This window comes from Actinoplanes sp. NPDC051388, assembly GCF_055586225.1.
The window spans coordinates 358,117-414,512 of the sequence record NZ_JBVJIP010000003.1 but is presented as its reverse complement, the minus strand read 5'-3'; the positions used below and the strand labels follow the sequence as shown (position 1 = coordinate 414,512).

Genomic DNA, 56,396 nt, shown 5'->3' with positions numbered 1-56,396 from the left:
GGGGGCCGAGAAAGGAGCAAAAACCCGTGGGGAAAAGACGCGGCGGGGGGGAGGGAACGGTGTGTGTTTCGCTTCTCCCCGGGGGGGGGGGGGGCCCCGGGGGCCCTTTGCCCCCACCATCCACCGCCGGCTGGATCAGCTGGCGGCAACCTCGATCTTGTAGATGTCAGTCTTGGCGAACAGGTCGACACTGACGTTGGTGACCTTCTCGGAGTGGCCGAAGACGTTCTGGCCGAACCGCAGCGGGAGCACCGGCATGTCCTGGACGAGGATGTCCTCGGCCTGCTGCCACTTCTGGATCGCGGCCTCCGGAGTGGCCGCCTCGGAACCCTGCTTGACCAGGCTGTCGAAGGCCGGGTTGGTGTACCCGTAGTAGTTCGACGAGCCACCGGTGCCGTAGAGCGGGCCGAGGTAGTTCTCCATCAGCGGGTAGTCCATGATCCAGGCGAGCCGGATCAGGCCCACCGGCTCCTTGGCCCGGACCTTGGTCAGCAGGTCGGCGAACTTGGGCTCACCCTGGCCGGTGCAGTTCACCCCGAGCGACGCCTTGATCTGGTTGCACATCGCGTCCACCCAGGCCTTGTGCCCGCCGTCCACGTTGTACGTGATCTTCAGCTCGGCGGGACCGCCGGCCGAGGTGTAGAGCGCCTTGGCCTTCGCCGGGTCGTACGTGCAGAACTCCTTGCAGGTGTCCGCGCGGTAGCCCGGCACCACCGGGGACACGAAGGACGTGGCCGGAGTCTGCGACCCGAGGAAGATCTGGTCGGTCATCTCCTTGCGGTTGATCGCCATGGACAGCGCACGCCGCACCTCGGGCTTGGCGAACTCCTTCTGGAAGGTCGGGAAGCCGACGAACGCGAAGTTGGAGTTCGGGCTCTTCTGGAACCGCTCACCCAGGTCGCCCGAGGCCGCGCCGAGGCTCTCGATCGGGATCTGCGTCATCACGTCGACGTTGCCCGCGACCAGGTCGGCGTACTGCGAAGCCTGGTCCTGGTAGATCTTCCAGGTGATCGAGTCCACCTTGGGCACCTCGCCCTTGAAGCCGTCCACCTTGTCCACGACGATCTGCTGGTCGTGCTCCCAGTTGCCGCGGACCTTGAACGGCCCGTTGCCGATCGGGGCCTGCTCATAGGCCTCGGCGAGCACGCCGGGCGCGGAGAACGCGGCCTTGGGCAGCGGGTAGAAGGCGGTGTATCCCATCACGGACTTCCAGCCGGCGAACGCCGCGGACAGGGTGATGGTGAAGGTGGTGTCGTCCACTTTCGCCAGACCGGTCATGGTCTTGGCCTTGGGTTCCGGCGCCTTCTGCGCGCCGTCCTCGCCGTCCGGGTCCTTGGACTGCAGGTCGGCGTAGCCCGCGATGCGCTCGAAGAAGTAGGCCGCGCCGTTGCCGTTCGGACCATATGCGCCGTGGTTCCAGGCGTCGATGTAATTGTCTGCGACCACCGGTTCACCGTTGCTGAATGTGAAGCCCGGCTTGAGTTTGACCGTCCACACCTTGTTGTCGTCCGAGGTGATGGACTCCGCCGCGACCTCGACCGGCTGCTTCTGCTCGTTGAACCTCACCAACGGGTAGAAGAGCGAGTTCAGCACCTGTGAGCCACTGGTCTCCGTCGTGTTCGACGGGATCAGGTGCTGCGGCTCGACGATGCCGATGACGACGCTGTTCGCGGAGGCTTCGCTGTCGTCGGAGCCGCCGCTGCAGCCGGCGGCCAACAGGACGATGGCGGCCGCACCGGCCGCCAGCTTCCATGGGCGTTTCCCAACCATGGGAGTGTCTCCTTCAGGTGGCGCTCACCGGGGTTGTGTGAGTACGGCCACCTTTCCACAGGAAAACGCCTACCTCGTGAGCCCGTTACCAAGACGATATTAGGCGGATACTCCGTGCTCTCTTCTCGACAGTCGCCTAAACGAGGCGGCGGTCGGCGGCCCAACGCGAGAGTTCGTAACGGTTGCTCATCTGGAGTTTGCGCAGGACGTTCGACACGTGCGTCTCCACGGTCTTGATCGAGATGTACAACTCCTTGGCGATCTCCTTGTACGCGTACCCCCGCGCCAGCAGCCGCAGTACCTCGCGTTCGCGGTTGGTGAGCTGGTCAAGCTCGGGGTCGGCGACCGGCACGTCGGGCCGGGCGGCGAACGCGTCCAGCACGAAACCGGCCAGTCGCGGGCTGAACACGGCGTCCCCGTCGGCGACCCGGCGGATCGCCGCGGCCAACTCGTCCGGCGAGATGGTCTTGGTCACGTAGCCCCGCGCGCCGGCCCGGATCAGCCCGATCACGTCCTCGGCGGCGTCGGAGACGGAAAGTGCCAGAAACTTGACCTGCGGGTGGGTGCGGCGCATCGACTCGAGCACCGCGCGCCCGCCGCCGTCCGGCATGTGCACGTCGAGCAGCACCACGTCGGGGCCGGTGGCGGCGATCCGGGAGATCGCCTCGGCCACCGAACTGGCCTCGCCGACCACGTCGACGTGCGCGCCCAGCTCGGCCCGGACCCCCGCGCGGAACATGGCATGGTCGTCGACCAGGAACACGGTGAGCCGTCGTTCGTCGGTCATCGGACTGCTTCCTTTCCTGCGGTGACCCCTTCGCGCGACGCGGGAAGGGTGAGGCGCACCTCGGTGCCGTCACCGACCGCGCTGCGGATCACGGCTTTGCCACCGTGCCTGCGCATGCGACCGACGATCGAGCCGCGGACCCCGTGCCGGGACTCCTCCACCTGGTCGATGTCGAAGCCGGCGCCGCGGTCCCGGACGAAGACGCTGAGCTCGTCCTCTTCCACCTCGGCATACAACGAGACAGTCTGCACCCCCGCGTGCCGGGCCGCATTCACCAGTGCCTCGCGGGCGGCGGCGACCAGGGCGCCCACCCGGTCGTCACAGTCGGTGTCGCCGACCACGACGGTCTCCACCGTGATCGCATAGGTGTCCTCGACCTCGGCGGCGGCCTCCTCGAGCGCGGCGGCGAACCGCTCGGTCGGCGAGGCGGCCGGCTTGTAGAGCCAGTTCCGCAGGCTGCGCTCCTGGCCGCGGGCCAGGCGCTGCACCTCTTTGATGTCGGTGGAGTTGCGCTGGATCAGGGCGAGCGTGTGCAGCACCTGGTCGTGCACCATGGCGGCCAGCTCGGCGCGCTCCTGCTCGCGGATGCGGCCCTCGCGCTCGGCGCGCAGCTGGCTGAACGTGCGCCAGATCAGCGGCGCCACCACGACACCCACCCCGAGCAGCCCGATCAGGGCGAAGATCACGCCGTTGAAGACCGAGGTCAGGTTGCCGGCCGGGGCGTAGACCGCGACCACCCCGATGATGCCGGTGGCGACCAGCACGCCGCCGCCGACGAAGCGGAACAGGAAGGACCGCCGGTCGCTCTCCGCGACCACGGCCGCCAGCCAGGGCGCCTGCGGCACGTCCTCGAACCCGGGACCGCGGCGGCTGGGGTCGGCCTGATGCCAGATCACGCCGGCGCCGAGCGCGATGATCGCGATCAGCCAGCCGGCCGTGCCCGCCACGCCGTTGTCCCCGAAGAGCAGGCTCTGCAGCAGCACGACGCCGATGCCGATCGCGGCGAACGGTACCAGCGAGGCCAGGTTGCGGCGCGGCGGCGGCTCACCGGTGGGCACCTGCTGCGGAACAACCGCCCAGAAGGCCGCATAAAGCAACAGACCAAGACCATTGAATCCCAGGAGTACGACCAGAGCGATCCGCACCGCGACCACGGGCACACCGAGGTGACGCGCCAGTCCGGAGGCGACCCCGGCGATGATGCGGTGGTCGCGTGGCCGGTAAAGACGGCGCGCGGGCGTGGGTGCGGCGGTGGTGGTGATCTCGGTCCTCCTGACGTTCCCTCCGATCGTCACACGCCGCGAGCCGGCAGACCACGGGTAACTACCCCCAGGTCTGCGGCCGCGGGATCTCAGGGTCCCGTCAGGGTCGGTTCCGGAGGCGAGCGGGCACCGCGGACCGTCAGTATCGATGGCATGACCGACGAAGCTGCACAGCCGACGAGTGCGGCATCAACCGCCCCGCCTCCTCCGCCGCCGCCCTATGACCCTCCCCCGCCCGCGGACGATCCGCCGCCGGCCGCGACGCCGCCGCCGTGGTTCGGCGCCGGCCCGGAGGGTGACCGCCCGACGTTCACCCGCGACAAGCTGGTGCGCCCGCTGCGCCCCCGCTACATCGCCGGGGTGAGCAGCGCGCTCGGCAACGCCACCAACACCGACCCGGTGCTGTGGCGGGTGCTGATGGCCGTGCTCGGGCTCTTCGGCGGCGCCGGCGTGCTGCTCTATCTGATCGGCTGGCTGGCCATCCCGGCGGAGAACGACACCGCTTCGCCGATCGAGTCGCTGCTGGGTCGCGGCCGGTCGAGCATGAAGCCGCTGTCGATCATCCTGCTCGGCGGCGCGGCCGTGCTGACCTTCGTCTTCGTGGTCAACGACGGGTTCCGGGCCGCGCTGCTCGCGATCGCCGTGCTGATCGGCGCCGCGGTGCTGCTCAAGCGCAACAACCCGGCGCTGTTCACCTCGCTCATCCCGAACCAGCAGCACCAGCACCAGCCGCATCAGCACCACCATCAGCCGCATCAGCACGCCCAGGCTCCCACGCCGCCGGAGGCACCGCAGCCGCCGTCGCCGGAGGACTCGACCGACCAGGAGCCGCCGACCGTGCCACTGACCGAGCCCGGCACCGAGAAGCTGCCGCCCCGGCCGCCCACCTTCGCGCCGCCCACCAGCGGATACCGCCCGCCGTTCGCGCCGCACGGGCCCTATGCCGGCCCGCCACCGCCGCCGCCCGCGCCGGCCCGCGCACCGAAGCCGCCCAAGCCGCCCAAGGAGAAGTCGAAGCTGGGCAGCGCCACGTTCTTCGGGCTGATCCTGGTGATGGGCTGCGTGACGCTGATCGACCTGGCCGGTGCGAGCGTGCCGGTGTCCGCATACTTCGCCGCCGCGCTGGCGACGATCGCGCTGGGCCTGATCGTCGGCGCCTGGTTCGGCCGGTCCCGTGGCCTGATCGCGCTGGCCCTGCTCGCCACGATGGGCCTGGCCGTGTCGACCGGCGTCGAGCGGGTCGGCGGCCAGGTGGGCAGCAACGTCTACCGGCCCACGACGCTCAACGGGGTGGCCGACCGCTACGACTTCAACATCGGCAACGCCGTCCTGGACCTCCGGCGGGTGAACTTCGCGGACGCCGAGCAGACCACCACGGTGGAGATGAAGCTGGGCCAGGTCGAGGTGCTGCTGCCACCGAACGTGGACGTGACCGTGGACGTCGGCATGAGCGAGGGCCGGGCGGTGATCTTCGGGCACGAGTACGAGGCCCGGCAGGCCGGCGCGCAGCCCTTCACCCACCTGGGGCCGGACGGCGCCGGTGGTGGCACGCTCAACCTGAACATCGTGATGAGCACCGGCAACGTGGAGGTGTCCCGATGAGGCCGCACCGCACCGATGGCGTCTCGCTCGGCTTCGGCACGATCTTCCTGCTGGTCGCGCTCTGGTGGGCCGTCTCGCAGGTGGTGGAACTGGCGCTGCCGATGCTGGGCTGGCTGCTGGCCGGCGTGCTGATCCTCTTCGGTGTGGTGGGCCTGCTCGGGGCGATCCGCTCCGGCCGCCGCCCCGAGGTGCGCGAGCCGGTGACCGCCGAGGCGGTCGTGCAGACGCCCGGCGACCTGCCGCCGCAGATGCACGCCGAGATCGTCCGGGAACTGCTGGACGATCCGGCCGCACGGTTCACCCGGGAGAACCCGGCGGCCACCGCGGAGGACGTCCCGAAGCGCGACTGACCAGGTTGGGGCAATATGCTCGGCACCTGATCGCCCGCCGAGCACATTGCCGCACGCGAGGAGCCCGCACCGTCATGACGCCGTTTCCTGCCGTCTCCACGGCGCCGGTGGCCGGGATCGGCCACCGCGCCGCCCGCGCCCTCACCGCCGAGCTGGCCCGTCGCAACGAGGCCGGCTCGGCGCTCGTGCTCGGCGCCGACCACGCCTCCTCGGTGGTCGCCGCCGCGGTCGAGGCCCTGCTGCCGAACGACACGCTGACCCTGGTGGCCGGCGAGCGCAGCACCGCCGAGCTGCTCCGCGACCACATCGCCGGCCTGGGCAGCTGGGTCGCCGACCGGGTCACGATCCTGGACACCCTGGACGACGCGCAGCCGGCCGACGTGGTGATCGTCGGCGAGCCGCTGACCGGCACCGCCGAGGAGGCCCGGGCCACCCTGGACGCGCTGTCCAAATATCTCAACGACGGCGCCGTGGTCACCGTGGTCACCCCGGCCGTGCCGGGCCAGACCGGCGGCGCCGCGGCCGAGCTGTTCCGGCAGAGCGCGCTCTTCGGCGTCGGCTCCGACCTGGTGATGCGCAACAACCCGCCGGTGCGTGTCCACAAGCTGCGGTTCAGCCCGGCGAACACCACGGTCGCGGCCACGCTGTCGCCGGCATACCGCCCGTCGAGCGTGCCGGTCACCCGGAGCATGCACATCGACTCGAACGGCGTGGTCGCGGCCGGCATCGCGCTCGGCCTGGCCGCGGCCGCCCGCCGCGCCCGGCCCGGCTCCAAGCTCTGGCTGCTCCCGGCCCTGGCCGCAGCTCCGATCGCGGCCTTCTTCCGGGACCCGGAGCGGGACATCCCGACCGACCCGAAGAGCATCGTGGCGGCCAGCGACGGCCGGGTGCTCTCCGTCGAGCACGTCACCGAGGAGCGGTTCGGCGGCGACTTCCTGCGGATCGCCGTCTTCCTGTCGGTGCTCGACGTGCACGTCAACCGCACCCCGGTGGCCGGCCGCGTGACCGACTACTTCGTGGAGGAGGGCGGTTATGCGAACGCGATGACCGCCGCCGCCGAGCACAACGTCGCGGCGTACACCGTGCTGGACACCGACCGGGGCACCGTGGTGGTGGCCCAGCGCACCGGCCTGATCGCCCGCCGCATCGTGCAGCGGGTGCCGATCGGCACGCTGGTGGCCAAGGGCGAGCGGATGGGCCTGATCCGGTTCGGCTCGCGCACCGACATCTATCTGCCGGCCGGCCGGGCGACCCCGGCCGTCACCGTCAACGACAAGGTGATCGGCGGCAGCTCAGTGCTCGCCCGCTGGCGCTAGCGCCGACCGGCGGCCGCGCAGCCACATGAACGGGCCGCTCACCAGATAGGCGCAGACCAGCGCGACGAAGGTCAGCCGCGCGTCGACCAGCGCGCCCACGATCGGCATCAGCCAGAACCACGGCGGCAGCTTCACGATGCGGGCCAGCTTGGCGTAGGGGAACGACGACACCATCGCGAAGGCGAGGACGGCCACCCCGCCGAGCAGCGCCAGGCCGGGCACCGGCAGGTCGATCAGCACGGCCAGCGCCAGCACGGCGGCGGCCATGGTGGTCGGCACGCCGGAGAAGAACTTGCCGTCCTTGGGCGAGACGTTGAAGCGGGCCAGCCGGATCGCGGCGCAGCCGGCCACCATCACGCAGGCGATCGCGGCGGCCGGGGTCGGCACGCTGTGCGCGAGGGAGGCATAGACCACGACCGGAGCGGCGAGCCCGAACGAGCACATGTCCGCGAGCGAGTCCATCTGCGCCCCGAACGGCGACGAGACGCCCAGCTTGCGGGCCAGCGCGCCGTCCAGGCCGTCGAACGCCACGCAGGCGACCAGGCAGGCCGCGGCGAGCCGCACGTCGTCGTGCATGGCCAGCATGATCGCCAGCATGCCGAGGCCGAGGCTGGCCAGCGTGCACGCGTTGACGAGGCTGAACGAGACCCGGCGCCGGGCGGTGTGCTCACCGGGCAGCAGCGCGGGGCAGACGGCGTCGGTGATCGGCGCCGCCGGGAGCGCCGGGCGGGTCCGGACCGGCTCGTATCCGGTGTAGATCACCTCGGCCTGGGTGGCGGTGGCGGCGCGCCCGGAGTCACCGGACCTGCGACGACCCACGCGAACCAGCAGCGCCTGCCGGGCGACGGTGCCGCCACGACGCAACCGGCCGGCCCAACGACGCCCGGCGGGACGGGGACTGTCCGTCGTACGTCGCCGGCGCCAGGGGGTTCTCCGCACGTGCTTCCTCCATGGGATCGTCTGACCCGGCCGCGGCTGTATCACGGCGGGGCGGTGCCACGGCCCGTTCGCACTTACGGGTACCGATTTCGGCGGGTTACACCATTGCACAGCCGATCGTTCCCAAGCGAGTCGCTCACTCGGGAGACGACGCGGCCGTCTATTGCAACGACGCGCTCCGCCGCAGTCCTCCTCCGGGCGGACGGGATGGCCCATCTCACAGGCTCTCCCTGTGACGAGTCTAACTGATCACGTCACCCACGGTTTCTGCTACGGCCGCGCGGGCGATCTCGGTGAGCGGCAGGCGCGCCGCCTCGGCCGGCTCGAACCAGGCCACCGAGTCCGTCGAGCCACCCGCCGCCTCGCTGACCACGGCATCCCCCGGCGCGTCCACCAGCACGCGATAGAGCACCCGGACCACATGCCAATCCATGGGTACGCCCTCCGGCCCGACCGCCGCCGGATTGTGGCGATCGGAGACCCCGATCAACCCCACGATCCGCCCGGTCTGCGAGGTCTCCTCCACCAGCTCACGGGCCAGCCCCTGCTCCGGCGTCTCCCCCGGATCGGTGCCGCCGCCGGGCAGGTGCCAGCGCCCGGCGCTCGGATATCCGGGCGCGATCCGGGTCAGCAGGATGCGCCCGGCCGGGTCCGTGGCCAGGGCATATGCGCTGAACCGCTGGTGTCGGCGGTCGGTCGGGGCGGGCGCCGCCGGCAACGCTCCGAGCGGCAGCTCGTCCGGGATCTGCCAGGTCGCCGCGGGCAGCGGCTCGCCGCCGACGGGCTCGACGTCATAGATGATCCGGTCGGTGTGCACGCGGCCGTCCGCCGACATCTCGGCGGTGACCGCGTGCACGCTCGTCGTGCGTACCGAAAGACCGGTCTGTTCTTGGAAATGCCTGGTCACCGCGTCGGCCGGCGGCTCGCCGTGGCCGAGGAGGCCACCCGGCAGGGCATCACCGGCCAGCAGCATCCGGCCCGCGGAGTCGCGGAGCAGCCCGTGCGCGGAGACCTGTCGAATCGTCACCCGACCCAAGTTAGGTCAAGCGTGCCGCCCGCAGTGCCTCGGCGGTCACCTCGGTGAGCGCGTCGGCGGGCAGGTCGGCGACCTCCTTGAGGGCCATCCAGCGCGCTTCGGAGGTGGAACCGCCCACGTCGCCGACCTCGACCTCGGTCGGCGCGTCGACGATGACCCGGTAGAACGCGCGGACGCCGTGCCAGTCGATCGGGTATCCCTCGGGCCCGAGCGACGCAGCGTCACGGTGGCTCGCTACTCCGAGCAACTTCACCAGGCGGCCCCGCTGACCGGTCTCCTCGACCAGCTCGCGGATCAGCGCGGTGCCGGGTTGCTCGCCATAGTCGGTGCCGCCGCCCGGCAGATGCCAGCAGCCGGCCCCCGGATAGCCCGGCGCGATGCGGGTGAGCAGCAGGTTGTCGTGGGGATCGGTGGCGATCGCGTAGGCCGCGAAACGCTGCGCCCGGTGCAGCCCGTCGGGGCCCGGATAGGCATAGAACGACGGGAAGTCGGGCACGCCCTCCGGCCGCAGATCGGCCGACGCCTCGGGCAGCCCGAGGGCGGCCGCGGTGAAGGCGCGGAGCTTGAGCTTGGCCGCGTCCGCCGGGTCGAACCAGCGGGCCAGGTCGGTGGGGTGGCCGACCCGGTCGAGAAGCGTGCCACCGCGGACCGAGACCTGATAGATCAGGCGGTCGGTGTGGATGGTGACGCCTCGGTGCGGCAGCGACCGCATGTCGGCCAGCACGTCGTGCAGTCCGGAGACGGCGACGGACAGGCCGGTTTCCGCGGCGGTCTCGCGGACGACGGTGTGATTCGGGTCCTCGCCGTGATCGACGGCGCCACCGGGCAGCGACCAGACTCCGGGGGTGCCGGAGCGGGTGGAGGCCCGGACCAGGAGGACGCGGCCATCGGCGTCGTTGCAGACGGCGTACGCGGCGATCCGGCGTAACGGTTCCAATGCGGGGGTCACACAGCGGCATTCTGCCGGGATTGTGTTACCTGCAGAAATCGTCTGTCGGATTCCTGACAGGGCGATAGCGCTACGTAATCGCAGTTCAGAGGCCTGTCGAACGCTCAACGCACACAGGCCGTCACCTGCAGTAAGGGCCTCGAATCAGGGTATGGATCGGGGCCATCACCGAGGTTTTAGGGGCCTCCGGAAGCGCACCGTGGAGGCATGACAACACCAACCGTCACCCCCTACCGCCAGTTGATGCGCCCCCTCGACGACCGCATCGTGGCCGGCGTGTGCAGCGGCATCGGCCGTTACTTCAACGTCGACCCGGTCCTGGTCCGAGTGGGCTTCGCCCTGCTCGCCGTGATCACCTGGGGCGTCTCGCTGCTCGCCTATCCGGTGATGTGGTTCCTGATCCCCGAGGGAGCCGGCGGAACACCCGTCCCCGAGGACCACGTCCCGCCGGCCGACATCACTCCCACTCGATAGTGCCCGGCGGCTTGCTGGTCACGTCGAGCACCACCCGGTTCACCTCGCGCACCTCGTTGGTGATCCGGGTGGAGATGCGCGCGACCACCTCATAGGGCAGCCGCGACCAGTCCGCGGTCATGGCGTCCTCGCTGGAGACCGGCCGCAGCACCACCGGGTGGCCGTAGGTGCGTCCGTCGCCCTGCACCCCCACGCTGCGCACGTCGGCCAGCAGCACCACCGGGAACTGCCAGACCGATCGGTCCAGCCCGGCGGCGGTGAGCTCCTCGCGGGCGATCAGGTCCGCCGCCCGCAGGATCTCGAGGCGGTCGCGGTCGACCGCGCCGATGATCCGGATCGCCAGGCCCGGCCCGGGGAAGGGGTGCCGCTGGACGATCTCCTCGGGCAGGCCGAGCTCGGCGCCGAGCTGGCGCACCTCGTCCTTGAAGAGCGTGCGCAGCGGCTCGACAAGCGCGAACTTCAGGTCGTCGGGCAGCCCGCCGACGTTGTGGTGGCTCTTGATGTTCGCCGTGCCGGTGCCGCCGCCGGACTCCACCACGTCGGGGTAAAGCGTGCCCTGCACCAGGAACTCGACGTGCCGCTCGGCGTCCACCTCGCGGGCGGCCTGCTCGAAGACCCGGATGAACTCGCGACCGATGATCTTGCGCTTCTGCTCCGGGTCCTCGACGCCGGCGAGCGCGCCGAGGAAGCGGTCGGCGGCGTCGACCACCTTGAGGCGGATGCCGGTGGCCGCCACGTAGTCCTTCTCCACCTGCTCGGCCTCGCCCGCCCGCAGCAGGCCGTGGTCGACGAAGACGCAGGTCAGCTGGTCGCCGACGGCCTTGTGCACGAGCGCCGCGGCGACCGCCGAGTCGACCCCGCCGGACAGCCCGCAGATCACCTGCTTGTCGCCGACGCGCGCTTTGATGAGAGCGACCTGGTCCTCGATGATGTTGTCCGGCGTCCAGGTCGGCTCGATGCCGGCGATGTCGTAGAGGAACCGCCTGAGCATCTCCTGGCCCTGCTGGGTGTGCGCCACCTCGGGGTGGAACTGCACGCCGGCCCGCCGGGCGGTGACGTTTTCGAAGGCCGCGACCGGCGCGCCGCCGGACGAGGCGGTGACCATGAAGCCCTCGGGCGCGATCGTCACGCTGTCGCCGTGCGACATCCAGACCGGCAGGTCGCCGGGCAGGTCGCGGAGCAGCGTGCCGGCCTGGGTGGTGAGCAGGGTGCGGCCGTACTCTCGGGCGCCGGTGTGCGCGACCGTGCCGCCGAGTGCCTGGGCCATCGCCTGGAAGCCGTAACAGATGCCGAAGACCGGGACCTCGCTGTCGAAGAGCGAGGCGTCCAGGCCCGGGGCGCCGGGCTCGTACACACTGGACGGCCCGCCGGACAGGATGATCGCGGCGGGGTCCTTGGCCAGCATGTCGACGACCGGCATGTCGTGCGGCACGATCTCGGAATAGACCCGCGCCTCACGCACCCTCCGGGCGATCAGCTGGGCGTATTGCGCGCCGAAGTCGACAACGAGCACGGGCCGGGGGGTCGTCATGACGTGCGAGTTTACCGACGTCAGCGGTGCCAGGTCCGGGTCGGGGTGAGCCGCGCGTTGCCGAGCCGGTCGTACGCCTTGACCTGCACGCTGACGACCTTGCCGAACTTCCAGACCGGAACCGCGAACGAGTAGGCCGAGCCCGCGACCCGCTGGACCAGCTTGCCGTTGGCCCAGAGCTCGAGCTGCTTGACGCCGGCCGGGTCGGTGGCCCGCACCGCGAACGGCGTGGTCTTCGCGATCCCGCGGGTGCCCGAGGCGGCGCCCCGGGTCACGGTCAGCGCCGGCCCGGTGTTGTCCGCCCACACGTTGCGCCGCGCGACCGTCACGTTGCCCGCCCGGTCGTACGCCCGCAGCGACAACCCCACCGTCCCGTTGTATCCGCCGGTCGCCCAGCGGAACGCGAACGGCGCGGCCGAGTCGGTGCCGAGCACCCGGCTGCCGGCCAGCAACTGCACCTTGGCGATGCCGGTGTCGTCGGCCGCGGTCAGGTTGATCGTGGCGAAGCCGTGCACGGTGGCCATCACGGCCGGCGACCGGAACGCCACGGTCGGCTTGGCGCGATCCACGTTCAGCACCGCGACCGAGTTCAGCGCGGCGCCCGCGTCGATCCGCCCGGACGCCGCCGCGACCCAGTTGCCGGCCAGCTTGACCGCCGAGTTGGTGAGCGCCTGCCGGATCCGCGCCGGGGTCGGCCGCGGGCTGGTCGAGGCGAGCAGAGCCGCGACCCCGGCCGCGAAGGGCGTGGCCGACGAGGTGCCGCAGAAGTTGGTGAGCACGCGGGCCAGGTTCTGCGCGACGTTGCAGCCGGGGGCGGCCAGGTCGACCCAGGAGGCGCCGTAGTTGGACCAGGGGTAGCGCGCGTCCCCCGGCGTGGAGGCGCCGACCGCCAGCACGCTCGGGATCGCGGCCGGGTAGTGCAGCGCGGAACTGCCGTTGTTGCCGGCCGCCGCGATCACCAGCGCGCCTTTGGCAACCGCGTAGGCCACCGCGTCGCGCAGGATCTGGCTGTCCGGGGCGCCGCCCAGCGACAGGTTGATGATGTCGGAGCCGCGGTCGGCCGCGTACCGGATGCCGTCGGCGATGTCGCTGTACGACCCGGCGCCCTGCGCGCCCAGCACCTTGACCGGCAGGATCTTGCAGTACCAGCAGATGCCGGCGATGCCGGTGCCGTTGTTGGCGGTGGCGCCGATCACACCGGCGGTCATTGTGCCGTGGCCGTTGTCGTCGGCCGGGTCGCTGTCCTCGTTCACGAAGTCATAGCCGGGCAGCAGCTTGGCGGCCAGGTCAGGCAGCCGCCGGACGCCGGTGTCGACCACCGCGACGGTGACCGAGGACGAGCCGCGGGTCACCGACCAGGCGGCGTTCACCCGGGTCTTGGCGATGCCCCACTGGGAGGCGTAGTCGGCGTCGTTCGGGGTGATCACGGAGGCGTAGGCGGTGTGGTCCGGCTCGACGTAGGTGACGTCCGGGTCGGCCCGCAGCTCGGCGACCGTCTCGGCGACCTCGCTCCGCGGCACCTCGATGGCGCGGGCGTCCGGGATCTCACCGGCGTCGCCGCGCACCCCGACGACCAGCGGCACCGTGGCCTCGGCGGCGGCGGCCGGAGCGGGCACCACGAGCCCACCGATCGTCAGCAGAAGAGCCAGTGCCCGCATCGTTCCCCCGTTCACCCGGGCGGCGGATCCGGCCGGATGACTCCACGGTCGGCGGGAGACGCAGCGACGGCCGGTCCCGTTCGGGAGCGATCACGTTGCCCCTGAGCTGATCTACTCTCTTCGCTATGCGAGACAAGCGGGTTCTCTGGGCGGTGGCCGCGATCGCGGTCGTCCTGGTGCTGACCGGCGCCGGCATCGCCGTGGCTCTGGCCTCGCGAAACGACCCGCCGACGGCGTCCGCGCCGCCGCCCTCCGGACCACCCTCGGTGGCCCCGACCTCGGCCAGTCCGGCGCCGCCCGCGGGCGCGGACATCACCGGCCCGCTCGACCTGCTGCTGGTCGGCGTCGACACCCGGGTGACCATCCCCGACTGGGAGCCGCACGCGGACGCGATCATGCTGCTGCACGTCGAGGAGGACCTGCAGTCGGCGTACCTCTACTCGCTGCCCCGCGACCTGCGGGTGGAGATGCCGGCCTACCCGCCGGCCGGCTTCTCCGGCGGACGGTTCAAGATCACCGAGGCGATGAGCCGCGGCGCCCGGGTGCCCGGCACCGACAAACCAACTGCCAAACAGGGGTACGCGCTCCTGCAGCGGGTCGTCGAGCGCTACACCGGCATCAAGAAGTTCGACGGCGGGGCGGTGCTCACCTTCACCGGGCTGAGCCGGCTCACCGACGCGCTGGGCGGCGTCACCATGAAGATCGACCAGAAGGTGGTCTCCCAGCACCGCACGCCCGACGGCGAGCTGCGGCCCCTGCGCCCGGGCGGCGGCGGTTACACCGGACCGGCCGCGACCTACCTGCCCGGCACCCGCACGCTGGAGGGCTGGCAGGCGCTCGACTACGCGCGGCAGCGCTACACGGCGGGCGGCGACTACACCCGGCAGCGGCATCAGCGGCAGTTGGTGCAGGCGCTGCTGACCAAGGCCGACGACGCCGGGCTGGCCACCGACACGGCGAAGCTGGAGTCGGTGGTGCAGGCGCTGGGCGACACCCTGACCTACACGGGCGAGCGCAGCGTGCTGGAGTTCGCCTATGCCCTGCGCGAGCTGCGCGGCGACAAGATCACCCTGGTCGGGCTGCCGGGCGCCTCGGTGACCAGCGGCGGCGGCTACATCGGCGAGGCGCTGCAGCCGGTCGGGCGGGACTTCCTCAAGGCGGTGGCCCGGGACGCGCCGGGCGCCTTCCTCGCCAAGCACAAGGAGCTGATCGGCAAGTAGGGGGTCAGGGCTTCGGCGGCTGGGTCTTGCCGAAGAGCCAGGCCCGGAAGAGGTCGTCCAGCTGTTTGCCGCTCGCCTTCTCCGCGGCCGCGATGAAGTCGCCGGTGGTCGCGTTGCCGTTCCGGTGTTCGGCCGTCCAGGTCTTGAGCAGCGCGAAGAACGACTCGTCGCCGATCGCCTTGCGCAGCGCGTGCACGGTCATCGCGCCGCGCTGATAGACCGCCGGGCCGAAGATGCCGCCCGGACCCGGCTCGCCCGGCGGCTCCGACCAGGTGAAGTTCGCGTAGCGCCGGTCGAAGTTCGCCTGCACGGTGGCCCGGCCGCGGTGCTCGGACCAGAGCCACTCGGCATAGGTCGCGAAGCCCTCGTTGAGCCAGATGTCCTGCCAGCGGTCGAGCGCCACGCTGTCGCCGAACCACTGGTGGGCGATCTCGTGCGCCACCACACCGGTGTTCGGGCCGCCGGAGAAGAAGGTGCTGCCGTAGACCGGGCGGGTCTGCGTCTCCAGCGCGTAGGAGATCCGCTTGTCGTCGAGCACGATCCCGCCGTACGAGGTGAACGGGTAGGGCCCGAACTGGGTGGCGAGGAAGTCGGCCACCTCGCCGGTGGTCTCGATCGACTGGGCCGCCGGACCGTCCGCGGGCAACGACTCCGGGATCGCCGTGATCATCGGCTTGCCGTGGTGGGTGGTGGTCTCGACGCGATACTTCCCGATCACCACGAAGCTCAGATAGGAGGCCATCGGCGCATCCTCGGACCACGTCCAGGTGGTCTTGCCCGCGCTGCCCGTGCGCTCCCCCGGCACGCCGTTGCTCAGCGCCGTCAGGCCGTCCGGCACGGTCATGGCCAGCTTGAAGGTCGCCTTGTCGGCCGGGTGATCGTTCACCGGATACCAGGTGCTGGCCGACTCCGGCTGCCCCAGGGCAAAACCACCATCCGGGGTACGCAGCCAGCCACCCGACCCGAGCGTGTCGTTCGCCAGCACGTCCGGCGTGCCGGCGTAGTCCACCCGCACGGTGAACGGCTGTCCGTTGCGGACACCGCGGACCGGGGTGACGACCAGCTCGTTGCCCCGCGCGGCATGCTCGGCGGCCACGCCGTCGACGGTGACCGCGCTCGCGGTCAGATGCGCGAGGTCGAGGTTGAGGCTGGACAGGTCCTGCGTGGCGGTCGCCGTGATGGTCGCCGTGCCGGACAGCCGCCCGCTCGCCGGGTCGTAGCCGAGCGCGAGGTCGTAACCGGCCACGTCGTATCCGCCGTTGCCGTACTTGGGGAAATACGGGTCACCGATGCCGTCCGCGCCGGCGCTGAAAGATGGCGGGGAAGACGGGGTCGACGGACTCGCCGCGGGCGGCGTGACCGGGTCGTCACCGCCCGTGCAGCCGCCGGCCAGCAGCACGCCCACCATCGATGCCGCCACGATCACCCGTCTCATGGCACGACAGTATGCCGACCAGGCGAAAGGCGACCGAAGCGCGTCAGCGGTCGAGGACCAGGCTGACCTTCTGGAATTCCTTGACGTCGTGGTAGCCGCACTTGGCCATCGCGCGCTTGAGGCCGCCGAAGAGGTTGAGCTGGCCGTCCGGGCGGTCGGCCGGGCCGTAGAGCAGCTCTTCCAGGGTGCCGTCCGGCTCGCCGGCGATGCAGAAGCCACCGCGCGGCAGGGACGGGTGACTGGCCGCCGAGTGCCACCAGGCGCCACCCGCGGGCGCGCCCTCGGCCAGGGACAGCGGCTCGCCGAGCATCACCGCGTCGGCGCCGCAGCCGATCGCCTTGGCGATGTCGCCGCTGGTCTGGATGCCACCGTCGGCGATCAGGTGCACGTAACGGCCGCCGGTCTCGTCCAGGTAGTCCCGCCGCGCGGCGGCCGCGTCCGCGATCGCGCTGGCCATCGGCACCCGGATGCCCAGGACCGTGTCGGTGGTGGACCACTCGTCGGCGCCCACGCCCACGATCACGCCGGCCGCACCCGTACGCATCAAGTGCAGTGCGGTCTTGTAGTCCGTGCACCCGCCCACGATCACCGGCAGGTCGAGATCCGCGATGAACTCCTTGAGGTTCAGCGGTTCGTCGGTGGTGGAGACGTGCTCGGCGCTGACCAGGGTGCCCTGGATGACCAGCAGGTCGACCCCGGCGTCCAGGATCACCGGCGCCAGCGCCAGGGTGTGCTGCGGCGACACCCGCACCGCCACGGTCACGCCGCCCTCGCGGATGGTGCGCACCCGCTCGGCGATCAGGTCGGGGCGGATCGGCTCGGCATAGACCTCCTGCAGCCGCCGGGTGGCGTCCGCGTCCTCACCCAGCGCGGAGAGCTCCTCGAGGACCTTGGACGGATCCTCGTAACGCGTCCAGAGCCCCTCGGCGTTGAGCACGCCCAGGCCGCCGAGACGGCCCAGGGCGATCACCGACTCGGGACTCTGGGTCGCGTCGGACGGGTGCGCCACGCACGGGATCTTGAACGGGTATGCGTCCACCTTCCACTCCGTCGACACGTCGTCGACGTCGCGGGTGCGCCGGCTGGGCACGATCGCGATGTCGTCGAGGTGATAGCCGCGCTGTGCGGTCTTTCCGAGGCCGATCTCGACGACATCGCGCATTTCTGGTCCTCTGCCTTACCGGGAGTGGTAGTTGGGTGCTTCGACGGTCATCTGGATGTCGTGCGGGTGGCTCTCCTTGAGACCTGCCGCGGTAATCCTGATGAGCTGGCCGCGCTCCTGCAAGTCGGTGATGGTCTCGGCGCCCGCATAACCCATCGCGAGACGCAGACCGCCGACCAGCTGCTGAGCGACCCGGGATAGTGGACCGCGGTAGGGCACCTGACCCTCGACGCCCTCCGGCACCAGCTTCTCCTCCGGCACATCCTGCTGGAAGTAGCGGTCCTTGGAGTAGGACTTCGCCTGACCCCGGGACTGCATCGCGCCGAGCGAGCCCATCCCGCGGTAGGCCTTGTATTGCTTGCCGTTGACGAACACCAGGTCGCCCGGGCTCTCCTCGGAGCCCGCCAGCAGGCCACCGAGCATCACCGAGTCGGCGCCGGCCACGATCGCCTTGGCGATGTCGCCCGAGTATTGGATGCCGCCGTCGGCGATCACCGGCACGCCCGCGGGACGGCAGGCGCGGGACGCCTCCATCACCGCGGTGATCTGCGGGACGCCGACGCCGGCCACGATCCGGGTGGTGCAGATGGCGCCCGGTCCGACGCCCACCTTCACCGCGTCGGCGCCGGCCTCGACCATCGCCTTGGCCCCGGCGAAGGTCGCCACGTTGCCGCCGACGATCTCGGTGACGGTGTCCTTCTTCAGCCGCGCGATCATGTCGAGCACCTGGCGCTGGTGACCGTGCGAGGTGTCCACGATGATCACGTCGACGCCGGCGTCGATCAGCCCGCGCGCCCGCTTGTAGGACTCGTCGCCCACCCCGATCGCCGCGGCGACCCGGAGCCGGCCCTGCGCGTCCTTCGTCGCGTCGGGGTGTTGCTCACTCTTGGTGAAGTCCTTGACCGTGATCAGCCCGCGCAGCCGGCCGTTGTCGTCGACCAGCGGCAGCTTTTCCACCTTGTGCCGCTGCAGCAGGGCCAGCGCCTCGTCCTTGCTGACCCCGACCGGCGCGGTGATCAGCGGCGACTTGGTCATCACGTCGCGCACCTTGGCGCTGTCGTCGGTGACGAAGCGCATGTCGCGGTTGGTCACGATGCCGACCAGGGTGCCCTCGCCGTCGACCACCGGGACGCCGGAGATGCGGTAGCGCCCGCAGAGCGCGTCGACCTGCCGCAGCGTGTCGTCCGGGCTGCAGGTGATCGGGTTGGTGATCATGCCGGACTCGGACCGCTTCACCAGGTCGACCTGGGCCGCCTGGTCCTCGGGCGAGAGGTTGCGGTGCAGCACGCCGATGCCGCCCTCGCGGGCCATCGCGATCGCCATCCGAGCCTCGGTCACCGTGTCCATCGCACTGGACAGCAGCGGGATCCGCAGCTCGACGTTGCGAGTCATCCGGGTGATGGTGTTCACCCGGCTGGGCACGACGTCCGATTCGCCGGGCTGGAGAAGAACATCGTCAAAGGTGAGTCCGAGCGGCACGGTACGGGCTGAATCGCTGTCCACAGATCATCCTTGTCGAGGTGAAGGCGGAGGGTTTTATCCTACTCATCGACCTTGGCGGCCCGGAGACGGCGGACAGCGCGTGCGGGGCCAGCACAGACGGCCCCGATGTGGGTACGGTGAACGGGTGCAGGAAGAACCCATCGACCCGTTCAACGGCGACCCGGCCGATCCGGCCGCCGGTCTCGACGATCCCACCGAGGACGCCGAGACCGATCCGCTGACCGAGGCCGAGCGCCAGGACGTCCTCGAGGACCTCAGCGACCTCGAGGTCTACCAGGCCCTGCTCAGCCCGACGGGCATCCGGGGCCTGGTGATCGAGTGCGAGGACTGCCACGAGCCGCACTACTTCGACTGGGACCTGCTGCGCGGAAACCTCCGCCACCTGCTCACCAGTGGCCGCCCGCGAGTCCACGAGCCGGCCTATGATCCCGACCCCGACCACTACGTGACCTGGGAATATGCCCGGGGATACGCGGACGGCGTGCACGACACCCTCGCCGAGGGCACCGACGACGAAAAGAGCTGACGCCCGCGCGATATATCGCACGGGCGTCGTGTCAGATCCTCCCACCCCCGGCAGGACCTGAGGTCAAGCGACCAACCCGGCTCGGAAACCGGCCGCGACGGCATGCGCCCGGTCCCGGGCCCCGAGCTTGCGGAAAAGCCGCCGGGCGTGGGTCTTGACGGTGTCCTCCGAGACGAAGAGTTCCCGTCCGATCTCAGCGTTGCTCTTGCCGTCAGCCATCCCCCGCAACACCTGAAGCTCACGTTCGGTGAGAGTCAGCCGACGCCCGGTGGGCTGCGCCTCGGCGACGCCCACCCCGTTCTCCGGCCAGCCCACCATCGGGCGTCCGGTGGCGGGGTCGATCGCGGCATCCCCGCGCTGCACCGGCACCATCGGCCCGTTGGGCAGCATGGCGGGCACCCCGGCGGCATTGGGCGCACCCATCGGAAGTCCATCCCGATAGGCGCTCCGAGCCGCCGTGGAGTTCGCGTTCCGGGCGCCCCCGGCAACCGTGGCCGGCTGCGCGTTGGCGCCGTTGATCGGCATGCCCTGCGGACGCACGGGCAGAAGTAACAGCAGAAGTGCCTTGGCCACGACGCTGACCAGGTCATGTTCGACGCCGCGGATGACACCACGGGCACCCGCCGCCACAGCGGCGGCGGCGACCCGTGGATCCTCGGCGCCGAAGAGCACGAGTTGGGCTTGTGGAGCTCGGGCCAGGACGCGCCGGGTGAAGCCGACGCTGTCCGGGCGGGTCACGGCGGTGTCGGCGAGGACCACTTCCGCGGGCCGTTCAGCCAGTCGGATCATGGCCTCGGTCTCGCTGACCGCCGTCCTGACGACGCCGGTCATGCCGAGCCGGGCCGCGGTGGACGCGACGGTCTGGGCCGCCAGCGGGGTACGGACGCACACGAGGACGGTACGCACAGTGATCCTCCTTCTCTCTCAGAGGAGATCACGCGAGGGCCGCAGCATTACGCGCTTTAGATGGAAAAAACGGGAAAGGTGGGCACGAGTTATTGCCGTGATGGCATGCACCCGAAGAAGACATCGAAGAGTGACGGTTGAGCCGGGGATCACCGGGGTACCACCGCGTCAGGCCTGAGCGAGGCCCTCAGTGACAACACTCCGCGGTGCCGCGCGGGAGGAGGGTGTTGATGTCGAACGTACGCAGACTGCCCGGGCCCATTGCTGATCTTTGGGACTGGCAGCGGCTCGGTCTGTGCCGGGGCCGGGACAGTGCGCAGTTCTTCCACCCCGACGGCGAACGCGGGTCGTCCCGCAACCGTCGCGAGTCGAAGGCCAAATCGGTGTGTGGCGCCTGCCCGGTGAGGGCGGAGTGTGCCGCACATGCTCTGGCCGTTCGTGAGCCTTACGGAGTCTGGGGAGGCTTCAGCGAAGCGGAGCGGCTGCGGCTGCTCGCGGTCGGCTGGGAGGACCTCGCCGACCGGCATCACGGACGCGTCGACCTTGCCCGGCTCGAGGCACGCCTCGGCCGGCCCCACAAATCCGCCGTGCCCGCACAGCGACAGGCGCCGGCGGCCTGACGCCGTCCGACACGGACGGTTACCACGCAGCTCATGACGCGGTCCCCTTTGGGGGTCCGCGTCGTTGTGTTCAGCGGTTCTCCGACCGCATCGGTGGACATGCAAGCCACCGTATGAGCGAACTTGTGCGCTCAGTCGGACGAAAAGTGCGTCCCCGACTACTCAGCACTACTCAATCGACACCTTCACGCTGTGCCACCCCGTCGCCCCGTCCGGTGCGGGTGGCGCGGGGGTGCTGGTCTGCGTGTATCCGGTGACGTCCGTGGCGCGTACCCGAATGGCGTGGTCTCCCGTCTCCTGCGCCTCCCAGCGGAACGTCCACTGCCGCCAGGTGTCGCTGGAGACCGTGCCGGCCAGCGTCGCGGGCTGCCACGGCTCGCCGTCGACCTGCACCTCGACCTTGGCGATGCCGGTGTGCTGCGCCCAGGCGACCCCCGCGATCATCACCGGGCCGGCCGGCCGCTTGGCGCCCTCGCGAGGGGTGTCGATCCGGGACTGCGTCTTGATCGGCGCCTTGGCGGTCCAGCCGCGCGGCACCCAGTACGCGTCGAAGTCGGCGAACCGGGTGAGCTCGATCTCGGTGATCCACTTGCACGCGGACACGTAGCCGTAGAGCCCCGGCACCACCATGCGCACCGGGAAGCCGTGCAGGACCGGCAGCGGTTTGCCGTTCATCCCCACCGCGAGCAGCGCGTCGCGCCCGTCCCGCAGCACCGCGGTCGGCGTGCCGCAGGTCCAGCCGTCGGTCGAGCGCTGCACGACCTGATCCGCGTCGGGCAGCGGATCCGCCTCGTCGAGCAGTTCCTTGATCGGCGTGCCGAGCCACCGCGCGTTCCCGATCAGGTCGCCACCGACCTCATTGGACACACAGGCCAGCGTCACGTAGCGCTCGATCATCGGCCGCCGCAGCAGGTCCGCCCAGCTGATCGTGATCGGGTTGCGCACCATGCCGTGGATCCTGAGCTGCCACGTCGCGGGGTCGATCTGCGGCGGATACAGCGCCGTGTCGATCCGGTAGAAGTCGTCGTTCGACGTCACATAGGCCACCGCGCCCCGGGCCTGCGCATCGGCCGGCACGACGGGCGCCGGGGAGACGGCCGCCGGCAGCGTCACCGCTTCGCGCGCCGCACTCACCGCTCGCCGCCCGGTCAGCAGCCGCCCGCCGACGCCGCTCACCGCGGCGATACCACCCACGATCCCCAGGGCTTTGAGAAACCGCCGCCGGCCCCCTTCTTGATACGCGTGATCATCCGGCACAACCGCAACACCGGGTCCCGCTCCCCGAGCACCCACACCCACCGCCACGGCCTGCGGCCGGGCTTCCCCGGCCTCCGCCGGCGCGGCCTGCGGCCGGGCCTCGTCGAGTGGTAGGTGAGCCGTGTTTCCGCGGCCCGGATGGCCGACCGGGCTACCACTTGGGGTGGCGAGTCGGAGCAGATAGCGCAGCACCAGCGCGGCGACCGCGGCGGCGACCAGCGACGGCAGCGCGGCGATCACTCCGGCGTCGTGCCGGGTCAGCGCCGCCGCCACCCCGACCACGCCGAACACCGCGACTCCGCCGAGCGCGACCCGCCAGGACCGCAGCGCGACCACGCCGACCAGCCACGCATAGGCCCCGAGCAGCAGCGCCGTGCCGGTGATCAGCGCGGTCTTGTCGTGCACCCCGAACACCGCGATGCCGAAGTCCTTGACCGGCGCGGGCACGTTGTCCACCACCACGCCGCCGACCGCGAGCAGGGGCGCCGAGGTGGGCCCGGTCAGCACCGCCACCAGTTCGGCCACGCCCAGCGCGGCGGCCGCCGCGGCGACCCCGCTGAGACCCGCGCGCACGGAGAGTTTCACGCTTTCCATCGTGCACCCTCGTGCCGCGAAAGATCCTTACCCAAGCCTTACGGGCAGCGGCGGGAGAGCGTCCACCAGAGCGTCGAGCAGATCGACCGAGTCGCGTCGCTCGCGTGGCGCGGGCAGTTTCGGCGCCCCGGTGTCCGGCAGCTCCCAGAACACCCGGCCCTCGTCGACGCTGTCCCACGCCTCGTACCACTGCCGCAGCGGCTCGCGCAGCTGCACGTGGGTGGCGAAGTTGCGCCGCCGCCGGGTCAGGTCCTCGTCCCGCCGGCGCTGCAGCGTGCCCAGGTCCGGCAGCGCGACCAGGGCGGCGTCGGCCAGCCCGAGCCGCCCGCCACGCACCGCCTCACGCAGCACGGTCAGCTCGCGGTCGAACTGCGCGCGCGGCGCCAGCCCGAGCGCGGCCATCCCCCACGAGTAGTGCAGCTTCAGCGGGTCGGTGTCGCAGAAGGCGATGCCGTCCGCGCGCTCCAGCGTCTCCGCCTCGGCCCAGCGGCCCATGCTCACCCGCGCCCAATGCCGCGCGAGCGCCAGCCCGTCCACCGGCTCCGAGCCGGTCGGCGCCGCCTCCGCCACGAACCGGCCCACCTGGCGCCGGCACCACGACGTCTTCCCCGCCGCCGTAGGCCCCTCGACAACCACGATCACGTGCGCGCCCTCCCCCGCTTCCGCCGAACTTTACGGGTGCTTCCCGCACAAAAAACGATTCAAGACAGCGGGTCGTCGAGGATTCGCTCGAACGCCAGCTCCGCGGCGCCGATCAGGGCGGCGTCGGTGCCGAGTTCGGGGGTGCGCAGCCGGATGTGCTCGCGGCAGGCGGGCAGCGCCACCGAGTTGAGCCGGCTCCGGATGTGCGCGGCGGCGACCAGATAGATGTCGCGCAGCGTGCCACCGAAGATGACGGCCTCGGGGTTGAAGATGTTCATCAGGTTGCCGACCCCGAAGCCGATCCAGTCGCCCACGTGACGCACCGCGCGCTGGGCGTCCCGGTCGCCGCGCATGGCCGACTCGACCACGTCCAGCACCGCGGCCCGGCCGGACTCGCCGATGCGTCCGGCATGCTGCAGCAGCGCCGACTCGCCGATCTCGGTCTCCCAGCAGCCGCGAGAGCCACAGCTGCAGGGACGGCCCTGCGGATTGACGACCATGTGGCCGACCTCCCCGCCGTACCCGCCGTGGCCGGTGATCCGCCGGCCGCCGGCGATGATGCCGCCGCCGACCCCGACGTCGCCGTAGAGGTAGATCACGTTGTCGCAGCCGACCGCGGCGCCCCGGCTGTGCTCGACCAGCGCGGAGACGTCGGCGACGTTCCCGACCGTGATCGGGCCGAGGTCACCGCCGGCCGCCGCGCTGAGGGCTTCGGCCACCGGCTCGTCGACCCAGCCGATGGTGGGCGCCAGCCGGACCACGCCGTCGGCCCGGCGGACCATGCCGGCCACCGCGAGCCCGCCACCCACGTAGCGGGCGTCGCCGGGCACGTCGGCACGCATCTCGTTGATGAAGCCGGCCAGTGGCTGCACCGCGTCGAGCACCTGCATGCCGCGCGGGCGCACCGCCTCGCGCCGGTCCAGGATGCGGCCGCCGAGTCCCACCCGGGCGGCGCGCAGTGTGTCGACCTCGATGCTGATCGCGTACGCGAAGACCTTGGACGACTCGGGCTGGACCACGAGCGAAGGGCGACCGGCCCGGCCGGTCTCCCCCGGAGTCTTCTCGTTGACGAGTCCCGCGGTGGTCAGTTCCGCGGTGAGCGCCCCGATCGTGCTCCGATTGAGACCCAGCCGGTTGGTCAGCTCGGCACGTGAGGTGGCGCCGTGCACGTGCACATAGCGCAGCAGGGTCCCCAGGTTGTGCCGGCGCACCTCCTCCTGGCTGGGGCCGGCTCGCATCAGCAAGCCGTCCCCGCTGCCAAGAGTTTCATCGGTTGCCGGTGGCGGCCGCTCTGCGCCGCGAGAGCGCATCGACGCCGGCCGCCAGCAGCAGCACCAAACCGGTGAAGACGAACTTGGTGCCGGCGCTGACCTGCATCAGGCCCATGCCGTTGTCGATGACCGCGATCACGGCGCCACCGATGACGGCGTCGATCACCCGGCCCTTGCCGCCGAAGAGGCTGGTGCCACCGATGACCGCCGCGGCCACCGCGTAGAGCAGCACGTTGCTGCCGCCCGAGCGCGGGTCGACCGAGCTGGCCCGGCTGACCGCGATGATGCCGCCGATCGCGGCCATGAAGGAACCGATCACGAAGACCGAGATGCGAATCCGGTCGACCGGGATGCCGGCGCGGCGGGCCGCCTCGGCGTTGCCACCGACCGCGTAGACGTGCCGGCCGTAGGTGGTGCGGCTGAGCACGAAGGTCCAGATCACTGCCGCGACGGCCAGGATCGGTACGACCATCGGGATGCCCTTGAGGCTGTTGATCGCCGGGTTGATCGCGCGTTCCTGGGTGAGGATCGCGGTGGCCACCAGGACCACGACCGCGAGCCCGGCGATCCGGGCCAGCACGATGCCGAGCGGGTCGGTGACCAGGCCACGGGAGGCACGGCCGCGGATCCGGATGAACTGAGCGGCGGCGAACCCGCCGACCGTGACGATCGCGAAGACCCAGCTCAGCGTGACCGACATGTTGTTGTTGGCCAGGGCCAGCACGAACGAGTCCCGGATGGAGATGTTCGTGCCGCCGCCGAGCAGCACCAGCAGCACGCCTTGGAAGGCGAGGAACGCGGCCAGCGTGACGACGAAGGACGGGATGCCGACCTTGGACACCAGGAAGCCGAGCACGAACCCGATGACCAGGCCGGTGATCAGCGCGGCCGGGATCGCGGTGGCCCAGGTCCAGCCGTGGTTGGTGAGCAGCACGGCCATCACCGCGCCGGCCACGCCGCTGGCGTAACCCGCGGACAGGTCGATCTCGCCGAGTAGCAGGACGAAGACCAGGCCGATCGCGATGAAGACGACCGCCGCGCCCTGGGAGAAGAGGTTGGAGAAGTTCAGTGCGCTGAGGAAGGTGTCCGGCCGGGCGATGCCGAAGAACAGGCAGAGCACGATGAGGCCGAGGACGGCCGCCAGGCTGCCGATGTCGCCGCCGCGGACCCGTCCCCAATAGTCGTGGAGGTGGCTGGCGACGGTCGGCTTGACCACCTTCACCTTGCCGGCCGAGCCGGTCGTGGCTGTGCTCATCGGTCGTCTCCAGGAGGCGTGATGTCGACGAAGTCGGTGGGCTTCTCCGGCGGCAGGCCGAGGTTGCCGCTGCGGCCACCGGTGATCAGCTCGACCACCTGGGAGTGGGTCACGTCGGTCGCCTTGACCTGGGCCGCCGTCCGGCCGAGGTAGAGCGCCACGATCCGGTCCGACACCGCGAACACGTCGTTCATGTTGTGCGAGATGAGCACCACGCCGAGGCCGTTGTCGGCGAGCCGGCGGACCAGCTCGAGCACCTGGGCGGTCTGCGCCACGCCGAGCGCGGCGGTCGGCTCGTCGAGGATCACCACGCGGCTGTTCCAGAGCACCGCCTTGGCGATCGCCACGGTCTGCCGCTGGCCGCCGGAGAGGCTGGCGACGAGCTGCCGCAGCGACTTCACCGTGCGCACCGAGAGGCTGGCCAGGGTTTCGCCGGCCATCTGCTCCATGGTCGGCTCGTCGAGCGTCAGGCCCTTGGTCTTCTCCCGGCCGAGGAACATGTTCTGGACGATGTCCAGGTTGTCGCAGAGCGCGAGATCCTGATACACGACCTCGATGCCCAGCGCGGAGGCGTCTCGGGGGCTGTGGATGGCCACCTGGTTGCCGTCGAAGGTCACCGTGCCCGCGTCCATCGAGTAGATGCCACTGACGCACTTGACGAGAGTGGACTTTCCGGCGCCGTTGTCACCGACGAGAGCGGTGACCTCACCGGGGTAGACGCTGAGTCCGACGTCGTGCAGGACCTGGACAGGACCGAAACTCTTGTCGATCCCGCGCAGCTCCAGAAGAGGTGTCGCGGCCACGGATGGTTCTCCTTCGCTAGTGACCGGGTTTGGGGGTGCCACGCCCGGCGCCGCCCCCGCCAGTTGCAGGCGGGAGCGGCGCCGTCGTCAGCCGTCGAGGGGTGACCCCCTGCTCAGGTCGTCAGCTGATGCCGTTGTCCGTGCACAGCTTGGCGAAGTTGCCGGTGCAGAGGGCTTCCTTGGTGACGAAGCCGTCGGCCACGACGTCCTTGACCGTCTCCTTGGTGATCGACTTCGGGGTCAGCAGCACGGACGGAACGTCCTTGCCCGACTCCGGGTCCTTGGTCACGCCGGTGGCGGTGGTCGGCTTCTCGCCCTTGGCCAGCGAGATGGCGAGCCCGGCAGCCGCGTCGGCCTCCTGCTTGATGGCCTTGTAGACCGTCATGCACTGGTCGCCGGCGAGGATGTTCTGCAGACCCTGCACGGTGGCATCCTGGCCGGTCACCGGGACCTGGCCGTTCAGCTTGTTCTTCTTGAGCACCGAGATGACCGCGTTGCCGAGGCCGTCGTTGGCGGCGAGCACACCCTTGATGTCCTTGTTCTGGGTGAGCATCTGCTCGAAGATCGTGCCGCCCTGCGCGTTGTCCCAGTCCGGAACGGACTGGTCCGGGCCCTTGGTGAAGGTGCCGTCGTCGTACTTGGGCTTGAGCACCGAGTCGTAGCCCTGCTTGAACAGCGTGGCGTTGTTGTCGGTGGGCGAGCCGTTCAGCTCGGCGACGACCGGCTTGACCGCCTTGTTCGCGGTCAGGCAGTCGACCAGGCCCTGGCCCTGCAGCTCGCCGACCTTGACGTTGTCGAACGACACGTAGTAGTTCGCGCCGCCGTTCAGGGTCAGACGGTCGTAGTCGATCGTCGCGATGCCGGCCGCCTTGGCCTTGTCCAGCACGGCCTTACCGGTGCCGGAGTCCAGGTTGACGATGACCAGAACCTTGACGCCGCTGGAGATCATGCCGTCCGCGATCGTCTGGAACCCGCTCTTGTCGCCTTGGGCGTTCTGGATGTCGGCTTCCACGCCGCCGGCCGCGAACGCCGCCTTGAGGAACTTGATGTCGTCCGTTGCCCAGCGCTGGGAACTGGCCGTGTCGGGCAGGATGACGCCGACCTTGCCCGGAGCGGCGCTGCCGCCGGTGGTGCCAGTGCCCGTGCTGTCGTCCCCGCCGCACGCGGCGAGGCTGCTGGTGGCCAGCAGGCCGACCGCAGCAAGGGCGAACATTCCCTTACGCATTACTTATGTCCTTTCGGGTAAATCCGGGCCTTCGTCGGATTCTCCAGTTTGCGCTGACGGGAAGGGTGAGATCGCCAGGACGCAGTGGATCGAGAGCATTTGTTGTGCCCGGCAACGTATTCCCGTCGCGGGCGGTAGCACAAGAAGTGTTGCCGGGCGTTCTCGTCACAGGGCATAACAATCCGGCAACATGCCCGAGATCCCAGACGTCTTCGCCGCTCACCGCTTCGGCACCGGTTCCGGCCGTCTGCTGCAGTTGCCCCACAACGTGACGCTAAGTCACTCAGTGGACTCAACTTGCCGGATCACGGCAGAAACATCAGCTCTGCGGCATAACGGTGTCGTAACGGTGCCGAATCATGGGCTTTATGTCCGAATATGCGCGACGGTTGCGTCCGTCAGCCGGATCAGATCGGCGGGTGCGAGAGCGACCTGCAGTCCCCGCCGCCCGGCCGAAACGTACATCTCGGGCAGTTGCTCGGCGGAGTCGTCGATTGCCGTCGCGAGTCGTTTGCGCTGCCCCAGAGGGCTGATGCCACCGCGCACATAGCCGCTGCTGCGCTCGGCGACGGCCCGATCGGCGAGGACGGCGCGCTTGCCGCCGGCCGCGTGGGCGAGGGCCTTGAGATCAAGATCCCCGGTCACGGGTACGACAGCGGTGGTGAGCACCCCGTCCACCTCCGCGATCAGAGTCTTGAACAGGACTTCGGGCGGCACGCCCAGCGCCTCGGCAACGAGCGCACCGTAGTTGGGCGACGCCGGATCAACCTCGTAGTGATGCAGCGTGTGCGCCACCTTCTGCACCGTGAGCAAGACCGTCGCGGGAGTGCCGGCCGCCTTCTTCACCATGCGGCGCACGTTACGCGCCTCAAGCCCTGGTGATCAGAACGGTCGGTGCGCCCGCCACCCGGGTCAGGACGACGCCGGCCGCGGCTCGGCCGGAGAGCCTGAGGTCTCGGCGCAGCTTCTCCGGTTCCAGGGCGGAGCCGCGCTTGCGGATCTCCAGGCGACCCACGCCGCGCTCGCGGAGCAGGGCCCGGAGCCGCTTGAGCGAGAACGGCAGCACGTCGGTGACCTCCAGGCACCGGCCGAACGGCGTGGCGGCGGGCTGGTCGGCGTACACGTAAGCGATCTCCTGGTCCGCCAGGCGGCCACCCACCCGCTCGGCGAACGCCGCGACCAGGTGGGACCGCACGACCGCGGGGTCGGGGTCGAAGAGGTAGCGACCTACCGATCCGACCGGCGCGGGCTGGTCCGCTTCGCCGGTCAGCTCGTGCCACCTTTGCTCTGCACACATATACGCAGCACCCGGGGCTTGCTCTGCTTCCTCTGAGGAAGCGGCCGCCCGAAAGGGCGCAGAGCGCTCTGCGCCCTCAGAGGAAGCGGACCCAGAGGGCGCAGAGCGCTCTGCGCCCTCAGAGGAAGCGCGACCGTCGCCGTGGAGCGCCTGACCGCCCTCAACCTGGCCCCCCGCCGCCGAAAGCGCAGACCAAAGCGACGCCCGCCGCGGCACCTCGGCCAGCGGCCCGCACCAGAACGCCGCCTCGACCAGATCGCCGCCCACGCTCACCCACTCCCCCTCGGCCCCCGGCGGCAGCAACCCGTGATCGATGCCCGGCGCCAGCTTGAGCACCGTCCGCGGCACCCGCTCGGCCAGCCCGGCCACGAAATCCCACGGCGGCGAATAGGCGCTCGGGTCGAACACCCGCCCCCGTCCCGCCCGTCGCCGCGCCGGATCCGCGAACACCGCATCGAACCGTTCCACCGGCACGGTCGTGGCGTCGGCGCAGGCCACCGAGATGCGATCGCTCAACCCCAGCGCCTCGGCGTTCGCCGCCGCGATCGCCGCGGTCAGCGGGTCGGCGTCCACCGCGTACACCTCGATGCCCGCGCGGGCCGCGGCCAGCGCGTCCGAGCCCAGCCCGCAGCCGAGATCCGCCATCCGGCGCACGCCGGCCGCGACCAACCGGACGGCCCGACGCTCGGCGACCACCGATCGGGTCGCCTGCTCGAGACCCGGACGGGTGAAGAACATCGCATCCGCGGCCGGCCCGAACTTCGCCCGCGCCCGCCGGCGAAACTCGGCCTGGGTCAGCGCGGCCGCGGCCAGCGCGGGCTCGACACCACGACTGCGCAGGCCGGTGGCCGCGGTCAGCGGGTCGCCGCCGGCCAGGTCCGCCGCGGCCTCCAGGACATCACGACGGGTACGCAGCTCAGCCAGCAGTTCGAGGTCCACGATCGGCCATTCTCGCCTGCCATTCACCCCTGAGCGAACGGCTGGCACTCTGGTTGACGGAGTGCTAGTTCCGGCATAACCTCCGACTTAGCACTCTCACCATGAGGGTGCCAGCGTGTGCCCGTTCCGGGACGCGCTTGCGCCAGGCGGACCGGCACCCGCGACGACGGCCCCGCCCGGTGGCATGAGGCATTGAGTCCGGCCGCATTTCGGTCGGCAGAACGTACCCAGGAGGGTATGCCCGTGACTACCGCGACCAAGGTTGCGATCAAGCCGCTCGAGGACCGCATCGTGGTCCAGGCGAACGAGGCTGAGACGACCACGGCGTCGGGCATCGTGATCCCCGACACCGCCAAGGAGAAGCCGCAGGAGGGCACCGTCCTCGCTGTCGGCCCCGGCCGCATCGACGACAAGGGCAACCGCGTCCCGATCGACGTCAAGGTCGGCGAGACGGTGCTCTACTCGAAGTACGGCGGCACCGAGGTCAAGTACGCCGGCGAGGAGTACCTGGTGCTCTCCGCCCGCGACGTCCTCGCGGTCATCGAGAAGTAGACCTTTATTCACAGCGTTGCCGCCCTGGCCCGGCTCTCCGGTCCAGGGCGTCGGCGCGTTGAAGGGACCATAAATGGCGAAGATTCTGAGTTTCTCTGACGACGCCCGGCACCTGCTGGAGCACGGCGTCAACACGCTCGCCGACACGGTCAAGGTCACCCTCGGGCCGCGCGGCCGCAACGTCGTCCTCGACAAGAAGTTCGGCGCTCCGACGATCACCAACGACGGCGTGACCATCGCCAAGGAGATCGAGCTCTCGGACCCCTACCAGAACCTCGGCGCCCAGCTGGTCAAAGAGGTGGCGACCAAGACCAACGACATCGCCGGCGACGGCACCACCACGGCCACCGTGCTCGCCCAGGCGCTGGTCCGCGAGGGCCTGCGCAACGTGACCGCGGGCGCCAACCCGATCGGCCTCAAGCGGGGCATGGACCTGGCCGCCGAGGCCGTGTCCAAGGCGCTGCTGGAGAAGGCGGTCGAGGTCGCCGACCACAAGGCGATCGCGAACGTGGCCACCATCTCGGCCCAGGACGCCACGATCGGCGAGCTGATCGCCGAGGCGATGGACCGGGTCGGCCGCGACGGCGTCATCACGGTGGAGGAGGGTTCGGCGCTCAGCACCGAGCTCGAGATCACCGAGGGTCTGCAGTTCGACAAGGGCTTCATCTCGCCGAACTTCGTGACCGACGCCGAGTCGCAGGAGGTCGTCCTCGACGACCCCTACATCCTGATCACCACGCAGAAGATCTCCTCGGTCGAGGAGATGCTGCCGCTGCTGGAGAAGATCCTGCAGTCCAGCAAGCCGCTGCTGATCATCGCGGAGGACGTCGAGGGCCAGGCCCTGTCCACCCTGGTGGTCAACGCGATCCGCAAGACCTTCAAGGTCGCCGCGGTGAAGGCGCCGGGCTTCGGTGACCGCCGCAAGGCGATGCTGCAGGACATGGCGATCGCCACCGGCGGCGAGCTGATCGCGCCGGAGCTGGGTTACAAGCTCGACCAGGTGACGCCGGACATGCTGGGCAGCGCCCGGCGTGTGGTGGTCGACAAGGACAACACGACCATCGTCGACGGTGGCGGCAACGCCTCCGAGATCGGCGACCGCGTCGCGCAGATCCGCAAGGAGATCGAGGCGTCGGACTCCGACTGGGACCGGGAGAAGCTCGCCGAGCGGCTGGCCAAGCTGTCCGGCGGCATCGCGGTGATCCAGGTCGGCGCGGCCACCGAGGTTGAGATGAAGGAGCGCAAGCACCGCATCGAGGACGCCATCGCGGCGACCAAGGCTGCGGTCGAGGAAGGCACCGTCCCCGGTGGCGGCGCCGCGCTCTCGCAGATCATCCCGGTGCTCGACGGCAACCTCGGCCTCACCGGCGAGGAGGCGATCGGCGTCCAGATCGTCCGCAAGGCGCTGGACGAGCCGCTGCGCTGGATCGCGCAGAACGCCGGCCACGACGGTTACGTCGTGGTGGGCAAGGTGCGCGAGCTCGCTTGGGGCCACGGCCTCAACGCGGCCACCGACGAATATGTCGACCTGGCCGCCGCCGGCATCATCGACCCGGTCAAGGTGACCCGCAACGCGGTCTCCAACGCCGTGTCGATCGCCGGTCTGCTGCTCACCACGGAGAGCCTCGTGGTGGACAAGCCGGCCGAGCAGGAGCCGGCCGCGGGTGGCGGTCACGGGCACAGCCACGGTGGTCACGGCCACCAGCACGGCCCGGGCTTCTGATCCGTCAGTTCTCCGGAGGGCGCGTCGCTTCGGCGGCGCGCCCTTCGCTTTGCCTGCTGCGCCGATACCGGCCGGGCGGCACTCCGGTGTCCCGTTTGAAGGCGGCGGCGAAGCCGACCTCCGACCGATAGCCGACCCGCGTGGCCACCGCCGCGACGGTCGACCGCTCGTCGAGCAGCAGCGTCCTGGCCCGCTGCATGCGCAACGCCAGCAGATAGCCCATGGCCGGCTCGCCGACCCGCTCGGTGAAGCGCGCCGAGAACGCCGCCCGCGACAGCCCGGCGACGGCGGCCAGCCCGGCGAGCGTCCACTGCTCGGCCAGGTCGGCGTGCATCGCCTCGAGCGCGGCCGCCACGGCCGGATCACGCAGCCCGGCGAGCCATCCCGGCCGGTCCATCGTGGATTCGTGCCGGCGCAGCGCGCGCAGCAGCATGGCGTCGGACAGCCGCGCCATCACCAGATCGCTGCCCGGCCCACCGTCGAACGCCTCCGCGGTCAGCGCGTCGATCAGTGGCGCCAGCCAGGCGGCGGTCGCGCCGCCCTCTCCCGCGACCCGCACGGTCCGCGGCAGCCCACGCAACGCCGGATGGTCCGGCTCTCCGATCAGAAACGCGCCGCACACGATCACGCTGTCCGCCGCCGGGTCCCCGGTCGGTCCCTGTTGCTTCTGGGTACGCTGCGCAACCGCCGTTTCGGAGACACCGCGCACCCGTCCCGCCCCCGACGACCGCAGCACATGCGCGTCCCCGCGCGGCAGAATCACCAGGTCACCCTGCCCGAGTGCTTCCACGGCCCCATCCGCGAACGCGATCTCACAGGCGCCCCGCGCGACGATGTGCACACCGCGCAGTTCCGGCCGGTCGAAGTCGATCCGCCAGGGCGCGCGCATCTCCAGCCACCGGTAGGCCGCACTTTCGAAGCGCACCTCCCGAAACACCGCGCTGAGCAGGTCCACGCCACTCACTCCCCCGACGTCAGACGATCGATGTAGTTCGCCGGACTCCCGCACATGGATTGTCGCCGCACCCGCTCCTAGCGTCCATGGCATGACTTCATCACCCTTCACCCTGGTCACCGGCGGCAGCGCCGGCATCGGCCGCGCGGTCACCAACGAACTGCGGTACCGCGGCCATCAGGTGCTGACCGTGGGCCGAACAGCCGAACTCCCCGCCGACTTGTCCCTGCTGCGCGAAACGGCCCGCGTCGCCGACGAGGTGACCACCCGCACCGACCGGCTCGACGCGGTGGTGCTGTGCGCGGGAGTGTTCGCGGCGACTCCGGAGTGGACGGACGAGGGCCTGGAACGCACTCTCGCCCTCAACTACCTGTCCCGCCTCCTGCTGCTGCGCCGCCTGCTGCCGCTGCTCGAGGCAGCGCCCGCGGGCCGAATCGTGCTGGTGGCGAACGCCGGCAAATACCCCGACACCCTGGACCTGGACGACCTGCAGATGCGCACCGGCGGCAGCGGCCTCAAGGTCGCGGGCCGCACCCAGTTCGCGAATGACCTGCTGGCTGTGGACCTGATCGAGCAACTCCACGAAACCCGGATCCGGGTGGCGTGCGTGTTCCCCGGCCTGGTGGCCACCGACGTATTCCGCAACGCCCGCGGCGTCCCCACCCCACTACGAGCCACCGCAATGGCCATCCAGCGCACCTTCGGCACCGCGCCGACGAAGGCCGCCCAAGCGATCGCCGACCTGGCCATCCCAAGCGAGGCATCCGCCACCGAGGCACAACCACCCGCGATGCCCAACGGTCCGGGCCAAACGCAGGCCGAACGCGTCGGCCAGGCAACGGCCATCGACGTGCCCAAGGGGTTGGCCAACCGAGGCGGCGAAGCAGCGGCCCGTGGCCGCGCCAGAGCGACGACCGACGCGGAGTCCCGTGGTGGCGCCAGGGCGACAGCCGGAGAGGGCGGGCAGGTGATGGCCGGGCACGGCGGAGGGGCGAGGGTCGGAGACCGACAGAAGACGGGCAGCGACCCGATGACAGACGGGGGCGGCTTCTTCGGCCCGGGCGGGCGACGCGTCCCGATTCCCGCGCGCGCGAGCGATCCGGCCCGGCGAGCAGCCGTCCGAGCAGCCGCCGAGTCGCTGATCCACCCATGGCTCCCGACCCCAAACACGCCGGCATGACCTTTCAAAGCCAGGCCAACAGAGAATCCCTTTCGGCCAGGCGGCCAGCACATCCCGATCCCCACGCACGCTAACGACCCGCCCGCCACGCAGCGGCGCACTGACTGATCCACCCCCGACTCCCGACCCCGAAGAACCCGGCATGCCCGTCCCCAAAGCCAACCCAGCGGAAGATTCCTTCGCCGAAGCAGGCAGCGCGCCTCCCCATCCCCCACGAACAAGCGACGCTGACCGCCGAACAGCCGCAACCGCTGATCACCCACGGCCGCCAGGCCCGGGCGCTTCGGCGTGACCCCTACTCCAAGCCAGCCCAACGGAGATCTCCTCCGCCCAGGCAGGCAGCGCCTCCCCATCCCTGGCACGCGGGCGATCCGGCCCGCCGAGCAGCCGCGCAATCATTGATCCGCCCGAGGCCGCCGGCCCTCGACACTCCGGCGTGACCTCGCTCGGCCGTGCCCGAGGGCCAGGCCTGCGGCGGTACCGTGGGGGCCGGCTGGCCGAGCGGGTTGGGGAGGTGACGTCGTGCCGAACGACGACGAGTCCCGCCGCTTCGACGACATCGTCGCCGACCTGCGCGACGAAAACCTGCTCGCGCCCCCGCCGCAGCCCGGCCGCCGACGCCGCAAGACACTGATCGCCGGCATCGTCTGCTGCGTTGCCGCCATCGCCCTGATCACCCTCGGCGGCACCAGAGGCGCGGTCCTGGCGGTGATCCCGTGGCTGGCCGGGATGCTGCTGGTGGTAGCCGGCCGCCCCCGCTGACCCGGCGAACAGCACTCCGGAGAAGCACCGCATCCACGTCCCACGCACCGCCGCCAAGTGACCTGATCTTTGTTTTGTCCAAGGGTCGCCGTAAGGGCGGCCAACCGTGCCCCACCAGCCAAACTAACGTTCCGTAACTTCCGACATACGTTCAGAGAACGCCCATTCGGCTGACCCTGATAACCAAGTTTCCCGATAGCATCCGGCTCGTGGACATCCGTGCGTCCGACGAAGACCGCCAGCGTGTGGTGGCTGCCTTGGAGCAGCACACCGGCGCCGGCCGCCTGACGCTGGACGAGTTCGCCGCCCGCGTGGAAGCCGTAGTCGGCGCCCGCACAATGTCCGAGCTGGCCGCCGTGACAAGCGACCTGCCGGCCTCCGACGACCACCCGCGCCGCGAACTCCTCCTGGTTTTCCTGATCGCCATCGTCACCTTGGTTCTCCTGGGCGTGGCCCTAGCCCTCCGCGGCTGAGCCCAAAACAGCCGAGCCCGAAGCAGCGCTGAGCCCGCGGCTAAGCCCGAGCAAGGGTCAAAGACGGGTGACGCCCATCGGATCAGCGCTCGTCCGACAGCCCAGGCACGCGGCCGAGATATCGACGCGGTAGAGGGACGGGATGCTCAGCCCAAACACCATCGCGGCTCAAGACCGGGCCCGGCGGGAGGCCGGGTGTTGTAGATCCGGCGCGGCCGAAGGCCGGACGCACGCCCCGCAGATCGGCGGTTCAAGAGGCGACGCGGCCAAGAGACCAGGCAGGAGACCGAAGAACCAACGCAACCGAGAGGGCCTGCGCGCGGACGAAAGACCGGACCCAAAAGCTGGAAATATTGGCGCCCAAGACACCGCGGGGGCCACGAAGCCGGGCACAAGACTGCAGACCGGCGCGGCTAAGGACGGCGCGGCGGCTGGATGGCTGGCCCTACCGCGCCCCGGCCCACCCGGCTGAGCCAGCCGGGTGGGCCGGGCCGGCCGCTATGCGGTCAGGGCCGTGTCGCCGTGCCAGGAGCGCCAAAGGGCCGCGTAGGAACCGCCGGCCGCTACCAGGTCGCTGTGGGGACCCAGCTCGATGATTCGGCCGTCTTCGACCACCGCGACTCGGTCGGCGTCGTGGGCCGAGAACAAGCGGTGGGCGATCGCCACCACCGTGCGGCCCTGCAGGACCGCGGCCAAGGAACGCTCCAGGTCGCGGGCCGCTCGCGGGTCCAGCAGGGACGTTGCCTCGTCGAGCACCAGGGTGTGTGGATCGGCCAGCACCAGGCGCGCCAGCGCGAGCTGTTGCGCCTGGCCCGCGGACAGCGTCTCGCCGTCGGTGCCCACCGTCGTCTCCAAGCCCTGCGGCAGGGCGGTCGCCCAGCCGAGCGCATTGACCGCGGCCAGCGCCGCGCGGACCTCGTCGACCGTCGCCTCCGGGCGCACCATCGCGACGTTGTCGAACACCGTGCCGATGAACACGTGGTGCTCCTGGGTGACGAGGGCGACCTCGCGGCGCAACTCGTCCGGCGCCATCGTGCCGATGTCCGCGCCGCCGACGGTGATCGTGCCCCGCGTCGGCTGGTGCACGCCGGCCAGCAGCCGGCCCAGCGTCGACTTTCCCGCGCCGGAGGGACCGACGATCGCCAGGCGCTCACCGGGCTCCACCACCAGGTCGATGCCGTGCAGCACCGGGCGGCCGGGAACGTAGGCGAAGTGCACATCGGACACTGCGAGCCGGCCGCCGACCGGTGTCTGGCCGGTCGGCGGTGGGGCGGGATCTTCATCCGCCACGCCCAGCAGACGGGCCAGGGACGCCGCGCCGACCTGCAGCTCGTCCAGCCAGCTCAGCAGCCGGTCGAGCGGCTCGATCAGGATCTGCACATAGATCACCGCGGCGGTGACCTCGCCGAGCGTCACCCAGCCGCGCAGATAGAACCAGCCGCCGGCCAGCACCGTCGCCGCGATCGGGAGCACGTAACAGGTTTCCAGGATCGGCCACCAGACGGTGCGCAGGAACAGCGTGTAACGCTCGGCCAGCCACGACCTGCTCAGGTCGGCGTCGGTGCGCTCGATGCGCTGGCGCTGCCGGCCGAGCGCCTCGATCGTGCGCGCGCCCTCGACGGTCTCGGCCAGTCCGTCGGTGATGTCGGAATAGGCCGCGTTCTCCCGCAGGTATCCGGCCGGCGCCCGTCGCAGGTACCACCTCGTGCTGACCACGAGGATCGGCACCACGACCAGCATCGGCAGCGCGAGCACGGGGCTGACCAGCAGCAGCGCCCCGACGACAAGCACCACCGTGATGAGTGCGATCGCCGTGTCGGGCACCGCGAACCGGACCGCCTGGGACATCGCCGCCACGTCGCGTGTGGTGCGGGTCAGCAGGTCACCGGTGCCCGCACGCTCCACCGTGGACAGCGGGAGGATCAGCACCCGGTCGACGAAATCCTCGCGCAGCCGCGCCAGCACCTGCTCGCCCAGCCGCGCCGAGGCCAGGACCGCGAACCGGATCAGCACCGCCTGCACCACCACGAACGCCGCGATGGTGACGGCCAGCCGGTCGACCACCCCGGCGGCCCGGCCGCGCTCGATCGCCTCGACGATGTCGCCGAGCAGCCGCGGCCCGACCAGCCCGGCGACCGCGGCCAGCGCGTGCAGCCCGATCGCCAGGCCCAGTGCGCGCGGGTGCCGCCGGAACAGGTCGCGGGCATAACGCCGCACCTGGGCCGGCCCGGCCACTGGCAACGCCCCGGCCATCAGTCCTCCTCCCGCAGCACCGTGCGCGCGTAACGCGGCTCGCTGTCGAGCAGGCCGCGATGGGCGCCCTCGGCGACCACCCGGCCGGCCTCCAGATAGATCACGTGGTCGGCCCGGTCGAGCATCAGCGGGCTGGTCGAGCAGACCACCGTGGTGCGACCGGAGCGCTCCGCCGCCAGCCGCTCGGCGATGCGCGCCTCGGTGTGCGCGTCCACCGCGCTGGTCGGCTCGATCAGGATCAGCACGTCGGGATCGGCCACCAGGGCGCGCGCCAGCCGCAGGCGCTGCTGCTGGCCGCCGGAGAACTCGCGGCCGCGCTCGGCGACGAGACTGTCCAGCCCGTCGGGCAGGGCCTCGATCACCTCGGTCGCCGAGGCCGTGCGCAGCGCGCGATCGGCCGTGCCGGTGCCCGCCGGATCCAGGTCGGATCGCAGCGGGCCGGAGAACAGGCGGGCGTCGTTGTCCGCCACCAGCACGCATCTGCGCAGCTCGCGCGGCTGGAGATCGGCCAGCGGCACGCCGGCCAGCGAGGCGCGGCCGCCCGGCGCGTAGTGCCCCAGCCGGTCGGCGATCACCACCGCGTCGGCCGGGTCGGCGGCGACGAGGGCGGTGAGGCGGCCGGGCGGAACGCGTACTCCCGAATCGGGGTCGACCAACTCGCCGCCGGCGGCGGGCGACGCCGGACCGTCGGGAAGGTCGCTGCGGGCGGCCAGCATGCTGACCACCCGGCGGCTGGCGACGTGACCGCGGGTCAGCTTGTCGATCATCTCGGTCAGCTGGCGCAGCGGCCCGATCAGAAAGGCCGCATACGCATAGAACGACACCAGCTGCCCCACGGTGATCTGCCCGGACAGCGCGAACCGGGCGCCCAGCCAGGTGACCAGCACCAGGAACACCCCGGGCAGCAGCACCTGGGCGGCCTCCAGCAGCGCCTCCACCCGGGCGGTCCGAAGCCCCGCCGCGCGCAGTGACTGCGACTCCGTGCGGTAACGCGACGAGATCAGCGCCTCGCCACCGACGCCGCGCAGCACCCGCAGCCCGCCGACCAGGTCGGCCGCGCGGCCGGTCAGCTTGCCCTCCTGGTCCCGATAGGCCTGCTGGCGCCGGTGCAGCGGCCGGATCAGGAGCCCGACGATCGACATCAGCACCGGCACGCCGATCACCACGACCAGGCCGAGTGGCACCGAGGTGGCGAGCAGGATCGCGGCCACCACGAGCACTGCGACCAGCGAGGCGACGCCGCGGGCGATGATGTCCATCGCGTCGCCGACGCCCTTGATGTCGGAGGTGCCGATCGCCACCACCTCGCCGGCGCTCATCCGGCGGGATAGCGCCGAGCCGAGCCGGTTGGTCTGCCGGACGGTGATCTGGACGGTGCGGTAGGCCGCGGACAGCCAGTTGTAGACCGAGAAACGGTGCCGCGCGATGCCCCCGGCCGCCTGGCCGACGCCGAGCGCGGCCAGGACCAGGCTCCAGGTCAGCAGATCGCCCGGGTCGCGGCCGGTGACCCCGGCGTCGATCGCCTTGCCGATCGCGAACGGCACCAGCGCCTGGCAGAGCATCCAGACGATGGCGAAGCCGGTGGCGCAGATGAGCTGCAGCGCGCCGCGCCGGGCCGTCCACGCCAGATAACGCGTGGCGGACCGGTGGTCGGGTGAGCCGGGATCGCCCTCGGGAAGTGTGCGCATCAGAGGGCAGACGTTACGGGGCGCCTATGACAGTTTGCGAAGCCTTTTCCCAGACCAAAGGGCCGCGGCCAGGGCCCGGACCAGGGCCTGGCCAGGCGGTCAGCGGTCGACCGGTGTGAAGTCCCACACATGCGGCGAGCGGGCGACCAGAGCGGCGGGCGGCGCCGGCATCGCCTCGGGGCTGTGCCGCCACTTCGAGATGACCACGATGCGGTTGTCGGTGGACGAGAAGACCTCGCTCGACACGTGCTGCGGCAGCACCTCGAGCCCGGGCAGCGCCTCGTCGCACACCCAGATCAGCAGCTCGTCGAAGCCACTGCCGTGGGCGCGCACCTCCCACATCCGCGCAATCATGTGCACTCCCTACCCCCGCACCGCGACCGTCGTCAATGGCATCGCCGAGTCGGCGGGCAGATCGAGACGGCTCGGGGCGATGCCCGCCGCCACGAGACGGGTGCCGAGGGCGGCCACCATGGCGCCGTTGTCGGTGCACAGGCTCGGGCGGGGCACCCGAACCCGAATGCCGTGTTTTCGGGCCCTTTCCTCGGCGAGCACGCGCAATCGCGAATTGGCCGCCACCCCACCGCCGATGATCAGGGTCTCGACGCCGTGGGTGCGGCACGCCTCGATCGCCTTCGCGGTGAGCACGTCGCAGACGGCCTCCTGGAAGCTCGCCGCCACGTCCGCGATCGGCACCGGCTCGCCCGCCCGCTCGCGCGCCTCCACCCAGCGTGCGACCGCGGTCTTGAGCCCGGAGAAGGAGAAGTCGAACCGGTGCGTCGCCATCTCCTTCGCAGCGGTGAGCCCGCGCGGGAACGCGATCGCCCCGGCGTTGCCCTGGCGAGCCTCGCGGTCGATGATCGGGCCGCCCGGGAAGCCCAGGCCGAGCAGCCGGGCCACCTTGTCGAAGGCCTCGCCCGCCGCGTCGTCGATGGTCGCGCCGAGCGGGGTGACACCCGCGGTCAGGTCGTCGACCAGCAACAACGAGGAGTGCCCGCCGGAGACCAGCATGGCGATCGCGGGCTCGGGCAGCGGGCCGTGCTCCAAAGTGTCCACCGCCACGTGTGCGGCGAGATGGTTGACGCCGTAGATCGGCTTCTCCGCGGCCAGTGCGTATCCCTTCGCCGCGGCGACGCCGACCAGCAGCGCGCCGGCCAGCCCGGGCCCGGCGGTGACCGCGATCGCGTCGACGTCGGCCAGGGTGACCTTCGCCTCGTCGAGGGCGCGACGCATGGTCGGCACGATCGCCTCGAGGTGGGCGCGGCTGGCCACCTCGGGGACCACGCCGCCGAACCGGGCGTGCTGCTCGACGCTGGACGCCAGCGCGTCGGCGAGCAGGGTGTGGCCGCGGACGATGCCGACGCCGGTCTCGTCGCAGGAGGTCTCGATGCCGAGGACCAGGGGTTCGTCAGGCACTGCGCATCATCACCAGGGCGTCGGTGTTGCTGGGTTGGTAGTAGCCGCGGCGGATGCCGACCGGCTCGAAGTCGTAGCCGGCGTAGAGCCGTTGGGCGCGCTCGTTGTCCACGGCCACCTCGAGCAGCATCTTGCCGACGCCCCGCGCGGCGGCCTCGGCCAGCAGAGCTTCCAGCAGCGCGCGCCCGGTGCCCTGTTTCTGGGCGTCGCGCCGGACCGCGATGTTTTGCACCCAGGACTCCTCGCGGTCCACGATGGACAGGCCCGCGTAGCCGATCACCCCGGTCTCGTCAGTGGCGACCAGATAGAACCGGCGCTGGGCGAGCTCGTTCCAGAACATCGCGGCCGACCATCGCTCGACGCCGAAGAGGTCCTCCTCGATCGGCAGCACGTCGGCGATATGCCACCACCGCAACCGCCCGATCGTCATGGCAGCACGGGCTTGCGGGCGGCCGGCTCGACCGCGTCCGGCCGGCGCAGGTAGAGCGGGGTCAGCGGTTCGCTCTCCGCCTTGCCGGTGATGCGGTCGGCGGCCAAGGCGATCAGCGCGGCGCCGGGCGGGAAGAGCAGGTGCTCGTCGATCGGCAGGCCGAAGATCTCGCTGTATTTGAGCGCGCCCTCGCCGACCGCGCGGTCGGCGGTGACGACCAGGTCGGCCGGCTTGGCCACGCCGGGCCCGTCGACGCGATGGCCGTCCACATAGGTCGCGTGATAGACCTCGCGGCGGCGGGCATCGGTGGCGACCAGCACGCGACCCGGCCCGGCGGCCCGGCCGAGACCGTCGAGCGAGCAGACGCCGTAGGTCGGGATGCCCAGCGCCTGGCCCATGCTCGCCGCGGTGGCCAGCCCGACCCGCAGCCCGGTGAACGGGCCCGGGCCGACGCCGGCCACGATCGCGCCGAGATCGGTGACGCGCACGCCGGCCTCCTCGAGCGTCGCGTGGATCTGCGGCGCGAGCATCTCGCCGTGCGCCCGGGGGTCGACCGTGCGGCGCTCGGCCAGCCCGCGCAGACCGGCGTCGGTGACCTCGGCGACCGCCGCGGTGGAGGCGGGCGTCGCGGTGTCCAGCGCGAGTACGAGCACGGCCAGCACCCTAACCCCGGAGGTCCCAGTCGATCTGCGCACGCCCCGCATCGGCCAGCGCCTTGTTGGCCGCACTGAACGGCCGCGCCCCCCGGAACCCCCGCGGGTTCAACGGGCTGGGATGACCGGCCTCCAGCACCACATGCGCCGGGTTCGTGACCAGAGCCGCCTTCTTTCGCGCATATCCACCCCAGAGCAGGAAGACCACCCGCTCCGCCCGCGCGTCCAGGGCCTGAATGGTGGCGTCGGTGAACGCCTCCCAGCCCTTGCCGCCATGCGACGCCGCCTGGGTGGCGCGCACCGTGAGCACCGCGTTGAGCAGCAGCACACCCTGCCCGGCCCACCCGGTCAGATCGCCGGTGGCGGGCGGCGTGACCCCGACGTCCTCGGCCAGTTCCTTGAACACGTTGCGCAGCGAGGGCGGGATCCGCAGCCCGTCCCGCACGCTGAAGCTGAGCCCGTGCGCCTGCCCGGCGCCGTGATAGGGATCCTGTCCGAGGATCAGCACCCGAGTCTGCGCCGGCGGGCACAGACGGTAGGCCGCGAACAGGTCCTCGATCGGCGGGTAGATCGTGTGCTGCGCGTATTCCCCCGCCACGAACTCGCTCAGCGCGGCCGTCCGCTGCTCGTCGAGGAACGGGCCGAGCGCGTCGCGCCAGTCCGCCGGCAGCAGGTCGAGCAGGTTCATCAGGTCTCGCTCTCGAAGAGGTCGGCAGTGCGCTCGGCCCAGTCGCCGCCGTGCGGGATCAGCTCGACGACCCGGGTGTCGTCCTCGTCCCGCCGGTCGATCCGGACCTGCAGATAGGTCTCGTTCAGGTGCTCGGCGAGGCCCTCGCCCCACTCCACCACGGTCACCGCGTCGTCGGCCGACGCGTCCAGGTCGAGGTCGTCGATCTCCAGCCGCGGGTCGGGCCGATCCCCCAACCGATAGGCGTCCGCGTGCACCATCGGCACCGGTCCCCGATGCACCCGGGCGATCACGAACGTCGGCGACGTCACGTCACCCTGCACGCCCAGCCCGGCGCCGATGCCCTGGGCCAGCGCCGTCTTGCCGGCCCCCAGCGGACCGGTGAGCAGCAGCAGGTCGCCGGCGCGCAGCAGGCCGGCGAGGCGGCGGCCGAACTCCTTGGTGCTCTCCACCGTGTCCAGCCGGATCACGAGACCTTCTCCAGGAACGGCAGGATCGCCGCGTTCACCTCGTCCGCCTTTTCCAGCATCACCACGTGGCCGCTGTTGTCGATCTTGACCAACTCGGCCTCGGGCAGGTGCACGAGGATCTGCTCGGAGTGCGTCAGGGGGGTCAGGTAGTCCTTCGTGCCGACGATGACCAGCACCGGAACGCCGCGCAGGGCGGACAGCGCCGGGAAGCGGTTGTGGGTGTAGAGGGTGTGCAGATATTTGGTCAGCGTCTCCACCGTCGTCTTGGAGTTCATCTGCTCCACGAAGGTGACCAACGACGGGCTCGGCCGGGAGTCGCCGAAGCCATACCTGCGGGTGAGCAGCCAGGCCAGGTCGGAGGAGGCCACCCGGGCCTTGTCGATGGCGCCGCCGCCGATCCGCGCGGCGCCGCCCCAGACCGGGAAGAACGGCGCGCTGGCCCGGGCGACCAGGGTGGGGATGCCCAGCTTGGTCTTGTCGATCAGGCCGGCCGAGGTGGAGATCAGCACGACGCCGGTGACCCGGCTGCCGAACCACTCCGGGTACTGCTCGGCGAACGCCATGATCGTCATGCCGCCCATCGAGTGCCCGACCAGGATGATGTGGCCCTCCGGCACGGTCTCGTCGAGCACCGCGGCCAGCGACTTGCCCAGCGCGGCGATGTCGTACTCCCCGGACTTCAGCTTGCTCGACCGGCCGTGCCCGGGCTGGTCGTAGAACACCAGGCGGTGGTCGCCGCGCTCGGTGAGCATCTGCCGCTGGAAATAGAACGTGCCCATGTCCAGCGCGAAGCCGTGCACGAAGACGATCGTCGCGTTGTCGCTGGGCTCGTGCGGCTCGACGATCTCGACGTGCAGGTCGGTGCCGTCGGCGGCGGTGACCGTCAGCTCCTCGTCGAACGGCTGGTCGCCGAACTCCTCGTCGCGGTGCGGGTCGCCGGGCGCGTTCAGGGACCGGCGGACCAGCGCGCGCTCGACCGCGAACGCGGTGGCGAGACCGGCCGCGGCGACACCGACCACGGCGCCGACGATGCCGACCTGCTTGGCGCGTCGTCTCCTCGGCGTGGTGCTCACATCGCCTCCCCGTCATAGATCCGCGGCACCCGGCTCGCGCCGAATCGCGTCACGATCTCGTAGCTGATCGTCCCGCACGCCTCTGCCCAGTCGTCGGCCGTCGGGCGCTCCGGGCCGAACAGCGTCGCCACGTCGCCCGGGGCCACCGGGTCGTCACCGCAGTCGAGCACCAGCTGGTCCATGCACACCCGGCCGGCGATCGTGCGGATCTTGCCGCCCAGCTCGATCGGGGCGGCGTTGGACGCGTGCCGCGGCACCCCGTCGCCATAGCCCAGCGGGATCAGCGCCAGCGTGGCCTCGGTCTTCGTGCGGTAGGTCAGTCCGTAGGACACGCCCTGGCCGGCCGGCACCCGCTTGGTCAGGCTGACCCGGGCCCGGGCGGTCATCGCCGGCCGCAACCCGAAGTCGCCCTCGACCGGCGACAGACCATAGATCGCGATGCCCGCGCGGACCAGGTCGTAGTGTGCGTCCGGCCTGGTCAGCAGGGCCGCCGAGTTGGCGATGTGCCGGTAGCGCGGGGTGATGCCGGTGCGCTCGGCCAGGCCCAGGCCCTCGGCGAACACGGCCAGCTGGCGGTCGATCGACTCGTGGCCCGGCGAGTCGGCCAACGCGAAGTGGCTCCAGATGCCGACCACCTCGACGTCGCCGCCCGCCTGCGCCTTTGCCGCCGCCTCGAGCAGCGCCGGCCACTCGGCCGGGGTCGCGCCGCCGCGGGCCAGGCCGGTGTCCAGCTTGAGGTGGACGCGGGCCGTCCGCTGCGCCCGGCGCGCGGCCGCCTCCACCTCGGCGAGCTGGCCGAGGCTGCCCGCGTTGAGGTCCACCTCGGCCGCCACGCCCTCGTGCAGCGGGAGGCCCGGGGAGTGCAGCCAGGACAGCACGGGCGCGGTGATGCCCGCCCGGCGCAGGGTCAGGGCCTCGTCGAGGGTCGCCACTCCGAGCCACGTCGCGCCGCCGGCCAGCGCCGCGCGGGCGGACGGCACCATGCCGTGGCCGTAACCGTCGGCCTTGACGGCCGCCAGCACCTCGGCGGTGGTGCGGGCGCGCAGCGTCGCCACGTTGTCCCGGATCGCGTCCAGATCGATCCGGACCTCGGCCTGCCACATGGTTCCCAGCCTACTGACGGGTATCGGAGTGAACGGTGTCGCGGATCACGCTGGGCAGGGCCGCCGCCACGTCCGGGGCGGTCACCGGACCGTGCTCGGCTGCCCGCCGCCCGGCCAGGCCGTGCACATAGGCCGCCATGACCGCCGCCCGCTCGGCCGGCAGGCCACTGGCCAGCAGCGATCCGAGCAGGCCGGCCAGCACGTCGCCGCTGCCCGCCGAGGCCAGCGCAGAGGTGCCGGTCGGGTTGGCCCAGACCTCGCCGGACGGGGTCGCCACGATCGTGCGGTCACCCTTGAGCAGGACCACGCCGTTGATCCAGGCGGCCATCCGCAGCGCCGCGCCCATCCGGTCGGCGCCGGGCGCCTCGCCGGCCAGCCGCTTGAACTCGCCGTCGTGCGGCGTGATCACCAGCGGCGCGTCCCGGCGCAGCTCCTTCGCGTGCTGACCGTCGACCAGCAGGGTGAGCGCGTCGGCGTCGAGCAGCACCGGCAGCGGGGTGGCCAGCACGCTGCGCAGCTCGGTGCGGGCGTCGTCATCAGTGCCCAGCCCCGAGCCGCAGGTCCAGGCCTGCACCCGGCCGGCGTCCGCCACCCGCGGCGCGGCGACCACGGACGGGTGCGCCCGCACCACGTCCTGATAGGCGCTGCCGGCATAACGCACCATGCCGGTCGGGCCGGCCAGCGCGCCCGCGGTGGACAGCAGGGCGGCGCCCGGGTAGCGCGCCGAGCCGGTGGCCACGCCGACCACGCCCCGCGTGTATTTGTCGGACTCCACACCCGCCGAGGGCCACCAGTGGGCGATGTCCGCCGCCTCGGCCACCCGCACCGCCGGATCGCCGCGCAACATCGGCCCGAGACCGATGTCGACCAGCTCGACCTGCCCGGAGCGGGTCGAGGCCGGGCCCACCAGGTGCGCCGGTTTGAGGCAGCCGAAGGTCACCGTCACGTCGGCGGTCACCGCCGCGCCGGGCACGTCGCCGGTGTCCACCGCGACGCCACTGGGCACGTCCACCGCGACGATCGTCGCGCCGAGACCGTCCAGGGCCGCGACCAGGCCGGCCGCCTCCGACCGCAGACCGCCGCTGGCCCCGATCCCGACGATGCCGTCGAGCACCAGGTCGGCTCGGGCGGGCAGGTCACGAACGGTGAAGCCGCCCGCGTCGCGGAGCGCCGCCAGGCCGGCGAGATGCACCCGGTCGGGCCGCAGCAGCAGGGCGCGCACCTGCGCGCCGCGCCGGGCCAGCCGGGCGCCGGCGAAGAGCGCGTCGCCGCCGTTGTCACCGCTGCCGACCAGCAGCAGCACCTGAGCGCCGTAGACCCCGCCGGACTCCTCCAGCAGGAGCACGCAGCGCCGGGCCAGCCCGGCCGCGGCCCGCTGCATCAGGGTGCCCGCCGGCAGAGTCGCCAGCAGAGCCTTTTCGGCCGCGCGCACCTCGGTGACCCGCCATGCCTGCCGCATCGATCTCCTCCCGTCACGGTTCGCGGAAGTTCTATGCCCCGGGTACGACACTTTCACGTCCGCGCTGCTCAGGCCTCCGCCACGACCATCGCGGAGGCGATGCCGCCGTCGTGCGAGAGGGAGAGATGCCAGCGGTTGACCCCTCGCTCGGTGGCGACCGCGGCGACCGTACCGGAAACCGTCAGCCACGGTCGCCCGTCGGGGTCGGAGACGATCTCGCAGTCGTGCCAGCGCAGGCCATTCGGCGCGCCCAGCGCCTTGGCGACGGCCTCCTTGGCCGCGAACCGGGCCGCGAGCGACTCGGCCGAGCGCGGATTGCCCGACACGGTGAGCCGCTCGCCGTGGGTGAACAGCCGGTCCGCCAGCAACGGCGTCCGATCCAGCGCACGGGCGAAACGCTCCACCAGGACGACATCGATGCCGACTGCCACGATCACGGGCTCCACCCTAATGAAGGAGCCCGGGGCGGACGGCTACTCCACCGTCACGGACTTGGCGAGGTTGCGCGGCTGGTCCACGTCGTGACCCCGGGCCGCGGCGATCTCGCACGCGAGGATCTGCAGCGGCACGGTGGTCATCAGCGGCGCCAGCAGGGTGGGGGTGCGCGGCACCAGGATCAGATGATCGGCGTACGCCCGGACCGCGTCGTCCCCCTCCTCCGCGATCACGATGGTGCGAGCACCCCGGGCCCGCACCTCCTGGATGTTGGAGACCACCTTGTCCCGCATCACCCCGCGACCGGCCGGCGACGGCACGATGCAGACCACCGGGGTGCCCTCGTCGATCAGCGCGATCGGCCCGTGCTTGAGTTCTCCGGCGGCGAACCCCTCGGCGTGCATGTACGCGAGCTCCTTGAGCTTGAGCGCACCCTCGAGGGCGACCGGGAAGCCGACGTGCCGGCCGATGAACAACACCGTCGACGCGGTCTTGAGGTCACGGGCCAGGGCCCGCACGTCCTCCATGCCGGCCAGCAGCTCCCGCAGGTTGTCCGGGGTCCGGCGCAGCCGGGACACGACCGCGGCGACCTCGTCGGCATACATCACCCCGCGGATCTGGGCCAGGTGCAGGCCGATCAGATAGCACGCGACCAGCTGGGTCAGGAACGCCTTGGTGGACGCGACCGCGATCTCCGGCCCGCCGTGCGTGTAGAGCACCGCGTCGGACTCGCGCGGGATGGTCGACCCGTTGGTGTTGCAGATCGCCAGCACCCGCGCCTTCTGCTCCTTGGCGTGGCGCAGCGCCATCAGCGTGTCCATCGACTCGCCGGACTGGCTGATCGCGATGACCAGCGTGGACCGGTCGAGGATCGGGTCGCGGTAGCGGAACTCGCTGGCCAGCTCGACCTCGCACGGGATGCGCACCCAGTGCTCGATGGCGTATTTGGCGACCATCCCGGCGTGGTAGGACGTGCCGCACGCGATGATGAAGACCTTGTCCACGTCGCGCAGGTCCTGGTCGGTGAGCCGCACCTCGTCGAGCACGATGTCGCCGCGCTCGGACAGCCGGCCGAGCAGGGTGTCGGCGATGGCCTGCGGCTGCTCGGCGATCTCCTTGAGCATGAAGTAGTCGTAGCCGCCCTTCTCGGCGGCGGACGCGTCCCAGTCGATGTGGAACTGCTTGCCGGTGGCCGGCTCGCCCAGGAAGTCGGTGATCTCCACGCCCGCGGTGGTGATCAGCACGACCTGGTCCTGACCCAGCTCGATCGCCTCTCGGGTGTGCTCGATGAACGCCGAGACGTCGCTGGCCAGGAAGTATTCGCCGGCGCCGGTGCCCACCACGAGCGGCGAGTTGCGCCGGGCGGCGACCACCGCGTCGGGCACCGCGACGTCGACCGCGAGCAGCGTGAAGGCGCCCTCGAGGCGGCGGACCGTGCGGCGCATGCCCTCGGCCAGCAGCGCCGGGCCGTCCTGCTTGCCGGACTCGCGCAGCGTCCGCATCTCGGCGGCGAGCAGGTGGGCCGCGCACTCGGTGTCGGTGTCGCTGGTGAACTCCACGCCGGTCGCCTCGAGCTCGGCGCGCAGGCGGGAGAAGTTCTCGATGATGCCGTTGTGGATCACCGCCACCCGGCCGTCGGCGGAGAGGTGCGGGTGTGCATTACGGTCGGTCGGGCCACCATGGGTCGCCCAGCGGGTGTGCCCGATGGCGGTGACACCGGTGGCGATGCCCTCACCGGTGCGCTCGGCCAGCGCCTTCTCCAGGTTGGCCAGCTTGCCCGCTCGCTTCTCGGTGCGCACCACGCCGTCGTCGATGACGGCCACCCCGGCGGAGTCATATCCGCGGTACTCCAGCCGACGCAGGCCGTCGAGCACGATACTGAGCGCCGGACGATTCCCTACGTAACCCACGATCCCACACATGTGGGGCAGCGTAGCCGACTTTCGCTCACGCGTCTTGCTCAAGAGACACACTTTCGCGCATCGTACGTGATTGAAATAGCCAATCGGACAGTGAGTGCGGCACGCGCAGTCGCCAAACCGGGCATACGGGACGCGCCGCCCATGGGGGTGCCGAGGAGGTGGCACGGAAGGCGTACCGTCGGCTCACGCCGTGCGGTGTAACCGGCCAGGGAGACGACGTGAGCAACCAACCCGATCCGCCCGGGCCCTATGAGGCGCCCCGGCCGGACGGCACACAGCCGCCGCCCATCGATGTTCCATCGGTGCCATATCCGACCAGCGGCGCCGAGCCGCCCCCGCCACCGACGAGTGGCGGGCCCCGGCCACCCACGTTCCAACCCGGATACGCGCCACTCCCGCCGCCACCGCCGGAGCCGCATTACCCGCCGACATCACAGTTCCCGCCGCAGCCGGGCTACGGCCCTCCGCAGCCCGGTTACGGGCCGCCGCAGCCGCTTCAAAAAGCCGACTACGGCCCGCCGCAGCGCGCGCCCCGCAAGAGCAACGCCCCGCTGATCGCCGTGCTGGTCGCGGTCACGCTGCTGCTCTGCGCCGGCGTGGCGACGGCCGGTGTGCTGGCCGCCCGCAGCGTCACGAACAAGGCCAAGGAGGCGGTCAAGCCGATCACCGACCCGACCTTCCCGGCGCTGCCGACCGACGTCCCGGAGATCCCCGACCTGCCCACCGACCTGCCCAGCCTGCCCACCGGCATCCCCGGCCTGCCGGGCTCGGGCAAGACCATCAAGGTGACCTACGAGGTGACCGGCGACGGGCCGGTCGACATCATCTACACGGAGAAGCTCGGCGACGGACCGAAGAAGGTCGCGGATCCGAAGCTCCCGTGGAAGTTCTCCACCACCATGGAGGGCTCCGCGCTGGTGTCGGTCACCGCGGTGCGCAGCAGCCCGGACGAGGGCGAGATCAACTGCCGGGCCACGGTGGACGGCGCGGAGGTCGCGCAGAAGTCCGGCGAGGGCCCCTATGCCACGGCGTCGTGCATCAAGGTCGTGATCGGCTGACAGGCCGTAGGCTCGGTCGGGTGACGACGTTGATCCCGGCCGATCCGCTGGTCGCTCGCATGCGGCCGTTCGGCACCACGATCTTTTCCGAGATGTCCGCGCTCGCGGTCAGCACCGGCTCGATCAACCTGGGCCAGGGCTTCCCGGACACCGACGGGCCGCCCGAGATGCTCGAGGCGGCCGCCGAGGCGCTGCGGTCGGGGGCCAACCAATATCCGCCGCTGCCCGGCATTCCGGCGCTGCGGGCCGCCATCGAGGCCCATGAGCAGCGGTTCTGGGGGTTGGCGGTGGACCCGGACACCGAGGTGGTGGTCACCGCGGGCGCGACCGAGGCGATCGCGGCGAGCATTCTCGGACTGTGCGAGCCGGGCGACGAGGTGGTCTGTTTCGAGCCGTACTACGACTCGTACGCGGCGTCGATCACGCTGGCCGGGGCGGTGCGGCGGCCGGTGACGCTGCGGCCCGGCCCGGACGGCCGCTATCTCTTCGACGAGGGTGAGTTGCGCTCGGCGTTCGGGCCGCGCACCCGGCTGGTGCTGCTCAATTCGCCGCACAACCCGACCGGCAAGGTCTTCACCGCGGACGAGCTCGCGCTGATCGCGTCCCTGTGTCAAGACCACGACGTGTACGCGGTGACCGACGAGGTCTACGAGCACCTGGCCTTCACCGACGCCCCGCCGCACGTGCCGATCGCGACCCTGCCCGGCATGCGCGATCGCACGCTGCGCATCTCCTCGGCGGGCAAGACCTTCTCCTGCACCGGCTGGAAGATCGGCTGGGCCACCGGTCCCACCGCGCTGGTGTCCGCCGCCCAGCGGGTCAAGCAGTTCCTGACCTTCGTGAACGGATCACCGCTGCAACCCGCCGTCGCGGTCGCGCTGGGCCTGCCGGACGCCTACTTCACCGATTTCCGCGCCGGCCTGCAGTCACGCCGCGACCGCCTGACCGCCGGCCTCACCGATGCGGGCTTCCGGGTGCTGCCGTCGGAGGGGACCTATTTCGTCACCGCCGACATCACCCCGCTCGGTGGCACCGACGGCGCCGACTTCTGCCGCGAGCTGCCGCACCGCTGCGGCGTGGTGGCGGTCCCGACCCAGGTCTTCTACGACCACCGGGAGGAGGGCCGCCACCTGATCCGCTTCGCCTTTTGCAAGCGCGAGGAGGTCATCGACGAGGCGGCCGCCCGCCTGCGCGGTCTCCGGGCCTAGGCCGGACTGGCCGAGCGGACCTCTTCGGCGATGCGCTCGGCCACCGAGCGGGCCTGGTCCTCGGTGGCGGCCTCGACCATCACCCGCACCAGCGGCTCGGTGCCGGACGGGCGCAGCAGCACCCGGCCGGTCTCGCCCAGCTCGTCCTCGGCCAGCGCCACCGCCGCCTGCACGGTCGGCGCCGCGGCGCCCGCCTCGCGGTCCGCGACTCGCACGTTGATCAGCACCTGCGGGAGCTTGTGGATCACCGCGGCCAGGTCGGCCAGGGACTTGCCGGTGGACGCCAGCTGGGCCATCAGGTGCAGCCCGGTCAGCACTCCGTCGCCGGTGGTCGCGAAGGCCGGCATCACGATGTGGCCGCTCTGCTCGCCGCCGAGGGCCAGTTCGCCGGCCGCCAGCTCCTCGAGCACGTACCGGTCGCCGACCTTGGCCTCGATCAGCTTGATGTTCGCTTGCTTCATGGCCAGGCGCAGGCCCAGGTTGCTCATCACCGTGGCGACCAGGGTGTTGTCGGTCAGCGTGCCCGCGTCGCGCATCGCCAGCGCGAGGATGGCCATGATCTGGTCGCCGTCCACCACGTCGCCGGAGGCGGTGACCGCGAGGCAGCGATCGGCGTCGCCGTCGAGCGCGAGGCCCAGGTCGGCGCCGTGCTCGAGCACCGCCGCCTGCACCGCTTCCAGGTGGGTCGAGCCGCAGTTGTCGTTGATGTTCAGTCCGTCGGGCTCGGCGTGGATCGCGATGACCTCCGCGCCGGCCTCCTCATAGACCGTCGGGGCGACCTCGGCGGCCGCGCCGTTCGCGCAGTCGACCACGACCTTGATGCCCTCGAGCCGGTGCGGCGCCGAGGCGACCAGGTGCTGCACGTAGTGCTCCGCGCCGTCCAGCAGGTCGTGCACGCGACCGATGCCGGAACCGGTGGGCCGGCCCACCATGCCGTGCTTGTCCTCGATGGCGGTCTCGATGCGCGCCTCGAGCTCGTCCGGCAGCTTCTGCCCGCCGGGAGCGAAGAGCTTGATGCCGTTGTCCGGCATCGGGTTGTGCGAGGCGGACAGCATCACGCCGAGATCGGCGTTGGTCTGGCCGACCAGATAGGCGACGGCCGGCGTGGGCAGCACACCGACCCGCACCACGTTGGCCCCGACGCTGGCCAGGCCGGCGACCACCGCCGCCTCCAGCATCTCGCCGCTGGCCCGCGGGTCGCGGCCCACGATCGCGAGTGGTTGGTGGCTGCTGTCGCTCTCGATCAGCACCTTGCCGGCCGCGACCGCGACCGCGAGGGCGAGTTCGGGAGTCAGGTCACCGTTCGCCAGACCGCGAACGCCGTCAGTGCCGAAGAGACGCCCCATGGCGGCTTCCTTTCGCCGGACCGGGCGCCGCGATGGGCGACGGCGCCGATGCCGGAGCAAGTGAGTGGGGAGGGCAGGTGAGTGTGGAGCGGGCGAAGCGGGCATCGAGCGAGCTGATTGGACCCGACAAACACGAAACGGCCGGGCGTGCTCCCTGCCTCAGGGTCACACCCGGCCGTCCGCTCAGACGAGGACGATGCGCAAGATCAGCGCTTCGAGTACTGCGGAGCCTTACGGGCCTTCTTGAGGCCGTACTTCTTGCTCTCCTTGACCCGCGAGTCGCGGGTGAGGAAGCCGGCCTTCTTCAGGGCCGGGCGGTCGTCGGGCTCGTTGGTGATCAGCGCCCGCGAGATGCCGAGGCGCAGCGCGCCGGCCTGGCCGGTGATGCCGCCGCCGCGGAGGTTGGCGATGACGTCGAAGGTGTCGGCCTTCTCCGTCGTCACGAACGGCTCACGGATCAGCTGCTGGTGCACCTTGCTCGGGAAGTAGGCCTCGAGCTCACGGCCGTTGCAGGTGATCTTGCCGGTGCCGGGCACGAGACGCACCCGGACGATGGCCTCCTTGCGGCGGCCCACGGTCTGGATCGGACGGTCACCCGGGCGCGGGGCGCGAACCGGGGCCGGAGCGGGCGCCTCGACCACGACGACCGTCTCAGCGGGCTCCTCGACCACGACAGCCGCCTCGGCGGGCTGCTCCGCGGTGGGCTCCTCGACGGCCGGCTGCTCGACGGCCGGCTGCTCGACGGCCGGCTGCTCGACGGCGGACTGCTCGGCGGCCGGCTGCTCGGCGGTCTGGGCGCCCTCGGGCTCGACGTTGTCGGTCATGCTGCTGCCTTCTCCCGCGCTCACTGCGCGACCTGGGTGATTTCGAACGGCTTGGGCTGCTGAGCAGCGTGCGGGTGCTCCACGCCGGGGTAGACCTTCAGCTTCTTGATGATCTGCCGCGCCAGCTTGTTGTGCGGGAGCATGCCCTTGACGGCCAGCTCGATCGCCTTTTCCGGGTGCTTGCTCAGCAGGTCCTCGTAACGGACCTGCTTGAGGCCGCCCGGGTAGCCGGAGTGCCGGTAGGCGATCTTGGTCTGCCGCTTGTTGCCGGTCAGCGCGACCTTGCCCGCGTTGATGATCACCACGAAGTCGCCGGTGTCCATGTGCGGTGCGAAGGTGGGCTTGTGCTTGCCGCGCAGCAGGGTCGCGGTGTGGGTGGCCAGGCGGCCCAGGACGACGTCAGAAGCGTCGATGATGTGCCACTGACGCTCGATCTCACCCGGCTTCGGGCTGTACGTACGCACAGAAATACCTTGTCTCGTCGTCGGTTCTGGGGGCGCGCGCTGGTCGCAACAACCTCGACCATCGAGCGTACCTGAACAGGTTCGCTCGCAGCTGTCGCACAACAGCAGGCAACGATACCCGGCCGTGCGCCGCGCGGTCAAAACGGGCGGGTGGTCCCCCGTCGCAACCCCCAGGTCGTCGCAGAATGTGACAAGACCCTCGGCAGCACCGGTTGGACCGGAAAAGATGACCGTCCTAGCATACTCGCAGCCCGGCAGCGCCCGACGGCGGGGCACATCGACCGCCGACGCCGGCCCGGAGCTGTGATCGATGCCTCTTAGCAGGCTCGAAACAAACGGGACGCAAGGCCGAAATTCACCGGCGGCACTCTCTCCGACATGGCAAGTGGTGCGGCTTCCTCGACGATGCGGTTCGGGCTCCGGCCCGTCGGCGTCCTCGGCGGCAGCGGCATCACTCGAAAGCCACCGTCAGGGTTGAGGACGGACCTGACGGTGCGGGCGGGGCTTCGGCCCGGCCCAGGAAAGCCGCGGCGTGCGCCGGTCGGAGGTACGGCGGAGAACGCAGGCGTGACATGGGAGCGGGTCGACGCTGAGGACGGCGATCTCCGAGCGTGCCCTTCGGTGGACCGGTCGGCCACGCCGCGGCTTTTCGAAAAGCGCAGAGGATGACGGAGCGCACGGGGCGCTCTCGACGGACAGTGATCACGGCGTCGGCACTGGCCGAGCCGACCGCTGCACTGTCCGGCTACACCATCGGAGTGACCGCGGACCGGCGGCGGGACGAGCTCGCCGGCCTGCTGGAAAGCCGGGGCGCCCGGGTCGTGCTGGCCCCGGCGCTGCGGATCGTGCCGATCGCCGATGACGCGGAGCTGCGCGCGGCGACCCGGGCCAGTCTGGAGACGCCACCCGACGTGGTACTGGTCAACACCGGCATCGGCATGCGCGGCTGGCTGGAGGCCGCGGAGGGCTGGGGTCTGGCGGAGCCGCTGCGGGCGGTGCTGAGCCGGGCCTACCTGGTGGCCCGGGGACCCAAGGCGAGGGCGGCGGTGCGCTCGGCCGGGCTGCAGGATCAGTGGGCGCCGGAGGGCGAGAGCTTCGAGGAGGTCGTCGACCACCTCACCGCCCGCGGGATCGCCGGCCTGACGGTGGCGATCCAGCTGCACGGCGAGTCCCAGCCGGAATACACCGATGCGCTGCAGACGGTGGGCGCGCGCGTGATCGAGGTGCCGGTCTATCGCTGGGCGCCGCCGACCGATCCGGCGCCACTGCACCGACTGGTCGATCTGGTGGCCGGCCGGCTGGTCGACGCGGTCACCTTCACCTCGGCCCCGGCGGTCGGCGCGCTGCTGCGCGCGGCCGGGCCGGAGTGCGACAACGTGCTGGAGGCATTCAAGACCGACGTGCTGGCGGCCTGCGTCGGCCCGGTCACGGCGGCGCCACTTCGACGGTACGACGTGCCGGTCGTCGCCCCGCCCCGAGCGCGTCTGAGCTCCCTGGTGCGCACCATCGTGGACGAGTTGCCCAAGCGGGCGGTCAGTCTCGAGGTCTCCGGGCACAACCTGACCCTGCGCGGGCACGCGGCGATCGTGGACGGTGAGTTGCGCCCGCTGGCGCCCGCGCCGATGGCCGTGCTGCGGGCGCTCGCCGCCGTCCCGGGCCGGGTGCTCTCCCGCGGCGCCCTGCTGCGCATGCTGCCCCGCGGCGCCGACGAGCACGCGGTCGAGATGGCGGTGGCCCGCCTGCGGGCCGGCCTGGGCAAACCGGGCATCGTCCAGACCGTCGTCAAACGCGGCTACCGCCTCCCCAACTAAGACCAACAAAGTGGTAGCCCAGGAGTGCATCCGCTGGGGGGGGGTCCTCCTTGGGTCCTACCTTCGGGGGGGGAGTTTGCGCGCACGGACCCGGGAGGGAGCGGGCCCCCGTCAGGTGGGC

52 protein-coding genes are annotated in these 56,396 nt (G+C 71.2%); 15 read left to right on the top strand and 37 right to left on the bottom strand.

Annotated features, from left to right (window positions below; all coding sequences use genetic code 11):
* Positions 1–135: 135 nt before the first annotated feature.
* From ACZ6TI_RS10410 to ACZ6TI_RS10400, 3 genes are all read right to left on the bottom strand, one after another.
* On the bottom strand, positions 136–1,770 hold the full coding sequence (locus tag ACZ6TI_RS10410; RefSeq protein WP_465344700.1) for a peptide ABC transporter substrate-binding protein: 1,635 nt from the start codon (positions 1,768–1,770) through the stop codon (positions 136–138).
* A gap of 136 nt (positions 1,771–1,906) precedes the next feature.
* Complete coding sequence (locus ACZ6TI_RS10405; RefSeq protein ID WP_465344699.1) at positions 1,907–2,557, bottom strand: response regulator; 651 nt, start codon at positions 2,555–2,557, stop codon at positions 1,907–1,909.
* A complete protein-coding gene (locus tag ACZ6TI_RS10400; RefSeq protein ID WP_465344992.1) occupies positions 2,554–3,759 on the bottom strand; it encodes a PspC domain-containing protein in 1,206 nt (401 codons plus the stop codon). The genes ACZ6TI_RS10405 and ACZ6TI_RS10400 overlap by 4 nt, the downstream gene beginning before the upstream one ends.
* Positions 3,760–3,972: 213 nt before the next feature.
* Here ACZ6TI_RS10400 and ACZ6TI_RS10395 point away from each other — a divergent pair, with 213 nt between their 5' ends.
* The 3 genes from ACZ6TI_RS10395 (at position 3,973) to ACZ6TI_RS10385 (ending at position 7,087) form a co-directional block, all read left to right on the top strand.
* On the top strand, positions 3,973–5,421 hold the full coding sequence (locus tag ACZ6TI_RS10395; RefSeq protein WP_465344698.1) for a PspC domain-containing protein: 1,449 nt from the start codon (positions 3,973–3,975) through the stop codon (positions 5,419–5,421).
* A complete protein-coding gene (locus tag ACZ6TI_RS10390; RefSeq protein WP_465344697.1) occupies positions 5,418–5,771 on the top strand; it encodes a hypothetical protein in 354 nt (117 codons plus the stop codon). The genes ACZ6TI_RS10395 and ACZ6TI_RS10390 overlap by 4 nt, the downstream gene beginning before the upstream one ends.
* Positions 5,772–5,845: 74 nt before the next feature.
* A complete protein-coding gene (locus ACZ6TI_RS10385; RefSeq protein ID WP_465344696.1) occupies positions 5,846–7,087 on the top strand; it encodes a phosphatidylserine decarboxylase in 1,242 nt (413 codons plus the stop codon).
* Here ACZ6TI_RS10385 and ACZ6TI_RS10380 read toward each other — a convergent pair.
* From ACZ6TI_RS10380 to ACZ6TI_RS10370, 3 genes are all read right to left on the bottom strand, one after another.
* Positions 7,064–7,849 carry a CDP-alcohol phosphatidyltransferase family protein gene (locus tag ACZ6TI_RS10380; protein ID WP_465344991.1) on the bottom strand — a complete coding sequence of 262 codons (786 nt, stop codon included), beginning with the start codon at positions 7,847–7,849 and terminating at the stop codon, positions 7,064–7,066. The two genes, ACZ6TI_RS10385 and ACZ6TI_RS10380, sit on opposite strands and share 24 nt — an antisense overlap.
* A gap of 418 nt (positions 7,850–8,267) precedes the next feature.
* Positions 8,268–9,053 (bottom strand): NUDIX hydrolase, encoded by a 786-nt coding sequence (locus ACZ6TI_RS10375; RefSeq protein ID WP_465344695.1) that lies wholly within the window; start codon positions 9,051–9,053, stop codon positions 8,268–8,270.
* A gap of 10 nt (positions 9,054–9,063) precedes the next feature.
* Positions 9,064–10,011 (bottom strand): NUDIX domain-containing protein, encoded by a 948-nt coding sequence (locus tag ACZ6TI_RS10370; RefSeq protein ID WP_465344694.1) that lies wholly within the window; start codon positions 10,009–10,011, stop codon positions 9,064–9,066.
* A 207-nt stretch (positions 10,012–10,218) separates the two neighbouring features.
* Here ACZ6TI_RS10370 and ACZ6TI_RS10365 point away from each other — a divergent pair, with 207 nt between their 5' ends.
* Entirely contained in the window at positions 10,219–10,485 is a 267-nt protein-coding gene (locus tag ACZ6TI_RS10365; RefSeq protein WP_465344693.1) for a PspC domain-containing protein, read from the top strand.
* On the opposite strand, the gene guaA is transcribed toward ACZ6TI_RS10365, so the two are convergent.
* Together guaA and ACZ6TI_RS10355 are read right to left on the bottom strand one after the other, a co-directional pair.
* Positions 10,469–12,016: a glutamine-hydrolyzing GMP synthase gene (gene guaA / locus ACZ6TI_RS10360; RefSeq protein ID WP_465344692.1), complete on the bottom strand. Its 1,548-nt coding sequence runs from the start codon at positions 12,014–12,016 to the stop codon at positions 10,469–10,471. The genes ACZ6TI_RS10365 and guaA overlap by 17 nt on opposite strands.
* A gap of 20 nt (positions 12,017–12,036) precedes the next feature.
* Positions 12,037–13,674: a S8 family serine peptidase gene (locus tag ACZ6TI_RS10355; protein ID WP_465344691.1), complete on the bottom strand. Its 1,638-nt coding sequence runs from the start codon at positions 13,672–13,674 to the stop codon at positions 12,037–12,039.
* A 125-nt stretch (positions 13,675–13,799) separates the two neighbouring features.
* On the opposite strand from ACZ6TI_RS10355, the gene ACZ6TI_RS10350 reads away from it, so the two are divergent.
* Positions 13,800–14,894: an LCP family protein gene (locus ACZ6TI_RS10350; RefSeq protein WP_465344690.1), complete on the top strand. Its 1,095-nt coding sequence runs from the start codon at positions 13,800–13,802 to the stop codon at positions 14,892–14,894.
* 4 nt (positions 14,895–14,898) lie between these two features.
* Here the strand turns inward: ACZ6TI_RS10350 and ACZ6TI_RS10345 are convergent, their stop codons facing one another.
* From ACZ6TI_RS10345 to guaB, 3 genes are read right to left on the bottom strand one after another with little or no spacing between them, the layout of a single operon-like run.
* Positions 14,899–16,329 (bottom strand): M1 family metallopeptidase, encoded by a 1,431-nt coding sequence (locus ACZ6TI_RS10345; RefSeq protein ID WP_465344689.1) that lies wholly within the window; start codon positions 16,327–16,329, stop codon positions 14,899–14,901.
* 43 nt (positions 16,330–16,372) lie between these two features.
* Positions 16,373–17,491 carry a GuaB3 family IMP dehydrogenase-related protein gene (locus tag ACZ6TI_RS10340; protein WP_465344688.1) on the bottom strand — a complete coding sequence of 373 codons (1,119 nt, stop codon included), beginning with the start codon at positions 17,489–17,491 and terminating at the stop codon, positions 16,373–16,375.
* Positions 17,492–17,506: 15 nt separating this feature from the next.
* Entirely contained in the window at positions 17,507–18,994 is a 1,488-nt protein-coding gene (guaB, locus tag ACZ6TI_RS10335) for an IMP dehydrogenase (RefSeq protein ID WP_465344687.1), read from the bottom strand.
* A 124-nt stretch (positions 18,995–19,118) separates the two neighbouring features.
* Here guaB and ACZ6TI_RS10330 point away from each other — a divergent pair, with 124 nt between their 5' ends.
* Positions 19,119–19,520: a DUF5319 domain-containing protein gene (locus ACZ6TI_RS10330; protein WP_465344686.1), complete on the top strand. Its 402-nt coding sequence runs from the start codon at positions 19,119–19,121 to the stop codon at positions 19,518–19,520.
* A 63-nt stretch (positions 19,521–19,583) separates the two neighbouring features.
* Here ACZ6TI_RS10330 and ACZ6TI_RS10325 read toward each other — a convergent pair whose 3' ends face one another.
* Positions 19,584–20,426 carry a helix-turn-helix transcriptional regulator gene (locus tag ACZ6TI_RS10325; protein WP_465344685.1) on the bottom strand — a complete coding sequence of 281 codons (843 nt, stop codon included), beginning with the start codon at positions 20,424–20,426 and terminating at the stop codon, positions 19,584–19,586.
* Between the two features lie 230 nt (positions 20,427–20,656).
* Here ACZ6TI_RS10325 and ACZ6TI_RS10320 point away from each other — a divergent pair, with 230 nt between their 5' ends.
* Positions 20,657–21,046, top strand: a complete 390-nt coding sequence (locus ACZ6TI_RS10320; protein WP_465344684.1) for a WhiB family transcriptional regulator — start codon at positions 20,657–20,659, stop codon at positions 21,044–21,046.
* Positions 21,047–21,214: 168 nt separating this feature from the next.
* Here the strand turns inward: ACZ6TI_RS10320 and ACZ6TI_RS10315 are convergent, their stop codons facing one another.
* From ACZ6TI_RS10315 to ACZ6TI_RS10280, 8 genes are all read right to left on the bottom strand, one after another.
* Positions 21,215–22,897, bottom strand: a complete 1,683-nt coding sequence (locus tag ACZ6TI_RS10315; protein WP_465344683.1) for a molybdopterin-dependent oxidoreductase — start codon at positions 22,895–22,897, stop codon at positions 21,215–21,217.
* A 27-nt stretch (positions 22,898–22,924) separates the two neighbouring features.
* Positions 22,925–23,539 (bottom strand): hypothetical protein, encoded by a 615-nt coding sequence (locus tag ACZ6TI_RS10310; protein WP_465344682.1) that lies wholly within the window; start codon positions 23,537–23,539, stop codon positions 22,925–22,927.
* Positions 23,540–23,598: 59 nt separating this feature from the next.
* Positions 23,599–24,777 (bottom strand): ROK family protein, encoded by a 1,179-nt coding sequence (locus ACZ6TI_RS10305; protein ID WP_465344681.1) that lies wholly within the window; start codon positions 24,775–24,777, stop codon positions 23,599–23,601.
* A gap of 28 nt (positions 24,778–24,805) precedes the next feature.
* A complete protein-coding gene (locus tag ACZ6TI_RS10300) occupies positions 24,806–26,065 on the bottom strand; it encodes a sugar ABC transporter permease (protein ID WP_465344680.1) in 1,260 nt (419 codons plus the stop codon).
* Positions 26,062–26,868 carry an ATP-binding cassette domain-containing protein gene (locus tag ACZ6TI_RS10295; protein ID WP_465344679.1) on the bottom strand — a complete coding sequence of 269 codons (807 nt, stop codon included), beginning with the start codon at positions 26,866–26,868 and terminating at the stop codon, positions 26,062–26,064. The genes ACZ6TI_RS10300 and ACZ6TI_RS10295 overlap by 4 nt, the downstream gene beginning before the upstream one ends.
* Before the next feature lie 121 nt (positions 26,869–26,989).
* Positions 26,990–28,093 (bottom strand): sugar ABC transporter substrate-binding protein, encoded by a 1,104-nt coding sequence (locus ACZ6TI_RS10290; protein ID WP_465344678.1) that lies wholly within the window; start codon positions 28,091–28,093, stop codon positions 26,990–26,992.
* A 366-nt stretch (positions 28,094–28,459) separates the two neighbouring features.
* Positions 28,460–28,942, bottom strand: coding sequence for a Cys-tRNA(Pro) deacylase (gene ybaK / locus ACZ6TI_RS10285; RefSeq protein ID WP_465344677.1), 483 nt, complete (start codon positions 28,940–28,942; stop codon positions 28,460–28,462).
* 19 nt (positions 28,943–28,961) lie between these two features.
* The gene (locus tag ACZ6TI_RS10280; protein WP_465344676.1) at positions 28,962–30,329 is read right to left on the bottom strand and encodes a class I SAM-dependent methyltransferase; all 1,368 of its coding nucleotides are present in this window, start codon (positions 30,327–30,329) and stop codon (positions 28,962–28,964) included.
* Positions 30,330–30,566: 237 nt separating this feature from the next.
* On the opposite strand from ACZ6TI_RS10280, the gene groES reads away from it, so the two are divergent.
* Both groES and groL read left to right on the top strand, forming a co-directional pair.
* Positions 30,567–30,881 carry a co-chaperone GroES gene (gene groES / locus ACZ6TI_RS10275; RefSeq protein WP_465344675.1) on the top strand — a complete coding sequence of 105 codons (315 nt, stop codon included), beginning with the start codon at positions 30,567–30,569 and terminating at the stop codon, positions 30,879–30,881.
* A gap of 73 nt (positions 30,882–30,954) precedes the next feature.
* Positions 30,955–32,604: a chaperonin GroEL gene (gene groL, locus ACZ6TI_RS10270; protein WP_465344674.1), complete on the top strand. Its 1,650-nt coding sequence runs from the start codon at positions 30,955–30,957 to the stop codon at positions 32,602–32,604.
* A 4-nt stretch (positions 32,605–32,608) separates the two neighbouring features.
* On the opposite strand, the gene ACZ6TI_RS10265 is transcribed toward groL, so the two are convergent.
* On the bottom strand, positions 32,609–33,568 hold the full coding sequence (locus tag ACZ6TI_RS10265; protein ID WP_465344673.1) for a cupin domain-containing protein: 960 nt from the start codon (positions 33,566–33,568) through the stop codon (positions 32,609–32,611).
* A gap of 82 nt (positions 33,569–33,650) precedes the next feature.
* Here ACZ6TI_RS10265 and ACZ6TI_RS10260 point away from each other — a divergent pair, with 82 nt between their 5' ends.
* The 3 genes from ACZ6TI_RS10260 (at position 33,651) to ACZ6TI_RS10250 (ending at position 35,974) form a co-directional block, all read left to right on the top strand.
* Positions 33,651–34,739 (top strand): SDR family NAD(P)-dependent oxidoreductase, encoded by a 1,089-nt coding sequence (locus tag ACZ6TI_RS10260; RefSeq protein WP_465344672.1) that lies wholly within the window; start codon positions 33,651–33,653, stop codon positions 34,737–34,739.
* A 522-nt stretch (positions 34,740–35,261) separates the two neighbouring features.
* Positions 35,262–35,501 carry a hypothetical protein gene (locus ACZ6TI_RS10255; protein ID WP_465344671.1) on the top strand — a complete coding sequence of 80 codons (240 nt, stop codon included), beginning with the start codon at positions 35,262–35,264 and terminating at the stop codon, positions 35,499–35,501.
* Between the two features lie 209 nt (positions 35,502–35,710).
* Complete coding sequence (locus ACZ6TI_RS10250; RefSeq protein ID WP_465344670.1) at positions 35,711–35,974, top strand: DUF1707 SHOCT-like domain-containing protein; 264 nt, start codon at positions 35,711–35,713, stop codon at positions 35,972–35,974.
* Positions 35,975–36,472: 498 nt separating this feature from the next.
* Here the strand turns inward: ACZ6TI_RS10250 and ACZ6TI_RS10245 are convergent, their stop codons facing one another.
* The 13 genes from ACZ6TI_RS10245 to glmS form a co-directional block, all read right to left on the bottom strand.
* The gene (locus tag ACZ6TI_RS10245) at positions 36,473–38,227 is read right to left on the bottom strand and encodes an ABC transporter ATP-binding protein (RefSeq protein ID WP_465344669.1); all 1,755 of its coding nucleotides are present in this window, start codon (positions 38,225–38,227) and stop codon (positions 36,473–36,475) included.
* A complete protein-coding gene (locus ACZ6TI_RS10240) occupies positions 38,227–39,915 on the bottom strand; it encodes an ABC transporter ATP-binding protein (RefSeq protein ID WP_465344668.1) in 1,689 nt (562 codons plus the stop codon). The genes ACZ6TI_RS10245 and ACZ6TI_RS10240 overlap by 1 nt, the downstream gene beginning before the upstream one ends.
* A 99-nt stretch (positions 39,916–40,014) precedes the next feature.
* On the bottom strand, positions 40,015–40,269 hold the full coding sequence (locus ACZ6TI_RS10235; RefSeq protein ID WP_465344667.1) for a hypothetical protein: 255 nt from the start codon (positions 40,267–40,269) through the stop codon (positions 40,015–40,017).
* Between the two features lie 9 nt (positions 40,270–40,278).
* Positions 40,279–41,331, bottom strand: coding sequence for a tRNA (adenosine(37)-N6)-threonylcarbamoyltransferase complex transferase subunit TsaD (tsaD, locus tag ACZ6TI_RS10230; RefSeq protein ID WP_465344666.1), 1,053 nt, complete (start codon positions 41,329–41,331; stop codon positions 40,279–40,281).
* Positions 41,324–41,761: a ribosomal protein S18-alanine N-acetyltransferase gene (gene rimI / locus ACZ6TI_RS10225; RefSeq protein WP_465344665.1), complete on the bottom strand. Its 438-nt coding sequence runs from the start codon at positions 41,759–41,761 to the stop codon at positions 41,324–41,326. Before rimI ends, tsaD begins: the two co-directional genes overlap by 8 nt.
* The gene (gene tsaB / locus ACZ6TI_RS10220; RefSeq protein WP_465344664.1) at positions 41,758–42,414 is read right to left on the bottom strand and encodes a tRNA (adenosine(37)-N6)-threonylcarbamoyltransferase complex dimerization subunit type 1 TsaB; all 657 of its coding nucleotides are present in this window, start codon (positions 42,412–42,414) and stop codon (positions 41,758–41,760) included. The genes rimI and tsaB overlap by 4 nt, the downstream gene beginning before the upstream one ends.
* A 10-nt stretch (positions 42,415–42,424) precedes the next feature.
* Entirely contained in the window at positions 42,425–43,102 is a 678-nt protein-coding gene (ung, locus tag ACZ6TI_RS10215) for a uracil-DNA glycosylase (RefSeq protein ID WP_465344663.1), read from the bottom strand.
* The gene (tsaE, locus tag ACZ6TI_RS10210) at positions 43,102–43,569 is read right to left on the bottom strand and encodes a tRNA (adenosine(37)-N6)-threonylcarbamoyltransferase complex ATPase subunit type 1 TsaE (protein WP_465344990.1); all 468 of its coding nucleotides are present in this window, start codon (positions 43,567–43,569) and stop codon (positions 43,102–43,104) included. Before tsaE ends, ung begins: the two co-directional genes overlap by 1 nt.
* Positions 43,569–44,645, bottom strand: a complete 1,077-nt coding sequence (locus ACZ6TI_RS10205) for an alpha/beta fold hydrolase (RefSeq protein WP_465344662.1) — start codon at positions 44,643–44,645, stop codon at positions 43,569–43,571. Before ACZ6TI_RS10205 ends, tsaE begins: the two co-directional genes overlap by 1 nt.
* The gene (alr, locus tag ACZ6TI_RS10200) at positions 44,642–45,748 is read right to left on the bottom strand and encodes an alanine racemase (protein WP_465344661.1); all 1,107 of its coding nucleotides are present in this window, start codon (positions 45,746–45,748) and stop codon (positions 44,642–44,644) included. The genes ACZ6TI_RS10205 and alr overlap by 4 nt, the downstream gene beginning before the upstream one ends.
* 10 nt (positions 45,749–45,758) lie before the next feature.
* Entirely contained in the window at positions 45,759–47,207 is a 1,449-nt protein-coding gene (locus ACZ6TI_RS10195) for an NAD(P)H-hydrate dehydratase (protein WP_465344660.1), read from the bottom strand.
* Positions 47,208–47,275: 68 nt separating this feature from the next.
* Positions 47,276–47,644, bottom strand: a complete 369-nt coding sequence (locus ACZ6TI_RS10190) for a holo-ACP synthase (RefSeq protein ID WP_465344659.1) — start codon at positions 47,642–47,644, stop codon at positions 47,276–47,278.
* Between the two features lie 36 nt (positions 47,645–47,680).
* A complete protein-coding gene (gene glmS, locus ACZ6TI_RS10185; protein ID WP_465344658.1) occupies positions 47,681–49,564 on the bottom strand; it encodes a glutamine--fructose-6-phosphate transaminase (isomerizing) in 1,884 nt (627 codons plus the stop codon).
* A gap of 218 nt (positions 49,565–49,782) precedes the next feature.
* Between glmS and ACZ6TI_RS10180 the strand changes: the two genes are divergently transcribed.
* The gene (locus ACZ6TI_RS10180; protein ID WP_465344657.1) at positions 49,783–50,622 is read left to right on the top strand and encodes an MmpS family transport accessory protein; all 840 of its coding nucleotides are present in this window, start codon (positions 49,783–49,785) and stop codon (positions 50,620–50,622) included.
* A gap of 20 nt (positions 50,623–50,642) precedes the next feature.
* Positions 50,643–51,830 (top strand): pyridoxal phosphate-dependent aminotransferase, encoded by a 1,188-nt coding sequence (locus tag ACZ6TI_RS10175; protein ID WP_465344656.1) that lies wholly within the window; start codon positions 50,643–50,645, stop codon positions 51,828–51,830.
* Here ACZ6TI_RS10175 and glmM read toward each other — a convergent pair.
* The 3 genes from glmM to rplM form a co-directional block, all read right to left on the bottom strand.
* Complete coding sequence (glmM, locus tag ACZ6TI_RS10170) at positions 51,827–53,176, bottom strand: phosphoglucosamine mutase (RefSeq protein WP_465344655.1); 1,350 nt, start codon at positions 53,174–53,176, stop codon at positions 51,827–51,829. The two genes, ACZ6TI_RS10175 and glmM, sit on opposite strands and share 4 nt — an antisense overlap.
* Positions 53,177–53,382: 206 nt before the next feature.
* Positions 53,383–53,847, bottom strand: coding sequence for a 30S ribosomal protein S9 (gene rpsI / locus ACZ6TI_RS10165; RefSeq protein ID WP_465344989.1), 465 nt, complete (start codon positions 53,845–53,847; stop codon positions 53,383–53,385).
* Positions 53,848–54,020: 173 nt separating this feature from the next.
* On the bottom strand, positions 54,021–54,464 hold the full coding sequence (rplM, locus tag ACZ6TI_RS10160; protein ID WP_465344654.1) for a 50S ribosomal protein L13: 444 nt from the start codon (positions 54,462–54,464) through the stop codon (positions 54,021–54,023).
* Between the two features lie 665 nt (positions 54,465–55,129).
* Between rplM and ACZ6TI_RS10155 the strand changes: the two genes are divergently transcribed.
* Positions 55,130–56,275, top strand: a complete 1,146-nt coding sequence (locus ACZ6TI_RS10155; protein ID WP_465344653.1) for a uroporphyrinogen-III synthase — start codon at positions 55,130–55,132, stop codon at positions 56,273–56,275.
* Positions 56,276–56,396 lie beyond the last annotated feature (121 nt).

Coding starts and splice junctions, on each gene's coding strand:
- glmS (WP_465344658.1), bottom strand. CDS start 49,564: ATGTGTGGGATCGTGGGTTACGTAGGGAATCGTCCGGCGCTCAGTATC.
- ung (WP_465344663.1), bottom strand. CDS start 43,102: ATGAACCTGCTCGACCTGCTGCCGGCGGACTGGCGCGACGCGCTCGGC.
- ACZ6TI_RS10385 (WP_465344696.1), top strand. CDS start 5,846: ATGACGCCGTTTCCTGCCGTCTCCACGGCGCCGGTGGCCGGGATCGGC.
- ACZ6TI_RS10395 (WP_465344698.1), top strand. CDS start 3,973: ATGACCGACGAAGCTGCACAGCCGACGAGTGCGGCATCAACCGCCCCG.
- ACZ6TI_RS10305 (WP_465344681.1), bottom strand. CDS start 24,777: ATGCGAGCCGGCCCCAGCCAGGAGGAGGTGCGCCGGCACAACCTGGGG.
- ACZ6TI_RS10300 (WP_465344680.1), bottom strand. CDS start 26,065: ATGAGCACAGCCACGACCGGCTCGGCCGGCAAGGTGAAGGTGGTCAAG.
- ACZ6TI_RS10235 (WP_465344667.1), bottom strand. CDS start 40,269: ATGATTGCGCGGATGTGGGAGGTGCGCGCCCACGGCAGTGGCTTCGAC.
- groES (WP_465344675.1), top strand. CDS start 30,567: ATGCCCGTGACTACCGCGACCAAGGTTGCGATCAAGCCGCTCGAGGAC.
- glmM (WP_465344655.1), bottom strand. CDS start 53,176: ATGGGGCGTCTCTTCGGCACTGACGGCGTTCGCGGTCTGGCGAACGGT.
- ACZ6TI_RS10320 (WP_465344684.1), top strand. CDS start 20,657: ATGTCGAACGTACGCAGACTGCCCGGGCCCATTGCTGATCTTTGGGAC.
- ACZ6TI_RS10260 (WP_465344672.1), top strand. CDS start 33,651: ATGACTTCATCACCCTTCACCCTGGTCACCGGCGGCAGCGCCGGCATC.
- ACZ6TI_RS10365 (WP_465344693.1), top strand. CDS start 10,219: ATGACAACACCAACCGTCACCCCCTACCGCCAGTTGATGCGCCCCCTC.
- ACZ6TI_RS10290 (WP_465344678.1), bottom strand. CDS start 28,093: ATGCGTAAGGGAATGTTCGCCCTTGCTGCGGTCGGCCTGCTGGCCACC.
- ACZ6TI_RS10245 (WP_465344669.1), bottom strand. CDS start 38,227: ATGGCCGGGGCGTTGCCAGTGGCCGGGCCGGCCCAGGTGCGGCGTTAT.
- ACZ6TI_RS10240 (WP_465344668.1), bottom strand. CDS start 39,915: ATGCGCACACTTCCCGAGGGCGATCCCGGCTCACCCGACCACCGGTCC.
- ACZ6TI_RS10315 (WP_465344683.1), bottom strand. CDS start 22,897: ATGGAAAGCGTGAAACTCTCCGTGCGCGCGGGTCTCAGCGGGGTCGCC.
- ACZ6TI_RS10195 (WP_465344660.1), bottom strand. CDS start 47,207: ATGCGGCAGGCATGGCGGGTCACCGAGGTGCGCGCGGCCGAAAAGGCT.
- ACZ6TI_RS10410 (WP_465344700.1), bottom strand. CDS start 1,770: ATGGTTGGGAAACGCCCATGGAAGCTGGCGGCCGGTGCGGCCGCCATC.
- rimI (WP_465344665.1), bottom strand. CDS start 41,761: ATGACGATCGGGCGGTTGCGGTGGTGGCATATCGCCGACGTGCTGCCG.
- ACZ6TI_RS10345 (WP_465344689.1), bottom strand. CDS start 16,329: ATGAGACGGGTGATCGTGGCGGCATCGATGGTGGGCGTGCTGCTGGCC.
- alr (WP_465344661.1), bottom strand. CDS start 45,748: ATGTGGCAGGCCGAGGTCCGGATCGATCTGGACGCGATCCGGGACAAC.
- ACZ6TI_RS10340 (WP_465344688.1), bottom strand. CDS start 17,491: ATGCGCGATGTCGTCGAGATCGGCCTCGGAAAGACCGCACAGCGCGGC.
- ACZ6TI_RS10355 (WP_465344691.1), bottom strand. CDS start 13,674: ATGCGGGCACTGGCTCTTCTGCTGACGATCGGTGGGCTCGTGGTGCCC.
- guaA (WP_465344692.1), bottom strand. CDS start 12,016: ATGACGACCCCCCGGCCCGTGCTCGTTGTCGACTTCGGCGCGCAATAC.
- ACZ6TI_RS10390 (WP_465344697.1), top strand. CDS start 5,418: ATGAGGCCGCACCGCACCGATGGCGTCTCGCTCGGCTTCGGCACGATC.
- ACZ6TI_RS10405 (WP_465344699.1), bottom strand. CDS start 2,557: ATGACCGACGAACGACGGCTCACCGTGTTCCTGGTCGACGACCATGCC.
- groL (WP_465344674.1), top strand. CDS start 30,955: ATGGCGAAGATTCTGAGTTTCTCTGACGACGCCCGGCACCTGCTGGAG.
- ACZ6TI_RS10350 (WP_465344690.1), top strand. CDS start 13,800: ATGCGAGACAAGCGGGTTCTCTGGGCGGTGGCCGCGATCGCGGTCGTC.
- ybaK (WP_465344677.1), bottom strand. CDS start 28,942: ATGGTGAAGAAGGCGGCCGGCACTCCCGCGACGGTCTTGCTCACGGTG.
- ACZ6TI_RS10155 (WP_465344653.1), top strand. CDS start 55,130: ATGACGGAGCGCACGGGGCGCTCTCGACGGACAGTGATCACGGCGTCG.